Here is a 45,579-nt window from a genome sequence, read left to right as displayed (position 1 = left end):
CCGCCGAAATTGAGGATCGCAGCGTCCCCGGGCATTGGGAAGGCGATTTGATCATCGGCAAGAACGGCGGATCCTCGATCGGGACGTTGGTCGAACGCACCACACGGCTGGTGTTGCTGTTGCATCTGCCGTGCGGTCATTCCGCTACCCAGGTCGCCGAGGCGATGACCGCGAAGATCATGGAATTACCTGCTGCGCTTCGGCGTTCGATCACCTGGGATCAGGGACGGGAGATGTCCGGGCATGCCCAGTTCACCGTCGACACAGGGGTGCAGGTCTACTTCTGTGACCCGCACTCCCCGTGGCAACGTGGCACCAACGAGAACACCAACGGACTGCTTCGTCAGTACTTTCCCAAAGGCACCGATCTGTCCGTTCACTCCCCAGAACGGCTCGCCGAGGTCGAGGACCTACTCAACAACCGTCCCCGTAGGACCCTCGGATGGGATACTCCTCTGAAGGCATACGACAAGACGCTCGTTGCGATGACCGCTTGAGACCGCCGTATAGCGGGCTATACATTGCCCCTCACGGGTGGCGTCAGCCGCCGTATTTCGCCGTGACCCGGTGCTCCAACCACTGCAACGCGATCGTCGGCGGTAGCGCCATCACCATGATCAGCACGACGGTGCCCATGATGTTCTCCATCCGCACGAGGCTGACGTTGCGCAGCAACTCGTAGCCGAGTCCGCTCGACGACGAAAACATCTCGGCGAGAAGCAAACCGAGGAACGCGAGACCGAACGTCATCCGCATACCCGTCGCCAGCGCCGGAAGCGCCGACGGGATGACGATCTGCCGGATCAACCGTGGCCAACCGACCTGAAGCGAGGGCGCCTGCCGCACGGGTGGCGGAGCCGCACTACGCCCACGCGATGCGCTTCGGATCCCCGTGGCATTCGACGATCGCGGCGTGGTCGGCGTCGAAGTAGTCCCAGGCCCAGGTGAGGAACGCGTCGACCTTGCTGTGTGCGCCGCTGAGCAGCGCGGCATGGACGCCGAGCCACGCCGCGAACGCGATCGGCCCCTCGATCTGATGACGGTGCTCGCCGATCTCGGCGACCGCAGCACCGCGACCGATCATCGCCATGATGCCCTTGTCCCGGTAGGAGAACGGCTTCGTCGCCTTGCCCTCGGCTGTGCGCAGAATGTTGTGCGCGACCCACGTTCCTGCCTGCTGGGCGACGGAACCCAACTGTGGCAATGCTTTTCCGTCGTCGCCAGGAATGTTCGCGACGTCGCCGACGGCATACACCGCGTCGACACCGGGAACGGTGAGATCGGCGGACACGTCGATTCGTCCACCGTGGCCGAGCGTCACCCCCGCCGTTCCGGCGACCGGAGCTGCGGTCTCCCCGCCGGCCCAGACGACGGTCCGTGACGAGATGCGTGTCCCGTCGCTGAGTTGCACACCGTCCGCGTCGACCGACTGCACGCCGACACCGAGGCGGACCTTGGCGCCGTGTGCGACGAGCGTGTCGTGCGCGTACCGGTGCGACTTGTCGGTGAACGGCGCGAGCAGCGCGGGGCCGTGGTTCACGAGCCATGCATCACCGCGTCCGCCCGGGTGGTTCATCGTGCGCAGCGCGCGGAACAGTTCCGCGAAGGCGCCCGCCGTCTCGACACCTGTCGGACCACCGCCGACGATCACGATGTCCAGCGGGTCCTCGGCGGTGGCCAGCACGTCGCGGACATGGTGCCGAAGTCGCTCGGCGTCGGCGACGGAGTAGAGCGGGAACGACCACTCGTCGGCGCCGGGAGTTCCGAAGAAGTTCGCCGTCGCACCCGCGGCCACGACGAGGTAGTCACCCGAAATCGTCTCGCCGGACGCGACGAGTGAACGCGCCCCGGCGTCGATCGAGCTGATCTCGGCACGAACGACTCGGACCGTCGGCAGCTGCTCGAAGATCGACGCGAGAGGTCGGGCGACGTCCTCGGCAGGCAACTGCGACGTCGCGACCTGGTAGAGGAGCGGCTGGAACTGGTGATAGTCGTGTCGGTCGACGATCGTGACGTCGACCCCCTTCTTCCCCAACTCGTGTGCACAGGCAATGCCTGCCAGTCCAGCTCCGGCGACCACCACGTGAGTCATGGGACAACAGTAAGCCCCTCCGTACCGCATGTGCGGGTTTACGCTCTGGGGATGGTGCGTCTGCGGTCGTGGCTGCTGAGCGATATCACCGAGCAACCGTCGGGACATCTCGGTCCGTATCGCAAGCCGCGCAGGGTCGAGCACACTCATCCGTGGTGGAAGGTGATGTGCCTGACCGGCGTCGACTACTTCTCGACGCTCGGCTACCAACCCGGCATCGCTGCCTTGGCGGCGGGAACGCTGGCGCCGCTGGCTACCGTCGTACTGATTCTGTTGACGCTGTTCGGTGCCCTCCCGGTGTATCGGCGCGTTGCACGGGAAAGCCCGCACGGTGAGGGCTCCATCGCGATGCTCGAGAAGCTGCTGCCCAAATGGGGTGGCAAGATCTTCGTGCTCGTCCTGTTGGGGTTCGCGGCGACGGACTTTCTGATCACGATGACACTGTCGGCGGCCGACGCGTCGGCCCACGTCGTCGAAAACCCGTTCGCGCCTGCAGGTCTGGGTGACGCGGAGGTGATCATCACCCTCGTGCTGCTGGCGCTCCTCGCCGCTGTCTTCTTGAAAGGGTTCACCGAGGCGATCGGTATCGCGGTCGCACTCGTCGGGACGTTCCTGGCGCTGAACCTCGTCGTCGTGATCGTGGGGTTCTGGGAGATCGCCTCCGAGCCATCGCTGATCACCGACTGGCAACACGCCCTGACGGCCGAGCACGGCAATCCGTTGATGATGATCGCCGTCGCGCTCATCGTGTTCCCGAAGCTCGCACTGGGACTGTCCGGTTTCGAAACCGGGGTTGCGGTGATGCCGCAGATCGACGGCCATGTGAGCAGAAATGCGTACTCCTCTACACATTCGCACGCACGGGAGGTAGCCGGGCGTATCCGCGGCGCACGTCGACTGCTCACGACCGCGGCACTGACCATGAGTGGATTCCTGCTGACGTCGAGCATCGTCACGACGATTCTGATCCCTCCGGCTGAGTTCCAGGCAGGGGGACAGGCGAACGGTCGTGCGCTCGCGTATTTGGCGCACGAATACCTGGGGAGTGCGTTCGGAACCGTGTACGACGTCAGCACCATCGCCATTCTGTGGTTCGCAGGCGCGTCGGCGATGGCCGGTCTGCTGAATTTGGTGCCCCGCTATCTACCGAAGTACGGCATGGCCCCTGAATGGGCGCGCGCGGTTCGTCCACTGGTGCTTGTGTTCTCGGTGATCGCGTTCGTCGTGACGCTGTACTTCAAGGCCAGTGTCGACGCACAGAGTTCCGCCTATGCGACGGGTGTGCTGGTGCTGATCACGTCGGCGTCCGTCGCGGTGTCGCTGTCGGCCGCACGTCACGGTCAGCGCAGGCTTGCGTGGATGTTCTCGGTCGTCGCAACGATTTTCGTGTACACGACCGTCGCCAACATCTTCGAGCGTCCCGACGGCGTGAAGGTGGCGTCGTTCTTCATCGCCGCGATCCTTGCGGTGTCGTTCGTCTCGCGGGTGACGCGATCGTTCGAATTGCGTTCTACGTCGGTTACTTTCGATGAGCAGGCATCGGCCTTCGTTGCCGAGGCTGCCGCGAGGGGCAGTATCCAAGTGGTGTGCCACGATGCGCGCAACCTCGATCTCGACGAGTACGGGCAGAAGGAAGCGCAGCAACGCGCGGACAGTCACATTCCGTCGGACGACCCGATCCTGTTCCTGGAGATCAACATCAAGGACGCGTCGGAATTCTCGACGGACATTCTGGTGCATGGTCGGCAGCGCGGCGACTATCGGATTCTGTGGGTCGACGCCGCGGCCGTACCGAACTCGATTGCGGCTGTGCTGCTGCAGATTCGGGATACGACGGGTGTGCGCCCGGACGTCTACTTCGAATGGTCGGAGGGCAATCCCGTCGTCAACCTGTTGCGGTTCCTGTTCATCGGAGTCGGTGAGGTGGCACCGGTGACCCGCGAGGTCATCCGGCGGGCCGAGCGCGATCCGAAGCGGCGGCCGAATGTGCACGTGGGGTGAGCGCCGCCGGCGGCATCGATGTCACATGGCAACCGTCTATCGGATGCTGCGGACCATCGATGCCGAAAGGTGGGGGGCGTCGAGCGATCAGAAGAACTGCCCACTCACGAAGCCGGCGAGAAGCACTGCCGTACCGCCGATTTCGCCGACGATCAAGGCCCACATGAACGCGTTCGTGCCGTGCACCGGGTTCTGGAACTGATTGTCGGTGTCCTTCGCCCACCCGTGGTACATGTAGCTCGCGATGGCCGCGACGAAGAAGAACACCACCACCAGCCCCGCGATGAGGTTCACCGCCGTTGCGAATCCCGAGAACTCCGTCAGCGCGGCCAGTACGAGCGTCGCGAACGAGTACATCAGCGCAGCGCGATGCGCGATGTCGACGTACGGGTGGGCCAGAGCCGTCGGCGACGTCGACATTTCTCGGAACTTCCACACCCCGAGCGCGAGCGCCCACACCAGAATCAAGCCTGCGAACAGCAGCAGAATCTTGGTGTCGACCCCGATCACGCGACGTCACCGATGCAGTAGCCGTTCGGCCCTGATGCAAGCGTGAACACTCGATTCTGCTCGAACCCCGACACATCGGTGACGTCGGCGTACACCGTCGTATAGATTCCGTTCACCGCGGCGACGTAGACGCTGTCGGGGTTGTACGACGCGGACCCGGTGAGCCGGCCGGGGTTGTTCACCAGCGGCGGAACCGTCGGCGCGCCGGTGCCCTGCGGGTCCCACGTCGGCACGTCGGCACAGACGAGAGGGAAGTCGCCCTCGAGATCGCCCGGCGACACGGGACTGCCGGTGAAGCGGCCCAAGTAGCGCGCGACGGTGTAGGTGGCGTCGGCGTCCGAGAAGACGGGCCCTGCTCCGGCGGGTGCGACGCGCGGGCACGCATAACCCGACGCGGCGTCGGTGCGTGCGACGGACAGCGTGACCGCAGGCCCGCTCCAAGTGACGGTCGCGGGCCCGTCGACGCCGGGTGCGGCGGCCGCGTCGAGAATCGCCGGTACGTCCGCGTACTGCTGCGGCACCTCGGACGGCGGGATGGTCCAGCATGTCGGTGCGACGGCGGGGACACCGCCCGCTTCGAGGTCGACCAGGAACGCACGCAGCGCCGACGCGGCCTCCGGGTTCCCGGCGACCTCTCCGACCGCCGGTCCGGGAGGGGGCGCGACTGTGGTGGTCGGCTGCGTCGTGGTGGTCGTGTCCTCCGTGGTCGGCGCCGACTGCGTCTCGGTAGGCAGCCCCTGCTGCCCGTCGCCCCCGCATGCGGTGAGCGCCAGAACTGCCACCGACAGCCCGACTCCGGCGATGGAAAAACGGCGCACGTCACTCATGTTCAGCTGACCTTCCCCACTTTGTCTTCTCCCCGAGTTGCCGATGCGACTACGCTAGCCGACTGTGGAACCCGTCTACCGATCTGTCATCGGCATTGCCCGTACGGTCTTCGCTTTCGAAGGCCTGAAATTCAAGGTCGAGGGCGAGGAGAACATCCCTGCGACCGGCGGTGCGGTCATCGCCGTCAATCACACCGGTTACATGGACTTCACCTACGCGGGTCTGCCGCCGCGGAGCGTGAAGCGGTACATCCGCTTCATGGCGAAAAAGGAAGTGTTCGACAACAAGATCTCCGGCCCGATCATGCGCGCCTTGAAGCACATCCCGGTCGATCGTGCTGCGGGCGCCGAGTCCTACAAGGCGGCAGTGCAGGCCCTGCAGAAGGGTGAACTGGTCGGCGTGTACCCGGAAGCGACCATCAGCCGGAGCTTCGAGATCAAGGAGTTCAAGTCCGGCGCGGCACGCATGGCCATCGAAGCGGGCGTTCCGATCATCCCGACGGTCATCTGGGGCGCGCAGCGCGTGTGGACCAAGGGATTTCCGAAACGGTTGGGGCGCACCAACACTCCGATCTCGATTGCCGTCGGCGAGCCGATCGCTCCCGTCGGTCCCGCGAGTGAACTGACCGAGAAGCTGCACTCGACGATGCAGGAGATGTTGCTGAAGCTGCAGACCGGTTACGAGCACGAGGCCGGCGCCTACTGGGTGCCCGCGCGTCTCGGTGGTAGCGCTCCGACGCTCGAGGAAGCCAACAAGCTCGACGCCGACGACGCGGCCGCGAAAGCAGCACGGAGACAATAGAAGTAACGATGTCCCGCGAACCCGTCTACGCCACCCTCACCGCGCTGGTGCGGGCGATCACGGCGGTGCAGGGTTTGCGGACCACCTACCGCGGCACCGAGAACATTCCGCGCGAGGGCGGCGTCGTGCTTGCGGTCAATCACACGGCGTACCTGGACTTCATGCAGGTCGGGCTCGTCGCGCGGCGCGGTAAGCGGCGGGTTCGCTTCATGATGAAGAAGGAATTGGAAGCGAACCCGATCGTCGGGTTCTTGATGCGGCACTGCAAAGCGATCGGCGTCGATCGTGAGGCCGGGGCAGCGTCTTTTGCGGCCGCAGTCGAATCATTGCGCGACGGCGAACTGGTGTGCGTCTATCCCGAGGCCACGATCAGTCGAAGCTTCGAGCTCAAACGGTTCAAGTCGGGTGCCGCGCGGATGGCTCTCGAAGCTCAGGTGCCGATCGTTCCCGTCGCGATCTGGGGCGCGCAGCGGGTCATGACGAAGGACATTCCGAGGGCGGTGGGTCGGCACAATTTCCCGATCCACATCGCCGTCGGCCCGCCCATCCAGCCGCACGGCACGCCCGACGAGCTGACCGCCGAGCTGCGGACGGCGATGGAGACGACGCTCGCGGCGGCGCAGGACGGGTACGAGCATCCCGTCGGCGCACGGTGGGTTCCGCGACGCCTCGGCGGAACAGCACCGACGCTGGACGAGGCACTGAAGATCGAAGAGGCCGAAATGGCGGCCAGACGGGCTGCGAGGGAGAAGTAGCGCCGGGCCAGGTTTCCGGGAACGACCGCGCACGTTGCAGCAGACGCGCGTGTTGCAACGTGCGCACTCACTGCAACCTGCGCGTGGGGGTGGTTGAGCCTACGGTCCCGGCATCCTCACCTTGACCGCGCACGTTGCAGCAAACGCGCGTGTTGCAACGTGCGCAGTTGCTGCAACCTGCGCGCGGGGATGGTTGAGCCTACGGTCCCGGCATCCTCACCTTGACCGCGCACGTTCCAGCAGCTGCGCGTGTTGCAACGTGCGCACTCACTGCAACCTGCGCGTGGGGGTGGTTGAGCCTACGGTCCCGGCGTCCTCTCCTTGACCGCGCACGTTCCAGCAGACGCGCGTGTTGCAACGTGCGCAGTTGCTGCAACGTGCGCGTGGGGACCGCAGCCACCACCCGGGAGAAGTAGCGTCAGGCCACCGACGCGTGCCATACCAATGCCGCGGCGAGCGCGCCGAGGCCGTTGAGCGACCAGTGCAGTGCGATCGGGGCGAGCAAACTGCCGCTGCGACGCCTCAGCCACGTGAAGACGAACCCGGCGGCTGCGGTTGCGAGGACGGCGGCGACGATACCGGCGACTTGGCCGAACACCCCTCCACCCAGGAAGTTGCTCAGCCCGGCGTTGCCTGCGGTCAGGCCAAGCGACGACGCGATGTGCCACAGTCCGAACAGCAGAGACCCGGCGGCGAAGACACCGCGAGCGCCGTAGATCCGACCCAGCGTGCCGTGCAGTACCCCGCGGAACGCGAGTTCCTCGGGGATGACCGTCTGCAGCGGAATGACGATCATCGACGCCACCAGAGCAGCCGAGATGGTCGCGTAGCGGTCCGCCATGAAGAACGGCCTGGTCAGCGGCAACAATGCACCGATCGCGACGACGGCCAGCACGAGGCCGACGGCACCGAGCGCGTACAACGAGCCGGTCTTCCACTGTCTCGGGGACAGGCCGAGTTCGGCCCACCCGAGCCCGCGCCGACGCGTCAGGGCGACCAGGACGACGGCCGCGATCGGGACCGTCGCGACGCTGGCCCACACGGTGGTGAAGTGCGCGATCAGGTTGGTACAGACGAGTACGGCGACGACGATGGCGACGTCGAGGTACGCGTGGAAGCCGCGCCAGCGAGCAGCGTTCGCGGCGTCCTTCGTCATGAGCATCCCGCCGAGTGTACGGACGGTTCCTGAGAACGTCAGCCGAAGAGAAGATCACCGTGGCTGCGTTGCCCGTCGCAATCCGCGGTAGGCCGGGACGACGGAGACGGCGAAGATTCCGACCGACCAGATGCCCGCTTTCGCCAGCGCCGCGCCGGCCGGTTCACCGAGTGCAATCGCCTGCATCGCCTGGATCGCGCAGCTCATCGGCTGGTACTCGACGAGCGGCTGTATCCATGACGGATAGGCAGCGATCGGCACGAAGCCCGGGCTGAGGAACATCGACAGCGAGCAGAACAACGACACCGTCTCGACGAGTGCCGTCTTGCCGAGCGTGAACGACGCGGCCATGACAGCCGTCGTGAACGCCATGCCGTACACCAACGGGATCAAGACGAACAGCACCACCGAGCCGTGGAACGTGAAACCCAGAAGCAGCCCGACGGCAATGATGGCTAGCGTAGTGACCAGAATTCGTGTGCCTTCTGCCGTCACACGACCCGCGAGGCCGGATGCGCGGTGGATCGGCAACACCCAGAACCTGGCGAGAATGCCTGCGTCCCATTCCCTTCCGAGGGTGACGGCACCGGCGACGGATCCGAGCATCGCGCTGAGCACCGCGGTCATGGGCACTGTCCCGTACAGTGCGTCGTGACCGGAGAATGCGGATACCTGCTGTCCCAGAACGATGTTCAGGATCACCAGCATGATGGCGGGGTAGACGATCGACTGCATCAGGGTCATCGGATCGCGCACGATATGCAGTAGCAGGCGCCTGCTCTGGATCAGAGTCTGGGGGACGAGCGCGGAGGTGGCGTTCTCGGTCATGGGCGTCTCGTATTCACGCGGAGGGACAGGGGAACGAACAGCAGGAGCATGCCCGCGAGCCACAGCACGGCGGGCAGCAGCGAGGACCCGGTTGCGGTGCCGTCGGCGAGGCCTCGCAGTGCCGTGGTGAACTGTGAGATGGGTTGGTTGCGGACGAACGGCTGAACCCACTGGGGGAACTGGTCGATCGGCGCGAAACCGGTCGACAGCAGGCCGAGAATCAGCTGCGGGAGGACGAGGATCTGCGTCGTCGCCTCCGGGCTCGTGGACAGGGTGCCGACCATGTCTGCGCCGACGATCAGTGTCACCGCGATGACGACGACGAAAGCGACGAAACCCACAGTCTGAAGCGCGCTGCCGGAGAACCGGAATCCGATCACATGACCACATGCGAGGGCCGCGGCGGAGGAGATCGCACACTTGAGCAGTCCCGTCGCCACGCGCGACGACAGTGGCACGGCCGGCGAGACGGGCATCGACGCGAACCGTCTGTTGATGCCCGTGGTGGCGTCGGTCGCAGCGAGGAACGCCGCCGAGATGGCCGTGAACGCGATGGCCTGCAACGCGATCAGAGGCATCAGGAACTGCCCGAAGTCGGACACGCCGTTGCCGAACATCGAAATGACCTTCTGCAGTGGCAGATAGAAGCCGATCGTGAACACGACCGGCCCGATCAGCGCCGTCACGAACTCACCCGCACGCATCGACGTGCGCAGCGTGCGCGACGTCAGCACCCACCACTGAAAGCCCGAGGACCGGGCAGGCGCGGTCACGACGCGACCTTGTCTGCGACTGGTGTGCCGGTGAGAGACAGGAAGACCTCGTCGAGCGAGGGGCGTCGCAGTGCGATGTCGACGAGTTCGACGTCGGCACCGTCGATTCGGTGCAGCACCTCGGCCAGCGTGCGGGCGCCGTCGGGCGCGGGAACGGACACCCGGTCGGATGTCGGGTCGAGGAGGAAGCCACCCGGGAACATCGGTCGGAGGACCTCGGCGACGGCGGGCACGTCGTGCGGGTGCAGCGGAACCACCTCGCAGTAACTTCCACCGGTGCGCGCCTTCAGTTCCGCCGAGGTTCCCTCGGCGACGACCGTGCCGTGATCGACCACGACGATCCTGTCGCTCAACACATCTGCCTCCTCCAGATACTGCGTCGTCAACAATGTGGTGATGCCCTGGTCCGAGAAGCCGGCGACCAAGTCCCACACGGCCTGTCGGCTGCGCGGATCGAGTCCTGTGGTCGGCTCGTCGAGAAACACGACCTCGGGTGGGACGACGAGACCGCAGGCGATGTCGATGCGGCGACGCATCCCACCGGAGTAGCGGCCGACGCGTCGACCGGCCGCGTGGGTGAGGTCGAACTCGTCGAGCAGTTCGTCCGCACGACGCTTCGCATCGCGGCGCCGCATGCCCATGAGTCGGGCGAACATCACGAGATTCTCGTAGCCGGTGAGGGTTTCGTCGAGCGTGGCGTTCTGGCCCGTCAGCATGATGGACGCGCGGACACCTGCGGGGTCGGTGACGACGTCGTGTCCTGCCACGCGTGCCGTCCCGCTGTCCGGTGTGACGAGTGTGGCCAGGACACCGACGGTGGTCGTCTTGCCCGCGCCGTTCGGCCCGAGCACCGCCAGCACCTCACCGCGCTGGGCGGCGAAGTCGATGCCGCGCAATGCCTGGACGGGGCCGAACGATTTGCGGAGGTCGCATACTTCGATCGAGGTGGTCATGTGATCCTTCCTAGGAGGCGAGTGCGTAGGTGAAGTGGGCGGCCAGCGGGGCCGAGATCTGGTGCAGCGAAGCGGAATCCAGCATGCCGTCGTGGGTGGCGTCGACAGCATGGTCGTCGATCCAGCCGGTGACGTAGGTTCGCCACGTCTCGGCGGCGTGTGAGTCGCGAGCGCTGAAGAACAGCACGTCCCCGTCGAACACCGGCGGGCGATATCCGACGAGCAGTCGTAGTGCGTTGTTGTAGGCCGTCGCGAGACGGTCGACGTGCTGCGCTTCGACGGGAACTCCGACGGTTTCCCGAACCCGCATCGCTGCGTCGTCCGCAGTGATCTCGGACGTCACTCCGTCGATGCCGAGTACGGGCGCGAACTCACCGAAGAATTCACCGGTGGTCAGTGGATTCGGCGGTTCGAGCTCGCACGCGTCGACGTCGGAATCGAGCATCGCCAGCAGCGACACCTCCTGGCCCATTGCTTGCAGCCGGGTTGCGACTCCGTGTGCGACGAACCCGCCGTACGACCATCCGAGCAGGTTGTACGGGCCATGCGGTTGCACCGCGCGGATTTCGGCGAGATACCGATCGATCACGTCGTCGAGGTGCGTGGACGTCGTTGCCACCCCGGCCAGTTCGGGTGCCTGGATACCGTAGACGGTGCGATCCGTTCCGAGCATCGCCGCGAGTCCCGCGTAGCTCCATGCCATCCCGGATGCGGGATGGATGCAGAACAGCGGAGCCTCTGTGTCGCCGCGCCGCAGCGGGACGACGGTGTCGAACGGTGTCGATTCCGAGCCGGTGTCGCCGTCGTCGATTCGGCTCGCCAGCGTTGCTGCAGTGGGGGATTCGAACAGGTCACGCAGCGACACAGGTGACTTAAGAGCCGCGTTGATGCGCGTCACCACTCGGGTCGCGACGAGCGAGTTGCCGCCGAGGTCGAAGAAGGAGTCGTCGGCACCGACGTCGTCGACGCCCAGTATCTCGCTGAACGCGTCCACCACGAGCAACTCGATCGGTGTGCGCGGAGCGCGGTAGCGTCGACGCCGAGATGCGAAGTCCGGCTTCGGGAGCGACGCCGTATCCAGTTTCCCGACGGGAGTAAGCGGGACCTCGTCGAGCATCTGGACGACCGTCGGGACCATGTATCCGGGCAAGCGTTCGGATGCGTGTTGCCGCAACGCTTCCGGATCCGGTGTCGTGCCGTCGGCGGCAAGAACGTAGGACACCAGGACCGTCGCTCCCGCAGGTCCGTCGACACCGATCGTGACGGCGAACTCGACGTCGGGACGCTCGGTGAACGTCGCGTCCACCTCGCCGAGTTCGACGCGGAAGCCGCGAATCTTCACCTGGAAGTCGGCGCGGCCCTGGTAGTGCAGTCGCTCTCCGTCCCAGCGGACGATGTCACCCGTGCGGTACATGCGAACGCCGGGATCGGTGGGATGCGCGACGAATCGCGTCGACGTCAGGTCCTGGCGGTTCTGATATCCACGCGCGACGGCGGGGCCGGCGAGGTACAGCTCGCCGGGGGTGCCGTCGGCGACCGGGCGGAGCCAGCTGTCCAGAACCAGCATCGATGCCCCGCGAATCGGACCACCGATGTCGACCGGTGAATCTGTCTGCAGCGGAGCCGAACCCGTCGCCCAGATCGTGAACTCGGTGGGTCCGTAGTGGTTCAGCATCACCCGATCGCCTGCCCACCGCTCGACCACGTCGCGACTCGGTGCCTCACCCGCGACAGCCAACACACGCACACTGTCGATCGGATCCACCGTGGCCAGCGCTGCGGGCGTGATGACCATGTGCGTGACGCGTTCCCGACGCACCAGCTCGGCGAGCTCGACACCTGCCATGACGGTCGGTGGTGTGACGACCAGGGTGCCGCCGTGTGCACAGGCCATGAGCGACTCCGAGATCGACGCGTCGAAACTCGGTGAGGCGAAGTGCAGCACGCGTGCCGTGCTGTCGAGGCGAAACTCCTCGCGCTGTGACTCGGCGAAATTCGCCAGCCCGCGATGCGGAACCGCGACGGCCTTCGGCGTCCCGGTCGATCCCGACGTGAAGATCATGTAGGCCAGGTTGTCCAGGTGTGGAGCCGGTGCGTCCACAGGTGTCGTGCTGCAGGCGGTGTCGGTGGTGTCGATCCACGTCATCGGCGCGTTGAAGGCGGGGATGTCGTGATCGGCGATGATGCCGATACGGGCGCCGCAGTCGTCGAGCATGCGCTCGATCCGCTCGGCGGGCAGTTTCGGGTCGATCGGAACGAACGCGGCGCCGGTCTTGACGACCGCCCACATCGCGAGGACCGACTCGATGGACCTCGGGATCGCCAGTGCAACGAACGTCTCCGGCCTCGCGCCGTGCCGAACGAGTCGGTGTGCCAGCGCATTCGACCGTGCATCGAGTTCGCGGTAGGTGATCTCCGTGCCCTCGTAGGTGACGGCGATGCGATCGGGGTGTGCCGCGACCGTGTCGGACAGGATCGACGCGAAGGTACGCGGAGCGTGTGCTGCTTCACCACGGATGGGCTCTGCAGCCGGCGACAGGGCCAGGACTTTCGTGTCCGGCTCGGCAGCGACCCGCGACAGCAGATCCACGCAGCGGTCGAGTACTGCTTCGGGATCGTCGACGGCGTTCTCCAGGTACTTCAGCGTGATCTGCAGTGAGTCACCCGGGATGATCAACAGCGACAGCGGATACGGAGTTGCATCGGTGCCTTCGGCGTCGACGACCCGCATTCCGGCCAGGTCCAGTGACTGCGACAGCGCCGCTCGGTCGACCGGGTACGACTCGAACACCGTCGACGTGTCGAACAGTTCGGGAAGTCCTGTTGCCTCGTGGATATCGCTGAGCCCGACGTACTGGTGGTCGAGCAACTGGGACTGTTCTTTCTGGACGCGAGACATCAACTCGGCGAGCGTCTCTCGCGGATCCAGCTGAACTCGGACGGGAACGGTGTTGATGAACAGTCCGACCATCTGCTCGACGCCCGGCAGAGCCGGTGGCCGACCGGACACCGTGCCGCCGAAGACGACGTCGGTCCTGCCGGTCAGCGACGACAGCGTCATCGCCCACGCGGTCTGGATGGCCGTGTTGATCGTGATGCCGTGCGTCCTGGCCAGCCCGTGCAGAGCGGCCGTGACGTCGGCGCCGAGCGCCCGGGAGTGCTCACCCGCGGTGCTGTCGCCGCCGATGTGGTCCGACGACGACACGAGCGTCGGTTCGGTGACTCCGTCCAGTGCCTCCTGCCACGCCAGCCGAGACGCGCCGCGGTCCTGCTCTGCCAGCCACGCCAGGTACTCGCGGTACGAGCGTGCGGGCGGAAGTGAGACGACGCCGTTCAGCGCCGCGTAGAGCGTCAGCAATTCCTGGACCAGCAGAGGCGTGGACCAGCCGTCGAGCAGGATGTGGTGGTTGGTCATCACCAGGCGGTATCCGTCGTCGGAGGTACGGATCAGTTCGAACCGGATCAGCGGCGGATGTGCCATGTCGAAGCGAGTAACCCTGTCCTGCTCCAAGATTCGGTCCAATGCTGCGTCTTCCGCGCCACGTAGATCGGTCTCGGTCCAGCCGACGTCGAGTTGATCCAACACGATCTGTCGAGGGCCCGAATCCTGCTCGCGGAAGGCGACTCTCAGATTCTCGTGCCGGTCGACGAGTGCCTGTGCTGCATCGTGCAACCGGCCGGCGTCAACGGTGCCCGTCAACGTCAGAACGGACTGGACGATGTAGCTGTCCGGACCCTCCGCGTCGAACACCGCATGGAACAGCAAGCCCTCCTGCAGCGGCGACAGGGGCCACACGTCGATCAGTTCCGGGAATTCGGTTTCCCACGAATCGATCTCGGTCTGCGTCGTGTGCACGAGCGGGAAGTCCGACGGCGTGTGCCTCGTGACGGTCTCGGCGTCGGCGTGCGCGGCCAGGGCGGTCAGTGCATCCATCCACGCGGTGGCCAGGTCGTCGACGTCGTCGAACATGGTCGACGCGTAGGAGAACGTCGCCACCAGCTCGGTGTCCGAACCCGTTTGTTCCGCAACGACATTGATGTCGATCGCGGCGGGAAGCGGCATGGCCGGATCGGCATGCGACGCGAATCGGGCAGGCATGAAGGGGGAATCGGCTGCCGTCTGCACGCGTCCCAGGTAGTTGAAGGACACCTGGGGCGTCACGGCGATCTCCGACGCGTCGGCCAGGTGGCGCAGCATGCCGTAGCCGATGCCATGGTCCGGTATCGTGGCCAGTCGTTCCTTGACCGCTTTCAGCGCCGTGCCTGCGGCCGGACCCGCGGCGAACGCGTCGGCGATGTCGATGCCGGTCAGATCGAACGCGACGGGGAAGACCGTCGTGAACCATCCGACTGTGCGCGCCAGATCGACTCCGGGCACTGCCTGCTCCTCTCGTCCGTGGCCTTCGAGCGAGACCACGGACGTCGCACGGCTACGCCAACGGGCGACGGCCAGGGCCAGTGCAGCCAGCAGGACATCGTTCGGCCCGCACCCGAAGCGGTCGACGACGGTGCCGAGGACGGTATCGGTGAGTGCCGCCGGGACGGTCACGACGCTGTCGACGCGGGTGGCGACGGTATCGATCGCCGGATCGATCGAGCGGTGCGACAGTGGGGCATCCGGTGTGCGTGCGATGTCGGACCACAGGGACACCTCGTCCATGCGCCGGGCGGCACAGTCGGTCAGTCCGTGCGCCCATCGGCGCATCGAGGTGCCGACGGGTTCGAGCGACTCACCCATCACGGCGGACGCGAAGTCCGGCAGCAGGATTCGCCACGACACTCCGTCGACGGCGATGTGGTGCAGGACGATCCACAGAGAATCGTCGGTGCGGGCCAGCTGGACGACCTTCCCGGTTCCCGGATCGAGACGATCCGCGGCATCCTCCAGGTCCCCCGTGACGAATGCCGCTGCGGCATCGACGGATCCGGCCGGCATGATCTCGTGCTTGTCCGTGACGCGGGAGCGCAGGGCGTCGTGATGATCGATCAGAATCGCCGCTGCAGTGATCAGCGTGTCGTCGGAGATGCCGTCGGGAAGGGTGATCCGGACTGCCTGGCTGTAGGTGCGGAAGTGGCCCGCAGCCACCATCTCGGCGGCAACCGGCGTGAACGGCACGTCTCCGACGCCGCCGCCCGGTAGTTCGTCGAGCACCGGTGCGGCGACGATATCGGTGGCGATATCGGCCAGTGCTGCAACGGTCTTGCGCTCGAAGACGTCGCGAGCGGTGAAGTGCAGTCCTGCGGTCTTCGCGCGGGACACCAGTTGGATCGAGACGATACTGTCGCCGCCCAGGGCGAAGAAGCTGTCGTCGGCGCCGACGGAGTCGATACTCAGAACGTCCTCGAACAGTGCTGCGATCGCGATCTCCCGTTCGGTGCTCGGCGGTCGGTGCGACGTCGACGTCGTGAACACCGGGTCGGGAAGTGCTGGGCGGTCGACTTTGCCGACCGGGGTCAGCGGGACCGTGTCCAGCACCATGATCGACGACGGCACCATGTAGGCGGGCAGGGTCGCGGACAGCTGCGCGGTCAGGGCGGCGACGTCGACCCGTCCGGTGACGTACGACACGAGAATCGTTGCACCCGAATCGGTTCGGTGGCCGATCGTCATGACGAAGTCGACGTCCGCTGCGGCGGAGATGGCCGCGTCGATCTCGGTGAGCTCGATGCGGAACCCGCGAATCTTGACCTGGAAGTCGCTGCGTCCCGAGTACTCGAGCTGGCCATCGGAGTTCCAGCGCACGAGATCGCCGGTGCGGTAGAGGCGTTCGCCGGGGAAGTACGGGCTCGCGACGAACCGGGATGCCGTGACGGCCGGACGATCGTGGTATCCGCGGGCCATCGCCTCACCCGCCAGATACAGCTCGCCGACGCGTCCAGCGGGGACGGGCCGCAGCCAGCGGTCCAGAACGATGGCCGACGTGCCGCCGACCGGGGTGCCGATCGTGACCGGGCCGTCGACGCTCATCGGTGCGCTGTAGGTGGACGTCACCGTCATCTCGGTCGGCCCGTACCCGTTGATCATCTGCCGGTCGCCTGCCCACCGGGCGCGAAGCTCCGATGGGCAGGCGTCGCCACCGACGACTACATGGGTCAGGTCGGGCAGTTTCGTGGGGTCGAGCGTGCCGAGAACGGCAGGGGTGACGTCGGTGTGCGTGACGCGCTGCGCGGTCAGCAGGTCGGCGAGTTCGCTGCCGCCGTAGGTTCCGGGAGGTACGACGACCACCGTCGCGGCCGCAGCGAACGTCACCAGGAGTTCCGACAGGGACGCGTCGAAACTCGGTGAGTAGAAATGTGTCTGGCGCGAGTTCTCGGTCAGTCCGAGGCGGGTGACACCGTCGTCGACCAGATCGGCGAGTCCGCCGTGCGTGACGACGACGCCCTTCGGCTTCCCCGTCGACCCCGACGTGTAGATGATGTACGCGGCGTTACCCGGGCGGATCGGCGCGATACGGTCGGCGTCGGTGATGGGTTCGGTGGAGAAGTCGTCGTGTCCGGTGACGTCGTCGATCGACAACAGTGCGCCGGAGTCGGACACGAGGTAGTCGATTCTCTCCTGCGGGTAGGTCGGGTCCACGGGGACGAACGCAGCGCCCGTCTTGGCGACGGCCCACATCGCGACGATCGACTCGATCGAGCGTGAGATCTGCACCGCTACCGTGGTTTCGGGGCGCGCGCCGTCGGAGATGAGTGCGCGAGCAAGACGGTTCGAGCGTTCGTCGAGTTCGCGGTAGGTGATCTCGTCGTCGCCGTTCGCGATGGCGATTCCGTCGGGACGCCGGGTCGCCGCGTCGCCCAGGATCTCCGGAAAAGTCCGTACGGCAACGGGTTCGGCGCCGCTGTGCATCTCATCGACGTCGGTCATGTCGAGGGTGACGACCGGTGTGGACGGCGAGTCCAGGAATCGTTCGAGGAACGCGAGGAATGCGGTGTGATGGCGTGCGAGATCGTCGTCGGAATAGAGCTCCCGATTACCTTGGAAATCGATGTGCGTGCTCTCACCGCCGACACCGGGGTAGATGTTCACGAACAGGTCGTCGATCATGCCCGACGTCAGCACGTGCAGGCGGCCGGTGAAGTCGCCCAGCATGATTCGCGTGTCGAACATCATCATGTTGACCGACGGTCCGAAGCCCGACGCGTTGCCGAGATTGCGGGCGATGTCTTCCTGACGGTATCGCTGACGCCGCAGGGCCCCCGTGAGTTCCAGTTGCGCGTCGCGCACCAGATCGGCGACCGACGTCGCGGCCGTCAGCCGCAGACGCAGGGGGACGACGTTCGCCATCATGCCGCCCGAGCGTCGCAGCGCGGCGGTCGTTCGTGCCGAGACCGGCAGGCTGAGGGTGACCTCGGTGCTGTCGGTGGCACGGGCCAGATACGCACCGAAGGCGGCGACGGTGACGGGTGCGACGCTCGACTCGAGCTGCGCCGCAACCTCTTCGAGCCGCTGCGACATCGCGCGGCTCAGTTCGCCGCGGTGCAGCCTCGGATGTGCCCCGGCCGGTGCTGCGTGGCCGGCCAGGCTGACCGGGTCGGGAAGTCCGGCGAGGTGCTCGGTCCAGTACTCGCGGTCGGCGTCGAAGCGGTCCGACGCGCGGTATTTCCGGTCGGCGTCGACGAGGATGTTCAGGTCCTCGGCCTTGGATGCCGGTGCGTCGCCGCCGAGGGTGTAGAGCTCGGCGCAGCGCTTCAGGAGCGTCATCGCGCCGTACCCGTCGAGGGCGATGTGGTGGATGCGGGAGTACCAGAACGACTGCTCGTCGCCGACGCGCAGGACGGCCATGTTCACGAGACGATCGCGCGTCGGATCGAGGGGCGAGGTGTACTCGTCGTACATCCAGGCTCGCGCGGCGGCGATCGGATCTGCCTCGCCGCGGAGGTCGAAGTACGGCATGGTCTCGGGGGTGGAGGGATCGATCGTCTGCATCGGGTGGCCGTCCACCTCGACGATGCGCAGGTAGCCGGTGCCGAACTCGCGGCCCGCGGTCTTCGCCGCAGTGGTCAGGCGCTCGATGTCGAGATTGCCGTGGATCTCGACGTACTGCGCGATGGAGATGGGGACGTCGCCCGCCAGGTGCTGCGCGAACCAGATTCCGCGCTGAGCGGCGGAGAGCGGGAAGGTCGTGGCCTCTGAAGTGGTGAAATCCATGTACAGAACACTCGTCGGGATCGGGCTTCGCCGACACGGACCCTCGAGGTGGTGGCGTGCACCCTGAGGTGGTGGTTTTTCCGCCCTGGGTGGGGCTCCGCTCCACTGGCGCGGATGTCGGTACGGCAGAATGACCCCGATGCCTGAAACCAGCCGTATCCAGCCCCGCCTCGTTGCCAGCGACGTCGACGGCACGCTCCTCGACCCGCACGAGAACGTCACCCCGCGTACCCGCAGGGCCGTGCTGGCCATGGCCGCCGAAGGAACGCCGTTCGTGCTGTCCACCGGCCGTCCGCCGCGCTGGATCGGGCCCGTCGTCGAGCAACTCGGGTACGCCCCCATGTGCGTGTGCGCCAACGGGGCCGTCGTCTACGACAGTGGCACCGACCGCATCCTCGACGCGCAGACACTGTCCAGCGACACGCTGCGCTGGCTCGCCGACATCGCCTACCGCACCCTGCCGGGCTGTGGTCTCGCCGCGGAACGCGTCGGCGCCACCGCTCACGACGCCGCGACCCCGCAGTTCGTCAGCTCACCCGGCTACGAACACGCCTGGCTGAACCCGGACAACACCGAGGTCTCGCAGGACGAGGTTCTCGACGTCCCGGCCGTGAAACTGCTCATCCGACTGTCCAGCGCATCCAGCGGAGAGATGGTCGACGCCTTGGAACCGCTCGTCGACGGTCGCGCCGACCTGACGTTCTCCACCGACAACGGACTGATCGAACTCTCTGCGCCCGGTGTCACCAAGGCGTCGGGGCTCTCGGTCGTCGCCGAGCGGCTCGGCGTCGCGGTCGGCGAGATCGCGGCGTTCGGCGACATGCCCAACGACGTGCCGATGCTGAAAATGGTGGGCCTCGGCGTCGCCATGGGCAACGCGCATCCCGCCGCTCTGGCCGTCGCGAACGAGGTCACGGCCACCAACGCCGACGACGGCGTCGCGCGGGTCCTCGAGCGTTGGTGGTGACGGTTCGGCCCTCCCCGGTGGCATCGATGGTCCCCGGCAGCCGTTGGACGGCTACCTCGGCGCATCGATGCCGCGCCAGCCCCCGGTCCCCAAAGCCCACGGCCCCCAGAGCCCACGGCCCCGAGAACGCTGAATGCCCCCGCACGCCGTTGTGCGGGGGCATTTCTCTGGGCGGAACTGCTACGGGGCCGGAGCCGGGGGAGCGGGCTCGACCGGGGCAGCGACAGGATTCTGCATCTCCTGCTCGTACGTGTCGTTGTACGTCTTGATGACGGTCGTGACGATGCCGGTGAGCTCGTTGAAGATCAGCGACCCGTTCTCGAAGTCGGTGCGCAGACCTTCCGGAACCCGGTACTCGTCCGTCATCGGCAGACCGAGTTCACCGTTCTCGCCGCCGAGGGCCATGAACTGCTCGAAGATCTTGCCGATCACCGATACAGCTTGTCCGGCAAGCGAAGTGAAGATAGACCCGTTGGTGAACGCCGCGGCTTCGCCGCCGCCCTTGACCTGGACCAGACCGCTGACGGGGGTGCCGAGCGATCCTGTCTCACCGCCGGAGTCGAGCCACTTCTTCGCGATGGGGTTCGAGCTCGCAAGGCGAACCAGTTCGTCGACGAGAGCCGGAATGTTCTGTCCGACAGTGCTGCTCGCATCCGTTCCCGGTGACGACGGCGTTGCCTGTTCCGGCTCGTCCACCGACGGTGCAGGAGCGGTGTCGACGCTTCCGCCCCCGAGATTCGCGGCCGCGATGTCGCGAATCTCGTCCATCTTCGAGTAGGCGGCGTCGCCGGGGCACGTCGTGTTTCCGACGTCGCGGTGCGCGAAGATCACCGGCAGGTCGACGCTCTGGCCCTGGCCGATGAACGTGTAGTTCGTGCCTTCGGACGTCATCGTGGTCTCACCCTTGGGGTCGAGACCTGCCTTGCCCAAACGCCATCCGAGGAACTTGCCGACCGAGTCGAGGGTTTCCTGCGACGGCGACTGCGACGTGTAGTCACCCATCATCGCGATGCCCATGGTGTTCTCGTTGAAGCCACCGGCGTGCGCGCCCTGGACCGGCTTGTCGAGTCCGCCTGCGCGACCCTCGAAGATCTGGCCGTACTTGTCGACCAGCACGTTGTAGCCGACGTCGCACCAGCCGAGCGTCTGTGCGTGGTAGGCGTAGATCGCGCGGACGATCTCGGCCGACTCGGACTTGGAGTAGTCGTTGCTGCCTGCGGTGTGGTGAACCGTTGCGCCACCGAGGAAGTCGTCGTACGTCGGGTTGGCGCAGCGGATCGATTCGTCGGCACCCCACTGTGCACGCGAGATGACCTTCGGCCCTGCATCACCGGCGACGGGCGTCGCGAGGTCGGCGAGCGCGGAGTCCGCAGGCGAGCTTCCCGGCTGGATGAGCACGGCACTGATGTCGGCCAATGCGTCCGCGACGGGAGTTTCCTGCTGGCGCAGCGGCTTCGAGACCGACGCGGGTGTGTACCCGAGATCGGGTGCTGCCGCTTCGGGAGCGGGTGCCTGCGCTTCGGGAGCGGGTGCCTGCGCCTCGGGAACAGGTGTTGCCTCGGGTGCCGGTGCGAGTTCCTGTGCGGGAACGGCAGATCCGGGCCGCGGCGTCAGCAGCATCTGCACGGCCTTCGTCGCGCCGACGAAGATCGGTTCGGTGCCCTTCTTGTCGGGCACGGGTGCGGCGTCGCTCGCGGCGGTGTCGATCGGTTCCGTCGCGATCCACGGGCCCCACGAACCGTCGTCGAGCTGGCGGCGGACCTGCGCGACAGCCCCGTCGAGAGCCGTCGACGTCAGCGCGACCATGCTGAAGGGGTCGTCCTGACGCAGTTCCTTGACGACGGCACCCAAGGGGGCGCCCGGGTCGTCGGCGGACGGGGAAATCGGTGCCGATGCGTTGTTGCGCTCCAGGCCGGGAATGGGAGCTTGCGCCGACGGGCTCGTCGGTGCCGGAACGGTCAGGCCGGGGATCTCCGGGATCGCAGGAAGCGTGATGTTGTCCGGAAGAGGTAGGTACTTCAGGTCGGAGAGGCGCAGGTCCGGCAACGGCAGACCCGTGAGTTCTGCGAGGGGGAGGACGATGTCCGGCGCGGATTCGAGCGCTGTCTCGACGATCTTGGTCGGCACGGTGACAGGGGTGGTCTCGTTGGCCGATCGAACATCGGTGGACGCAGCGTCGCCGGAGATGCTGTAGACCGTCACGGGGCCCGCGACGGCCAGCAAGGCGACTGCGCCGAGAACGATCGACGGCTTCGTTCGACGGTGCAAGGCGTTTCTCCCTGGTTGTTGGGTGCGACGGGCGACCGGTACTGCCATGGCCTCCGCCGCGAAGCTTCCGGCGACGGTGCGACGCGTTCTGCTTCCGTTCAGATCCAATGTCCGCAAGCTTCGATGCTGTTGTTACGTGTGTAACTGTTGATGCTTGAATCAAGTCACACGAGTAACAACAACCTCATCAGACACAAGGCTAAACCTTAGCTTGAGAGTTAGCCAGTGCGGGGATCCGAGGGGCCGCGGCGCGTCGGGCTCCGTGCCTGGGGTTGGGCGTGGAGTCCGCAGGAGCGACCCGATTTAGGCTGCTGCTCGTGACTGTTCACTTCATCGGCGCCGGCCCGGGCGCCGCAGATCTGCTGACGCTGCGCGCGGCGGAGTTACTCCGAACCAGCCCGGTCTGCGTCTATGCGGGCACCTACATCGACGACGCCGTCCTCGCGCATTGCCCCGACGATGTTCGGAAGGTCGATACGGCAAGGATGGATCTCGACGCGATCACCGCCGAGCTCGTCGCCGCGCACGAACGCGGTGAGGACGTCGCCAGGTTGTGCTCGGGTGACCCGTCTCTCTATTCGGCGCTCGCGGAGCAGTCCGCGCGCCTGGACCGGGCAGGTGTGCCGTGGGACGTCACGCCTGGGGTGCCGGCGTACGCGGCCGCAGCGGCGACGTTGCGCGTCGAACTGACGGTTCCCGAGGTCACGCAGTCCGTCGTCCTGACGCGGACCCAGGCACGCTCCACCGCGATGCCCGACGCCGAGGCGCTCACGAACTTCGCGGCGACCGGCGCGACGCTGGTGCTGCACCTCGCGATCACGCGCGCCCGGGTTCTGGCCGACGAGCTGGTCGAGTTCTACGGGTCCGACTGCCCCGCTGCCGTCGTGTTCCACGCCAGCAAGCCGGATCAGCTCGTTCTGACGGGAACGCTCGCCGACATCGCGGATCAGGTCGAGGCCGCGGGGCTCCGGCAGGCGGCAGTGATCCTGGTCGGGCCTGCGGTGGGCCGCACTCCGGGCGTCGAATCGCACCTGTACGACGCGTGCCGGGAACGACCAGGAGTGGAGCCCGCGGAACGACCGGAACGGCCAGGAGTGGAGCCCGCGGAACGACCGGAACGGCCGGGGGGCGACGCGTGAGGGCGCATCTCGTCGGAATCGGCGGAGGCCATCCCGACCAGATCACCGTCCAGGCCGTCGCCAAGCTCCGTGAGGTCGACGTCTTTCTCGTCGCCGACAAGGGCTCCTCGGTGGGCGACCTCGCCCAGGCGCGCGCCGAGATCCTGCGTCGCCACGTTCCCGGTGAGCCGACGGTCATTCAGGTGCCCGATCCGGAGCGCGACCGGAAGCCCGGCGATTACGGCACCGCGGTGCTCGACTGGCACGACGCCCGTGCCCGCGCGTACGAGGAGGTCCTGGCGCAGCTGGATCCGTCGTCGACGATCGGTTTCCTGGTCTGGGGCGACCCGGCGCTCTACGACAGCACCATTCGAGTCGTCGAGAGGCTGGGCATCGATTTCGACGTCACCCCTGGCATCAGCAGTGTGTCGATGCTCGCAGCGGCGCACCGGTTGGTGCTCAATCGCATCGGCGGGCCGATCGTGATCACGACCGGACGGGCCCTGCTCGACGACGTGAACGCGGGGGCGGACAACGTCGTCGTCATGCTCGACGGCCACCTGACCTGCCGCAGCCTGGTCGGCGACGGCCGGTGGAGTATTCATTGGGGAGCCAACCTGGGAACGGACGATGAACAGTTGGTGGCCGGGCCGCTCGACGACTGCATCGGCGAGATCGAGCAGGTGCGTGCGCAGCTCAAGGCCGAGCACGGCTGGGTGATGGATACATACCTGCTGCGCCGGTGACTGGGCAATCCGCCGGCGAACCAACCATGGACGGCACATCTGCCGGCGTCGGATACCCTGGTTGCCCGTGACTGCTGTAACTCCTTCGTCTTCTGCCCGAGATGCCTCCGTGACCGGCCGATACGACCTCATCGTCGTCGGATCCGGATTCTTCGGCCTGACCGTGGCGGAGCGTTCGGCGTCGCAGCTGGGCAAGCGCGTCCTCGTCCTCGACCGTCGTCACCACATCGGCGGCAACGCGTACTCGGAGGCCGAGCCGGAGACCGGCATCGAGATCCACAAGTACGGCGCGCACCTGTTCCACACCTCGAACAAGCGGGTCTGGGACTACGTCAACCAGTTCACCGAGTTCACGAGCTACCAGCACCGCGTCTTCGCGATGCACAACGGGCAGTCGTACCAGTTCCCGATGGGCCTCGGTCTGATCTCGCAGTTCTTCGGCAAGTACTACTCGCCTGCAGAGGCGCGCGCCCTCATCGAGGAGCAGTCCAGCGAGTTCGACGCCAAGGACGCGCAGAACCTCGAAGAGAAGGCCATCTCGCTGATCGGCCGCCCGCTGTACGAGGCGTTCATCCGCGACTACACGGCCAAGCAGTGGCAGACCGATCCGAAGAATCTGCCCGCGGGCAACATCACGCGTCTGCCGGTCCGCTACAACTTCGACAACCGCTACTTCAACGACACCTACGAGGGCCTTCCCGTCGACGGCTACACGGCGTGGCTCGAGAAGATGGCCGACAACGAGCTCGTCGAGGTTCGGTTGAACACCGACTGGTTCGACGTCAAGGCGGAGCTGACGGCCGAGAGCCCCGACGCTCCGATCGTCTACACCGGTCCCCTCGACGCGTACTTCGACTACGCCGAGGGCGAACTCGGTTGGCGCACACTCGATTTCGAAACCGAGGTATTGCCGACGGGCGACTTCCAGGGCACGCCCGTCATGAACTACAACGACGGCGACGTCTCGTACACCCGTATTCACGAGTTCCGCCACTTCCACCCCGAGCGCGAGTACCCGTCGGACAAGACGGTGATCATGCGCGAGTTCTCGCGGTTCGCGGAAAGCGGCGACGAGCCGTACTACCCGATCAACACCCCCGACGACCGCGCGAAGCTCGAGGCGTACCGCGACCTGGCCAAGAAGGAAACGGCCGACGCGGGCGTGCTGTTCGGTGGTCGCCTCGGCACGTACCAGTACCTGGACATGCACATGGCCATCGCCAGCGCGCTCAACATGTACGACAACACGCTCGTCCCGCACTTCGAGTCGGGCGCTGCGCTGACGGGGGACAAATGACGGCCAAACACCTGCTCGACGACGGCGTCCAGGACGTCACCGAGGTTCTCGGCAAGTCGCTTCTGCAGAGGATTCTGCTGCCGCGATCCGGTGAGCCGCTCGACGTGCGCACGCTCTACCTCGAGGAAGCGACGACCAACGCGCGACGGGCACATTCGCTCTCGCGTACGTCGTTGACCGTCGGTGCCGAGTCCGAGGTCTCGTTCTGCACCTACTTCAACGCGTTCCCGGCCAGCTACTGGCGGCGCTACAGCATCCTGACGTCCGTCGTGCTGCGCGTCGAGGTCGCCGGGCACTGCCGCATCGACGTTTATCGGTCCAAGGCCGACAGCTCGCGCATCCACGTCGAGGGCCGCGAGGTCGTCGAATCCGATGCGACACAAGAGTTCCTGATCGATCTCGGCCCGTTCGAGGACGGCGGTTGGATCTGGTTCGACATCACCTCCGACAGCGAGGTCGTGCTCGAGAGCGCAGGCTGGTACGCGCCGATCGAGGCGCCGGGCGAGGCAAGCGTCGCCGTCGGAATCCCGACGTTCAACCGCCCGACCGACGCCGTCAAGGCGCTGGAGGCGCTGGGATCGGACCCGCTGGTTCTCGAGGTGGTCGACGCCGTCATCATGCCGGACCAGGGAACCCGAAAAGCCAAGGACGAACCTGGTTTCGACGCGGCCGCCGCAGCTCTCGGTGGCAGGCTGGCCGTCCACGACCAGGCCAACCTCGGCGGCTCCGGCGGATACAGCCGCATCATGTACGAGGCGCTGAACAACACGTCGGCGCAGCACATCCTGTTCATGGACGACGACATCGAGATCGAGCCGGACTCGATCCTGCGTGCCCTCGCGATGTCCCGCTTCGCGAAAGTACCGACACTCGTCGGCGGACAGATGCTGAATCTGCAGGCGCGCAGTCACCTTCACGTCATGGGTGAGGTCGTCAACCGGACCAACTTCATGTGGACCGGTGCCCAGAACGTCGAGTACGACCACGACTTCAGCGAAAACCCTTTGCGCTCCAGCAAGTTGATGCACCGGCGTATCGACGTCGACTACAACGGTTGGTGGATGTGCATGATCCCGCGCGTCGTCGCGGAGGAACTCGGCCAGCCGCTCCCGCTGTTCATCAAGTGGGACGACGCCGAATACGGTTTGCGCGCACGGGAAGCCGGCTACCCGACGGTCACTCTGCCCGGTGCTGCGATCTGGCACATGGCGTGGAGCGACAAGGACGACGCCATCGACTGGCAGGCGTACTTCCACCTGCGTAACCGTCTCGTCGTCGCGGCGCTGCACATGCCGGGCAACGGCCGAGGACTCGTCCTCGACACCGTCAAGGCGACGATCAAGCATCTGCTGTGCCTCGAGTACTCGACCGTCGCAATCCAGAACAAGGCGATCCGCGACTTCCTCGAAGGACCCGAACACATCCTGGACATCCTGCCGACGTCGCTCGGCGATGTGCACGCGCTGCGCAAGAACTACCCGGACGCCGTCGTCGTCGGCTCCTCGACGGAACTGCCGCTGGCGTCCGGCGAAGAGGTGGGAGCCGTCGGACTGCCCACCAACCCGCTCGCGAAGATCGGCCGTCTCGCGAAGGGCCTGATCCACAACGTCAAGCCCGCGCACACGCGTCACCACGAGCGCCCGCAGCTCAACGTGCCGACGCTCGACGCGCGCTGGTTCCTGCTGTCCCAGGTCGACGGCGTCACCGTCACCACTGCCGACGGCCGTGGCGTCGTGTACCGGCAGCGTGACCGCGAGAAGGCGGCGGCTCTGTTCAAGGAAGCCATGGCGCTGCGGACGGAACTGTCTCGCCGCTTCCCCGATCTCAAGGGTCGCTATCGCGACGCCGTCCCTCACCTCACCAGTAAGGAAACCTGGGAACGTGTCTTTCGTTACGAGGCGTAAGAACCAGAGCGAGGCAGCCGCCGAAGTTCGCATCCTGTCGAAGATCCAGAAGACCGTCGCAGCCCAGCCGGGCGCGATCTCCGTCGCGCGCGGCATGTCCCACTTCGGCGAGCACGCGCTCGGCTGGGTGGCCGTCGCAGGCGTCGGCGCGGCTCTGGACTCGACGCGTCGCAGGCAGTGGGCAGGCGTCGCCGTCGGTGCCGTCGGCTCGCATGCGGCGTCGATCGTGATCAAACGCGTCGTCCGTCGCCCTCGACCGAACGACCCGAGCGTCCAGATCAACGTCTCGACGCCCAGCAAGCTGAGCTTCCCGTCGTCGCATGCCACCTCGACGACGGCAGCCGCGATTCTGCTCGGACGGCTCACCGGTCTACCCTTGCCTGCGGTCCTGGTGCCTCCGATGCTGCTGTCGCGGCTCGTCCTCGGTGTGCACTACCCCACAGATGTACTCGCCGGAACTGCGCTCGGCGCTCTGTCCGCAGCCGCCGTGCGCAAGTTCGAAGGAGATTCATGAGCGAGGAAGCTACTGCCGTCGGGGCGCCCCCGAAGAACCTGGTCGACGGGATCATCAAGGCCCTGCGTCCACGTCAGTGGGTCAAGAACGTCCTGGTCCTGGCTGCCCCGCTCGCCGCGGGATCGGTGACGCAGGCCGACGTCCTGCTGCCCGTGGGTCTGGCGTTCGTCGTCTTCTGCTTCGCGGCATCGGGTGTCTACCTGGTCAACGACGCGATGGACGTCGAGGCCGACCGTGCGCACCCCACCAAACGTTTCCGGCCCATCGCCGCGGGTGTGCTGCCCGTCCCGCTGGCGTACGGCATGGCCATCGCCTGCATCGTGCTGGCGATCGGACTGTCGTTCCTCGCGAACTGGAAGCTCGCGCTGGTCATCGCCGTCTACATCGCGATCCAGCTCGCCTACTGCTTCGGGCTCAAGCACCAGGCCGTGCTCGACATCTGCATCGTCTCGTCGGGCTTCCTGCTTCGCGCCATCGCGGGTGGCGTCGCCGCCTCGATTCCGCTGTCGCAGTGGTTCCTGTTGATCATGGCGTTCGGCTCGTTGTTCATGGCCGCGGGCAAGCGCTACGCCGAGCTCCAGCTGGCAGAACGTACCGGCGCGAAGATTCGTAAGTCGCTCGAGAACTACACGACCACCTACCTTCGGTTCGTCTGGACGTTGTCCGCGACGGCCGTCGTGATTTGCTATGGACTGTGGGCCTTCGAACAAGACGCCGAAACCTCGACCAACTGGTTCGCGATCTCGATGATTCCGTTCACCATCGCGATCCTGCGGTACGCGGTGGACGTCGACGGGGGTCAGGCCGGTGAACCGGAGGAGATCGCGCTGGGCGACAGGGTGTTGCAGGTGCTCGCCCTTGCGTGGATCGGAGTAGTGGGTGTCGCTGTCTACCTCGCGTGAGGCACTGACCGACCCCGCACCCGACGCGCCCTCGGTCAGCTCGCGTACCCCCCTCACCACAGCGATCTTCGGTATCGGCGTCGCCGTCTCCAGCCTGCTGTTCCTGTTCGGTGCCTGGGAACGACGGTGGATCGCCGACGACGGTCTGATCGTCCTTCGCACCGTCCGCAACCTCCTGGCGGGCAACGGGCCGGTCTTCAACGCGGGCGAACGCGTCGAGACCAACACCAGCACCATCTGGACGTACCTCGTCTACGCGGGCAGCTGGCTGAGCGAGGCGCGCATCGAGTACGTCGTGCTGACGATCGCGCTCGTGCTGTCGACCGCCGCCATCGCGATCGCAATGATCGGCACCTATGCACTTCGTGCCCGTGAGCGGATAGTTGGCCCAGGGTCCAACTATCCGCGCACGGGAGCGAAGCGCATCTTTCTTCCCGCCGGCGTACTCGTCTACATCGCCGTCCCGCCTGCACGTGACTTCGCGACGTCGGGACTCGAGACCTGTCTGGTCATCTTCTGGATCGCGACGCTGTGGCTGCTCATGGTCCGGTGGGCGACGCGAGACATCGGCACGGCGGCGCGGGAGCGTAGCCTGCGGAGCGACCAGGCGAAGCTGCTGTTCCTGTCGTTCTGGGCGGGCCTCGGCCCGCTCGTTCGCCCCGAGCTGGTCATCCTGTCCGGGCTCGCGCTCGCCATGATCTTCCTGGCCCCGCAGACCTGGCCGAGTCGGTTCCTCGTGTTCGTGTTCGCCGGCGCCGTCCCCGTGGCCTACCAGATCTGGCGCATGGGCTACTACGGCCTGCCGTACCCCAACACCGCGGTGGCGAAGGACGCGGGCGGCGCCAAATGGGCACAGGGCTTGGACTACCTGTGGAATCTTCTCGGCCCGTACATGCTGTGGTTGCCACTGCTGTTGCTCCTCGTCGGCGCCGTCGTCACGACGGGCACGCCGCGGAAGGTGCAACTCCCGAAGACACTGGGAGGCGCGCAACGTGCGCTGCGGTCGCCGACTGCGGTTCTCGTGTTCGTATTGCTCGCAGGTGTGCTGCAGCTCGTGTACGCGGTACGCGTCGGCGGCGACTTCATGCACGGACGCACGCTGCTCCCGGCACTGTTCACCCTTCTGCTGCCGATCTCGGTGTTGCCGCTGACCATCCCCGCCACGAAGTCCGATACCCGCGGTGTCGTTCTCCTCGGTGCGGGTGCCTTCGTCTGGGTGGTCACGGTGATCTGGGCGTTCTTCGCGGCGAACACGACGGGAATGCCCGAGGGGTCGATCGTCGGTCGATCCGGCATCGTCGACGAGCGCGCCTTCTACGCGCTCAACACCGGTCATGCGCACCCGATCCTGGCGTCTGACTACCTGGACTACCCGCGTATGCGTGCGATGGTCGAAGCCATAGACAACACGCCGGACGGCGGCTTGCTGCTTCCGTCGTCGCAATTCACGTACTGGGACGTCGTGCCGCCACCGTTGCCGATTCCACCCGGCGGCGCAGGGCACACCGTGTACTTCCTCAATCTGGGCATGACGAGCATGAACGTCGGTCTCGACGTTCGCGTCATCGATCAGATGGGCCTCGCGTACCCGTTGGCGTCCCACACCGAGCGGCTGGACAACGGACGCATCGGCCACGACAAGAACCTCTTCCCGGACTGGGTCGTCGCCGATCTCGGCATGGTCGGCGAGCATCCGTATCTGCCCTGGTACATGGACGAGGACTGGAACACCGAGGCGCGGGTCGCGCTGTCCTGCCCCGATACACAGGAATTGATCGCGTCGTACCGGGCCCCGTTGACGAAAGACCTGTTCATCAGGAACATCAAGCGGTCGCTGTTCTATGCGGGTTACCGTTTCGACCGCGTGCCGAAATACGAAATACAGAGATGTGGTTTGGAAGAGCCGGTTCTCCAAGCCGACAATTAGTTGCGCCGATATCGGTTCGACGCCAAGATGGGATATCTCATTTTCGTAACGGAGGTCGAGTTTCGGTCGATGTATGTCGAAGATGTGTGTGACTGATGGGCCGTCGGGACCGAAATCACCACGCTGAACGGGCGAGTCGTAGCACTACGGCCCACCAAAACCGCTGAGAGGTCGATTGCATGCTGTTTGGAACGAAGAAGAGTGCCGGGGGGCGCACACGCCGTTTGCTGACGTCACTGGTGATGGCTGTGGCACTACCCCTCGGGCTGGCAGTGGTGGGAACGGGTGCGACCGCCAACGCGGCGTTCGATCCGCGTGCGTTCGACTTCTGGACGGACTCGAGCATGGGCCCGATCAAGAGCCGTGTCTGGCGGGCCGCGGACGGTAACACCGACCGCGTCGTCTACCTGCTCGACGGCCTCCGCGCCACGAACGACATCTCCGGCTGGGAGCACGAGACGGATGCAGGCGCGACGCTCGCTGCCTGGAACATCAATGTCGTCGAGCCCGTCGGTGGTCAGTCCAGCTTCTACTCCGACTGGTACGCGCCGTCGAACTTCAACGGTCAGCAGACGACCTACAAGTGGGAAACGTTCCTGACGCAGAACCTGCGCGACAATCTCGCCAATCAGCTCGGCTTCAACCGGAACCGCAACGGCGTCGTCGGCATCTCGATGGGTGGATCCGCGGCGCTGACGCTGGCGGCCTACCACCCCGATCAGTTCTCCTACGCGGGCTCGCTGTCCGGCTACCTGAACATCTCGGCACCCGGCATGCGCGAAGCGATGCGTCTGGCTCTGCTCGATTCGGGCCGATACAACATCGACGCGATGTGGGGCCCGCCGTGGAACCCGGCGTGGTTGCGCAACGACCCGTTCGTCTTCGCCCCGCGACTGCGCGACAACGGCACCCGAGTGTGGGTCTTCGCCGGTAGCGGTCTCCCGGGTGGTCTCGATCAGCCGCGCAGCTTCATCGATTACTACAACACCGGCAACGCGATGGGACTCGAAGCGATCGCACTGGCCAACAGCCGGGCATTCCAGGTCCGGATGGCCAGTATCGGCGCCAACAACGTCACGTACGCGTTCCCGGCCGTCGGTACCCACCAGTGGGGTTACTGGCAGGAGCAGGTGCACATCATGGCACCGGACCTGAGCGCCAACATCGGCTGAAACACCTGACGGCGGTCCCCGCACGACAACTTGCTGTGATATTTCACTACTTTCACGGGGTGTCGCGCGGGGGGGCCGACAGGATAGTGTCACGACTTGATATCGGCCCCGAAGCAAACCTGAGATCAAGATCACGGTTTTGCATCGGGGCCGCCGGGTGCAATAGCCTCCCTTTCGGTCACGGCCGCCGACCCTCGCGGACGCGGACGGGTCCGTACCTGTTTCACACTTGATTGTCGAAAAACTGAACAGCCCGTACTACGGCCCGACAGGGCCGAAGAACAGCCCTGTTGGAATTGCCGGGGGCCGCAGCAGACGCGGAATCCGCAGAAGACGAGAGAGAGCACGATTCATGCGATTTGCCGGCCTCAGCAACAAACCGAGGTTGACCCAGCGATGGCGTCAGCGACTCATGAGACTCGGTGCAGCCGCACTCGTACTTCCGATCGCTCTCGGAGCCGTCGGCGGTGCCACAGCGGTAGCGGCTCCCAGCCCCATCACCCACAAGGCTCCGGCCGGCGGCCGTGAGGACCTCTGGGTTCCGTCCGAGATGGGCCCCATCAAGGTCCAGGTCCAGTGGGCAGCCCGCGGCGGCAGCTCGGCTCTGTACCTGCTCGACGGCCTCCGTGCTCGCGACGACCGCAACGCATGGACGTTCGAGACCAACGCCCAGGACCAGTTCGCGAACGACGACGTCACGCTCGTCATGCCCGTCGGCGGCCAGGCCAGCTTCTACAGCGACTGGTACGCCGCGTCGAACCTGAACGGCCAGGAAGTCACCTACAAGTGGGAGACCTTCCTGACGCAGGACCTGCCGGCGTTCCTCGAGGGCTACGGAGTCTCGCGTACCAACAACGCCGTTCTCGGCATCTCGATGGGTGGATCGGCCGCTCTGACGCTGGCTGCGTACCACCGCGAGCAGTTCAAGTTCGCCGGTTCGTTCTCGGGCTACCTGAACATCTCGGCTCCCGGTATGCGCGAAGCGATCCGCGTCGCCATGCTGTCGCAGTCCTGGTTCAACGTCGACTCCATGTGGGGACCTCCGTGGAGCCCGGCATGGCTGCGTAACGACCCGTTCGTCTTCGCTCCGCAGCTCGAGGGCCTGTCGATGTACATCTCGGCAGCCAGCGGCCTGCCCGGCGAGTTCGATCACCCGCGCGCACCGATCGACTTCTACAACACGGCCAACGGCATGGCTCTCGAAGCGCTCGCGCTCGCCAACAGCCGCGCATTCCAGGTCCGCCTGGCAACGCTCGGAATCCCGGCGACGTTCGACTTCCCGTCCAACGGAATCCACTCGTGGCCGTACTGGTCCGCAGAGCTCTGGAAGGCTCGCGGCCAGATCCTCGAGGCCCTGAACGCCTGATTCGGGTCGTTCGTCTCATGATCGTCGAAAGCCGTCCTGCGCCCTGCGTAGGACGGCTTTCGCGTGTGTACGGACCGGTCGGCATTTCGAAGACAAATTCACAATTGCATCACCAGCCACAGCGAGCCTCGGTCGTTTCGTCGTCGTTCGCGTGTAAGAAAGACAGCTGAAGAGGTCGGTGACCTACCCCTCGTCGGCATCCGACACGGGTCGACGCGACCTCGCAGCAGCACTTGCAGAAGGAGAGTCACCATCATGCGCACTGGGCTTGCTCGGACCGATCGGCGCCGCACAGCCGGAATTCAGGCTCGTCGGGCTGCGATCGCCGCGGCAGTGGCCGTCGCATTGGCGTCGCCGTTCGGCGCTGTCGGGATCGCGCAGGCGTCGCCCATTGCAGTGGCGTCGTCGCCCGACCGTACGCAGACCGCGTCCGGAGCGACGGTCACCGCCGTCGACTGGCTGTCGGACCGCCGCGTCGCGCTGTGGATCCAGTCGCCGTCGATGGGCACTCCGATCCAGGTGCAGCTGCTGCTCGCGCGTGACTGGAATCTGAACCCGCAGGCGTCCTTCCCGTCCGTGTGGATGCTCGACGGTCTGCGCGCCACCGACATGGAGAACGGCTGGACCGCCGAGACCGACGCCGAGTCGTACTTCGCGGACAAGAACGTCAACGTCGTCCTCCCGGTCGGCGGACAGTCCAGCTTCTACTCGGACTGGGTCGACCAGGACAACGGCAAGAACTACCAGTGGGAGACGTTCCTGACGAAGGAACTGCCCCCGATTCTCGAGCGGGACTGGCGCACCAACCAGACACGCGGCGTCGTCGGCCTGTCGATGGGTGGCACCGCGGCCATGTTCCTCGCCGCGCGCAACGAGGGCTTCTTCCAGTTCGCCGGATCGTTGTCCGGAATGCTCACCACGACGACCCTCGGCATGCCGCAGGCAATCCAGTACGCGATGGCCGACGCAGGTGGCTTCGACTCGAAGGCGATGTGGGGCGCGCCGACCAACGATCTGTGGGCGCAGCACGACCCGTATCTGCTCGCCGAGAAGCTGAAGGGCGTCAGCCTGTACATCTCGAGCGGCAACGGTGCCGCGGGGCCGTACGACGCACCGTCGGGAATCCCCGGCGTCAGCTCCAACTACGCCGGCATGGGCCTCGAGATTCTGTCGCGACTGACGTCGCAGACGTTCGCGACCAAGCTCAACAAGCTCGGCATTCCCGCGCAGGTCAACTACCGGCCGTCCGGCACGCACTCGTGGGAGTACTGGCAGTTCGAGCTGCACCAGCTGTGGCCGCAGCTCGCCAACGCTCTCGGTGTCGAAGCGGACAAGCCCGCGTGCAGCCCGACGGGTGCCATCGGCAACGCGTCGGGAGCCAACGCTTGGCTCGGCGACTGCCTGACGCCGGAATACAACGTCGCGGGTGGACGCGCCCAGGACTTCCGCTTCGGACGGGTGTTCTTCTCGCAGGACTCCGGTGCGCAGGTCGTGGCAGGCGCGATCGGCGGAAACTACCAGGGATCCGGCGGACCTGCGGGCCCGCTCGGCTTCCCGAAGACCGGTGAGTTCGGCACGCCGGACGGCCGCGGACGCGCGGGCGCGTTCCAGAACGGGATGATCTACTTCACGCCGCAGACCGGTGCGCACGCCGTCCGCGGAGCGATCCTCGACGAGTGGGCGCGTCAGGGCTACGAGACCGGACCGCTCGGCTACCCCGTCCTCGACGAGGTCGCGACGCCGTCGAAGCCGGGCGCGGTCCAGGGCTTCGAGATCGGAGCGATGTACCACAGCCCCGATCTCGGTACGCATTCCGTGCAGGGCATGATTCTCGACAAGTACGGTCAATTGGGTTGGGAGAACAGCGCTCTCGGCTTCCCGAAGACCAGCGAGATGGGTCCGCTCAAGGATGGCGGTCGGTTCAACGAGTTCGAGAACGGCAACATCTACTGGAGTCCTGTGACGGGTGCATGGGCCATCCGCAACGGCGAGATCTTCGACGCGTGGAAGAGCGTCGGCTACGAGAACGGACGCCTCGGCTACATCACGAGCGATCAGTTCGAGATGGACGGCGGCGGAATCCAGCAGAACTTCCAGTTCGGCATCATCACGGTCAAGGACGGCAAGGTCACGATCGCCCCGTAACTCCCGCAGTTACCGACGAGTAGTCCCTCAGAGTTCTCTCAGCGGTTCTCTGTACCGTGACGCGTTGAAACGACGACGACCAAGGACGTAGACACGATGATGCACACGACTCTGGCCCGAACACTGTCCATGGGCCTACTGGCCGTCGCCGCCGGTGGACTGTTGGTGGCGTGCGGCAGCGACGATTCCACTGCCACCGGAACTCCGTCGACCACGACCTCCGCCGCCGCCGAGTCGACGTCCACATCGGCGGAGGCGACCACGTCGGCGTCGGAGACGACCAGTTCGACTGCGCCGACGACGACTCCGGGCGAGGCGGCGACGGCTCCCCCCGAGCAGCCGCAGCCCGTGCCCGACGACTTCCCCGGCACGACCGAGAGTCCGATCGACGCACGCGGGCAGGCGTTCCTCGACGAGCTGAAGAAGGACGGCATCACGCCGGCAGGAAACGGTGAGATCGCGATCTCGACCGCCAACTACATCTGCTCTGCGCAGTCGCAGGGTGTCGCAGCGGACGAGATCTCGACCTTCGTGACCGCGAACGTCGGCGTCGAGGCCAGCGCGTCGGGCACGGAGATCAGCGCCGAGCAGGCAGGCCAGCAGGCCCAGACCTACATCACGGCCGCGCAGAACACCTACTGCAAGTCCTGACGAGACACGTCGTGGCGAATCGAACGAAACGCAGAAGACGACTGCTACCGAAGCTTCTCGCGGTAGCAGTCGTACTCGGGCTTGTCATCGTGGCGCTCTGGTACCTGTTGGCCGGAAGGCTCCCGAAGGAGATTCCGTCGCCGATTCCGGGGCCGGGTCCCGAACAGCCGTCGTCGCAACCCGCCGATTGCGCCGACGTCGCGGTCATCGCCATTCCGGGCACGTGGGAATCCGCGGCGAACGACGACCCGTACAACCCGACCGCGAACCCCGCGTCCCTGATGCTGAACGTGACGCGAGCGCTGCAGCAGCAGTTCGACCCGAGCCGTGCAACGGTCTACACCGTTCCGTACGTCGCGCAGTTCTCGAATCCGATCGCGTTCCCGCCGGACGGGCAGCAGTCGTACAACAACAGCCGCACCGAGGGTTCGGCAGTGGCGCGCGACGAGATGACTCGCTACAGCGAGCACTGCCCCCTGACGAACTTCGTTCTGACGGGCTTCTCGCAGGGCGCGGTCATCGCCGGTGACATCGCGTCGGACATCGGCGCGGGCAACGGACCGATCGCCGCGGACCGCGTTCTCGGCGTGACACTCATCGCCGACGGCAGGCGCGACGGCACGTCCGGAAACGACATCGGACCGGCCGTCGACGGCGTCGGAGCCGAGGTGGCTCTCGGCGGATTGGACCTGCCGGGAATCACGATGACAGGACCGCGTCCCGGTGGTTTCGGAACGCTCGACGACAAGGTCAATCAGATCTGCGCGGCAGGCGATCTGATCTGCGCCGCGCCGTCGGAAGGCTTGTCGCTGCGGAACATTCCGCAAAGCATCGGCATCCTGCTGGGGGCCGCGGGCAACCCGGTGCACGCGTCGTACAACAGTTTCGTCGTCGACGACGCGGGTACCACTTCGACGCAGTGGACGGCGTCGTGGGCAGCTGGTCTGATCGAGTCGGCACCGGAGATTGCGCACTCCTGACTACGGCCGTGTAGTTCTCACAACGACCGCTCGGGACGGTCGATGATCGGGCACAAAGCTGGTCGTGGGTGACCCCGCCAGGTGTATTCGCACGTGGCGAACCTATAGAGTGACGCCTTGGACCAGCCGAGATCGGCATCGATCGACCACGCCGAAACCCGCACCGAGGAGACCAATAGATGTGTTCCGCCCAGGCCCCAGGTTTGTCTCCCGGGGGCTCAGCTCAGCCCGCAGAAGGGCAGACCGCGGCACTGCGCAAGTTCCGCTTCGCCGCAGGCGGAGAGGGCAATGCCGAAGAGGGCGGGGCGCGTAAGTTCATCAAGCTGGCGCAGCAGGCCGAAGAGCTGGGCTACGACAGCTTCATGATCCCCGATCACCTCGGGAACCAGGTCGGGCCGATTGCCGCCCTCGGAGCACTCGCGGTCGCGACGGACAAGATCCGCCTCGGCACCGCCGTCCTCGCCAACGGGTTCCGTCATCCGGCGATCCTCGCGAAGGACGCGGCGACGATCGACGTCCTTTCGGGCGGTCGTCTCGAACTGGGTCTCGGCGCCGGCTGGATGCGCGACGAGTACGACAAGGCCGGAATCGAGTACGACCGGCCCGGTGTCCGTATCGAGAAGCTCGAGGAGAGCCTCGAGATCCTGGACACGCTGCTGCGCGGCAAGGAATGCAACTTCGAGGGCAAGCACTTCACGATCACCGGTCTCAAGGGAAGCCCACGCCCGCGTCAGGGTCCGCGCCCGCCGATCTGCGTCGGAGGCGGCGGACCGCGCATGCTGGCGCTCGCGGCGAAGTACGCCGACATCATCTCCGTCGTGCCGAGTACGACGAAGGAGGGCAAGCTCCAGCTGTCGGGAATGACCCTCGACAAGACGTTGGAGCGCGTCGAACTGATCCGCAAGGCAGCGGGCGATCGTTTCGACTCGATCGAGCTCAACTGGGCCATCACCACCATCGTCGTCACCGACGACCGCGAGCAGATGGCAGAGATGGCGTTGGCCGCGCTCGACAACGGGTACCCGCCGAACGTCGACGTCGACGTGAAGCTCAGCGTCGAGGACATTCTGACGTCCCCGTACCTGGCATTCGGCACGTACGAGGAAATAGCCGACCAGATCCGTAACGTTCGCAAGATGACGACGATGTCCTATGTCGGGGTTTTCCCCACACAGATGGAAGCCTTCGCACCCGTCGTGGATCTGCTGAAAGGCGAATGACCGCGGACGCGGTGCGACGAAAAGATTTGGTCATCGAGATAGTTAGCAGCTACTAATATTCACGCTGTTCGAACCAGGCGTGAGCCGGAGCATAGTCGGGCGCGGGCCGTTGCCGTTCGGGGCACAGCCGGCAGCGGAATCCCGTCGGAGGAGATTGAACACAATGAGCCACAAATTCGATGAGTACATCGATGAGAACGGCCACATCAACATCGGCGAGGGCAAGACGCTGGTCCGCCACGTCGAGGTGAACGTCGCGGAGAACGCCGACACGCTGGCATACCGCTTCATGGACTACTCCCGCGAACGCGACGGGGAAGCTCACGAGCTCACCTGGTCTCAGTTCGGCACCCGACTCCGCGCAGTCGCCGCGCGTCTGCAGCAGGTGACCCAGCCGGGAGACCGCGTCGCCATCCTCGCGCCGCAGGGGCTCGACTACGTCGTCGCGTTCTTCGGTGCCATCTACGCGGGCACCATCGCCGTCCCGCTGTTCGATCCCGACGAGCCCGGCCACACCGACCGGCTGCACGCGGTCCTCGGTGACTGCGAGCCGACGGCCATCCTCACCGCCACGAATTCCGCCGCCGGTGTACGTAACTTCTTCCGCTCTCTTCCCGCCGCTCAGCGTCCCCGTGTCATCGCCGTCGACGCCATCCCGGACAGCGTCGGCGAGACCTGGGTCGAGCCGCCCGCCAAGCTGGACGACATCGCCTACCTGCAGTACACGTCGGGTTCGACGCGTGTGCCCGCCGGTGTCGAGATCACGCACCGCGCCGTCGGCGTCAACGCGCTGCAGATGGTCGACAGCATGGAGCTCAACGAGGACTCGCGCGGCGTGACGTGGCTGCCGATGTTCCACGACATGGGTCTGCTGACCGTCATCCTCCCGGCGCTGGGCGGCAAGTACATCACCATCATGTCCCCGCGCGCGTTCGTCCAGCGTCCCTGGCGCTGGATCAAGGAACTCGCTGCCGTCTCCGACGGTGCAGGTACCTTCGCCGCCGCCCCGAACTTCGCGTTCGAGCACGCCGCGACCCGCGGCCTGCCGAAAGCAGGCGAGACCCTCGACCTGTCGAACGTCATCGGCCTCATCAACGGCAGCGAGCCGGTCACGACGACGTCGATGAGAAAGTTCAACGAGGCGTTCGGCCCCTACGGGCTTCCGAAGACCGCCATCAAGCCGTCGTACGGCATGGCCGAGGCGACGCTGTTCGTCTCCACCCCGAGGCACACCGACGAGGCCAAGGTCGTCTACGTCGATCGGAACAAGCTCAACGCGGGCGAGTTCGTCGTCGTCGATCAGGACGCCGAGGGAGCGATTCCGCAGGTCTCCACCGGACACGTCGCGCGGAGCCAGTGGGCCGCCATCGTCGATCCCGAGACCGCCACCGAGCTGCCCGACGAGCGCGTAGGCGAGATCTGGTTGCACGGCGAGAACATCGGTCAGGGCTACTGGGGTCGTGAGCAGGAGACCAGCGAGACGTTCCACAACAAGCTGCTGACGCTGAGCGGAACCGCGTCGCACGCCGAGGAAGCGCCCGAGGGTGCCAACTGGATGCGCACCGGCGACTTCGGTGTCTACTACGAGAACGAGCTGTACATCACCGGTCGCGTCAAGGACCTCGTGATCGTCGACGGTCGCAACCACTACCCGCAGGACATCGAGTTCTCGGCGCAGGAAGCGAGCAAGGCCCTGCGCCCCGGCTTCGTCGCAGCGTTCGCGGTCCCGGCCAACCAGCTGCCCGACGTCGTCTTCGAATTCGCAGGCGCCGCACTGACGAAGGATCCGGGCGACTCGTCCGAGCAGCTCGTCATCGTGGCCGAGCGTGCTCCCGGCGCAGGCAAGGCGGATCCGCAGCCGATCGCCGACGAGGTGCGCGCTGCGATCTCGGCTCGTCACGGCGTCACCGCTCGCGACATCCTGCTCGTTCCCGCCGGGTCCATCCCGCGTACGTCCAGCGGCAAGATCGCCCGCCGTGCCTGCAAGGCGGCGTACATCGAGGGCACGCTGCGCGGTGGATACCAGCAGACCGCGTTCCCGGACGCGGAACTGCAGAACTGACCTCGGCGCGCAGACGTCCCGTTCCTCAATCGACAGGTAACTTGGTGAGTTGATGGCAGACCACGAAAACGATGCTGAGAAGACGATGCCCACCGTGGCCGGCGACGGCGCTGGGGGTGACATGACCGTCGCTCAGCTTCGTGAGTGGCTGCGCAACTGGGTTGCCGAGGCCACCGGCCAGTCGGCAGAGCAGATCTCCGACGACCGGCCGATGGAGGAGTTCGGGCTGTCCTCGCGCGACGCCGTCGCTCTCAGTGGTGAGATCGAGGAGCTCGTCGGCGTCACGCTCACGGCGACGGTCGTCTACCAGCACCCGACCATCGCCTCGCTCGCCACGATCATCATCGAGGGCGAGCCCGAGGTCACGGACACGGTCGACGACTCGTTCTACACGCACGGGCTGCAGCCCGGCGACTCGCACGACATCGCCATCGTCGGCGTGTCGACGCGCTTCCCCGGTGCAGGGTCGACGCCCGAGGAGATGTGGTCGCTGCTGAGCGAAGGACGCGACGGCATCACCGATCTGCCCGAGGGCCGCTGGGAGGAGTTCACCTCCGATCCGGCGATCAAGGCAGCCGTCGACGCGACCGTCACCAAGGGCGGATACCTCGACGACGTCAAGACGTTCGACGCCGAATTCTTCGCGATGTCGCCCAACGAGGTCGTCAACGTCGACCCGCAGCAGCGACTCGCTCTCGAACTGACGTGGGAAGCGCTCGAGCACGCACGCATCCCGGCGAGCTCGGTGAAGGGTTCGCAGGTCGGTGTCTTCATCGGCAGCTCGTCCAACGACTACCAGTTGCTCGCCGTCAGCGACCCGAACGCGCACCCGTACGCGCTGACCGGAACGTCGACCGCCATCGTCGCCAACCGCGTCTCGTACTTCTACGACTTCCGTGGCCCGTCCGTGGCCGTCGACACCGCGTGCTCGTCGTCGCTCGTCGCCGTCCACCAAGCAGTCCGCAGCCTGCGTTCCGGTGAGTCCGATCTCGCCGTCGCCGGTGGCGTCAACATGCTGCTAGCGCCGCCGATCACCGTCGGATTCGGTCAGACCGGCGTGCTCGCGCCCGACGGAAAGATCAAAGCGTTCTCGTCCGACGCCAACGGCATGATTCGCTCCGAGGGCGGCGGTCTCGTCGTGCTCAAGCGTCTCGAGGACGCCAAGCGCGACGGCGACGACATCCTCGCCGTCATCGCGGGCTCCGCCGTCAATCAGGACGGGCGTTCCAACGGTCTTCTGGCTCCGAGCCCCGACGCCCAGGCCGACGCACTTCGTTTCGCGTACCGCGATGCAGGTATCGCCCCGTCGGGCGTCGACTACATCGAGGCGCACGGCACCGGCACCATCCTCGGAGACCCGATCGAGGCCGACGCGTTGGGACGCGTCGTCGGCCGTGGGCGCGACGCCGACAAGCCTGCCCTGCTCGGTTCGGCCAAGACCAACTTCGGCCACCTCGAATCCGCCGCAGGCGCAGCAGGTTTGATCAAGGTCGTCCTCGCGATGCAGCAGAACCGTCTGCCTGCGTCGCTCAACTTCGCGGGCCCCAACCCGTACATCGATTTCGACAAGGCGCATCTGAAGGTCATTCCCGACGGCGCGGAGTGGCCTCGCTACACCGGCAAGGCCGTCGCGGGTGTCTCGGGCTTCGGCTTCGGTGGCACCAACGCGCACGTCGTCGTGAAGGAGTACGTCGCCGACGAAACGGCAGGAGTGGAGCCTGCGGAACGACCCGATGGACAAGCCGGTTTCGACGCGGCGTCGGTGGACCCGGAAGCCGTTCTGGCGGAGGGTGTTTCGGCAGGAATAGAGCCCGCGGAACGACCCGTCGAGGAAGAACCCGTGGTTCTCGAGACGCCCGGTGCGGGGGAGACGCTCGCCGAGGAGCTCGCTCCCGAGACGATCGTGCTCGCCGTGTCGGCGGCACTGCCGTCGCGACGCAAGCGCGCTGCCTCGGATCTCGCGGACTGGCTCGAGACCGAAGAGGGCAGCACGACCCCGCTCGTCGACGTCGGCCGCGCGCTGGCCAAGCGCAACCACGGTCGTTCGCGCGCAGTGGTTCTCGCGTCGACGACGGCCGAGGCCATCACCGGACTTCGCGCGGTCGCCGCAGGCAAGCCGGGGCCCGGTGTGTTCTCGGCCGACTCGCCCGCGTCGAACGGGCCGGTGTGGGTGTTCTCCGGGTTCGGCTCGCAGCATCGCAAGATGGCGTCGCGGCTGTACCGCACGAACAAGATCTTCGCTGCCGCGCTCGACGAGGTCGACGAACTGCTGATCGACGAGGCCGGGTACTCCATCAAGGAGATCGTCCTCGACGACTCGCAGACCTACGAGTTCGAGAACTCTCAGGTCGCCATCTTCGTCATCCAGATCGCCTTGGCGGCAACGCTTCGCGCGCACGGCGCCGAGCCGACTGCCGTCATCGGGCACTCGATGGGTGAGGTCGCCGCGGCCTATGTCGCCGGTGGTCTGAACCTCGAGGACGCCGTGCGCATCATCTACGCACGATCCCGCCTGCTCGCCGAGGGCCAGGAGGGTCTCGGTGCCGCGTCGCAGGGCGCGATGGCACTCGTCGAATACACCCCCGACGAGGTCACTCAGCTGACCGATCAATTCCCCGACGTCGAACCCTGCGTCTACGCAGCACCGACGCACACCACGGTCGGTGGGCCGCGCGAACAGGTCGAACAGCTTGTCGCGCAAGCGGAAGCGGCCGAGAAGATGGCCCGCATCCTCGACGTGAAGGGCGCAGGCCACACGGCTGCGGTCGACCCGCTGCTCGGTGAACTCGCGGCCGAACTGGCAGGTATCGAGCCGGGCAAGCTGCGCGCAGGCGTGTACTCGTCCGTCGACAAGGAAGCGCACTACCGCGCCGGCCACGAGCCGATCCACGGCGTCGACTACTGGACCAAGGGTATGCGGTACCCGGTCTACTTCACGCAGGCTGTCAATGTGGCTGTGGGAGATGGGCATACGACGTTCGTGGAGCTGGCGCCGAACCCGGTCGCTCTCATGTCGGTCGCCGCGACGGCGTGGGCTGCGGGCGTCGCCGATTCGACGCTGATCCCGACGCTCAAGCGCAAGGAAGACGAGGCCGAGACGTTCCTGGCCGCGCTCGCGCAGCTCTACGTGCACGGTCACGCGCTCGACCTGACGACGCTGTTCGACGACGGTGCGTACGCGGCGATTCCACGAACCGCGTACCTGCGCAAGGAATTCTGGCTGTCGACTCGGGTGAACTCGAGCGGAAGCGCCCGGATTCCCGGATCTCGGGTAGCGCTGCCGGACGGCCGCCACGTGTGGGAGGTCGACGCGTCGGCTGTGGATTCGTTGGACGCGTTGGTGAATGCGGCTGCCGCACAGGTGTTCTCGGGCGTCACGCTCGGCGCGTCCGTGTCGCACGGTTCGGTGCCTGCCGGTGGCACGCTGGTCACGACGCTGACGTCGCACCTCGGAGGCGCGTCGATCCAGGTTCATGCGCGCGCCGGGTCGACGTTCACGCTGCTGCACGAAGCCGTCGTGACATCGGGTGAGGCGCTGCCGGAACCTGTTGTCGCAGTGCCTTCTTCGTCGCCACAGGAGCGGAGCCTGCGGAGCGACCAGACCGGAGTGGAAGAGCTGCCCGAGGTGGTCGAGGATTTCGGTGATCGTTGGGATCCGGCAGGCAAGCAGACCATGGAGGAGCGGCTCGCTATCATCGTCGCCGACTCCATGGGCTACGCACCCGAGGATCTGCCGCCGGAGATTCCGCTGATCGAGCTGGGTCTCGATTCGCTCAGCGCGGTGCGCATCAAGAACCGCGTCGAGTACGAATTCGACATCCCCACAGTGCAATTGCAGGCTGTGCGTGACGCCAATCTGCGCGAGGTCGAGAAGTACCTGCGCTACGCGCTCGAGAACCGCGACGAGGTTCAGGCGCTGGCAGATCAGCAGAAGGCGGAGAAGGAAGCCGAAGCCGCGGCCGAAGCCGGTGGCCAGGCGCGCGACGAGGCGCTGGAGAAGGCCGTCGCGACCCCCGAAACCGACGTGCCGAGTGCCGAATACCAGCCTGCCCCCGAGACCGGGGCTGCCGACGTCGGTAATCGTGAAGCGTTCGCCGAGGCGGCCGGGTCGGATGTGCCGCCGCGTGACAACGCCGAGCGTCTGACGTTCGCCACATGGGCCGTCGTGACGAAGGAGTCCGCGAAGGGCATCTTCAACACGCTGCCGATTCTCGACGACGAGACCGCCGAGAAATTGGCTGCTCGGTTGACCGAGCGTGCGGGCGGCGAGGTCACGTTCGACGACGTCCTGGATTCCGAGACCATCGAGCAGCTCGCCGAGAAGGTACGTCCGCACCTCGAAGGCGGGGAGATGGACGGGCTCGTACGCAACCTGCGTCCGCGTCCCGAAGGGTCGACGGCCACACCGGTTTTCGCGTTCCACTCGGCAGGTAGCTCGACCGTCGCCTACGAGCCGCTGCTCCGCAAGCTGCCCGCGGGCACGCCGATGTACGGACTCGAGCGCGTCGAAGGCCCGATCTCGAAGCGGGCCGCCGAGTACGTGCCGCTCATTCGCGAGATCCAGCCCGAGGGTCCCTACGTGTTCGTCGGCTGGTCGCTCGGCGGCATCCTCGCCTACGAGGTCGCGCGGCAGATGGAAGAGCAGGGCATCGAGGTCGCGTACGTCGGACTGCTCGACACGGTCATGCCGGGCACCGAGATTCCGGACACGCGCGAGGAAGTGCGTCGACGCTGGGAGCGGTACGCCGCGTTCGCGAAGAAGACGTACGGCGTCGACTACCCGATCCCGTACGAGAAGCTCGTGGATGCCGACGACGAGGGCCAGATCCGGATCATCACGGACTTGGTCAAGCTCAGCGGTGCGAAGATCCCCGGCGGCATCATCGAGCACCAGCGCACGTCGTGGCTCGACAACCGTGCCATCCAAACGGCGGAACTGAAGCCGTACGGTGGACACGTGACGCTGTACATGGCGGACAAGTACCACGACGACGCCATCGCGCTCGAACCCGCGTACGCCACCCGTGAGGAACACGGCGGCTGGGGTCCGGTCGTGAAGGATCTCGAGATCGTGTACATCGGAGGCGACCACCTTGCCGTCGTCGACGAACCGTACATCGGCCGTATTGCGGCACACCTGACGACGACGCTGAACGACATCGAGTCAGCTAGAACCGGAGTTTAGAATCTTGACTGGTACCACCGCGGAAAAGCTGGCCGGGCTACGCGCCAACCTCGAACTTGCCAGGGAACCGGCAGGGGAGGTCGGTGTCGCCAAGAGGGCGAAGAAGGGCATCCCGAGCGCGCGCGAGCGCATCGACATGCTCCTCGACCCGGGCAGCTTCGTCGAAATCGGCGCGCTGGTCAAAGCTCCGAACGATCCGGGCGCGCTGTACAGCGACGGCGTCGTCACCGGCCACGGAACCGTCGACGGCCGTCCCGTCGCGGTCTTCTCCCACGACCAGACCGTGTTCGGTGGAACCGTCGGCGAGAT

At 66.1% G+C, this 45,579-nt stretch carries 31 protein-coding genes (1 of these 31 only partly in view); 21 read left to right on the top strand and 10 right to left on the bottom strand.

Going from position 1 to position 45,579, the window contains the following annotated elements; all coding sequences use genetic code 11:
- Positions 1-497: IS30 family transposase (locus HQ354_RS07490; RefSeq protein WP_222634333.1), on the top strand; the 497-nt coding region annotated here is incomplete at its 5' end.
- Between the two features lie 43 nt (positions 498-540).
- Here HQ354_RS07490 and HQ354_RS07485 read toward each other — a convergent pair.
- Both HQ354_RS07485 and HQ354_RS07480 read right to left on the bottom strand, forming a co-directional pair.
- On the bottom strand, positions 541-846 hold the full coding sequence (locus HQ354_RS07485; RefSeq protein WP_308115141.1) for an ABC transporter permease subunit: 306 nt from the start codon (positions 844-846) through the stop codon (positions 541-543).
- A gap of 16 nt (positions 847-862) precedes the next feature.
- Positions 863-2,092: an NAD(P)/FAD-dependent oxidoreductase gene (locus HQ354_RS07480; protein ID WP_222634334.1), complete on the bottom strand. Its 1,230-nt coding sequence runs from the start codon at positions 2,090-2,092 to the stop codon at positions 863-865.
- A 51-nt stretch (positions 2,093-2,143) separates the two neighbouring features.
- Between HQ354_RS07480 and HQ354_RS07475 the strand changes: the two genes are divergently transcribed.
- Positions 2,144-4,093: an amino acid transporter gene (locus HQ354_RS07475; RefSeq protein ID WP_222634335.1), complete on the top strand. Its 1,950-nt coding sequence runs from the start codon at positions 2,144-2,146 to the stop codon at positions 4,091-4,093.
- A gap of 87 nt (positions 4,094-4,180) precedes the next feature.
- Here HQ354_RS07475 and HQ354_RS07470 read toward each other — a convergent pair whose 3' ends face one another.
- Together HQ354_RS07470 and HQ354_RS07465 are read right to left on the bottom strand one after the other, a co-directional pair.
- Positions 4,181-4,603 (bottom strand): hypothetical protein, encoded by a 423-nt coding sequence (locus HQ354_RS07470; protein WP_068429962.1) that lies wholly within the window; start codon positions 4,601-4,603, stop codon positions 4,181-4,183.
- Entirely contained in the window at positions 4,600-5,430 is an 831-nt protein-coding gene (locus tag HQ354_RS07465) for a hypothetical protein (RefSeq protein WP_068429965.1), read from the bottom strand. The genes HQ354_RS07470 and HQ354_RS07465 overlap by 4 nt, the downstream gene beginning before the upstream one ends.
- Positions 5,431-5,494: 64 nt before the next feature.
- On the opposite strand from HQ354_RS07465, the gene HQ354_RS07460 reads away from it, so the two are divergent.
- Both HQ354_RS07460 and HQ354_RS07455 read left to right on the top strand, forming a co-directional pair.
- Positions 5,495-6,232, top strand: coding sequence for a 1-acyl-sn-glycerol-3-phosphate acyltransferase (locus HQ354_RS07460; RefSeq protein WP_222634336.1), 738 nt, complete (start codon positions 5,495-5,497; stop codon positions 6,230-6,232).
- Between the two features lie 8 nt (positions 6,233-6,240).
- Positions 6,241-6,987 carry a 1-acyl-sn-glycerol-3-phosphate acyltransferase gene (locus tag HQ354_RS07455; RefSeq protein ID WP_167679040.1) on the top strand — a complete coding sequence of 249 codons (747 nt, stop codon included), beginning with the start codon at positions 6,241-6,243 and terminating at the stop codon, positions 6,985-6,987.
- Positions 6,988-7,405: 418 nt separating this feature from the next.
- On the opposite strand, the gene HQ354_RS07450 is transcribed toward HQ354_RS07455, so the two are convergent.
- From HQ354_RS07450 to HQ354_RS07430, 5 genes are read right to left on the bottom strand one after another with little or no spacing between them, the layout of a single operon-like run.
- Positions 7,406-8,149, bottom strand: coding sequence for a CPBP family intramembrane glutamic endopeptidase (locus HQ354_RS07450; protein ID WP_222634337.1), 744 nt, complete (start codon positions 8,147-8,149; stop codon positions 7,406-7,408).
- Between the two features lie 48 nt (positions 8,150-8,197).
- Positions 8,198-8,971: an ABC transporter permease gene (locus HQ354_RS07445; RefSeq protein WP_222634338.1), complete on the bottom strand. Its 774-nt coding sequence runs from the start codon at positions 8,969-8,971 to the stop codon at positions 8,198-8,200.
- Positions 8,968-9,744, bottom strand: a complete 777-nt coding sequence (locus HQ354_RS07440; RefSeq protein WP_308115140.1) for an ABC transporter permease — start codon at positions 9,742-9,744, stop codon at positions 8,968-8,970. Before HQ354_RS07440 ends, HQ354_RS07445 begins: the two co-directional genes overlap by 4 nt.
- Positions 9,741-10,697 carry an ATP-binding cassette domain-containing protein gene (locus tag HQ354_RS07435; protein ID WP_114331117.1) on the bottom strand — a complete coding sequence of 319 codons (957 nt, stop codon included), beginning with the start codon at positions 10,695-10,697 and terminating at the stop codon, positions 9,741-9,743. Before HQ354_RS07435 ends, HQ354_RS07440 begins: the two co-directional genes overlap by 4 nt.
- 10 nt (positions 10,698-10,707) lie before the next feature.
- Positions 10,708-18,846, bottom strand: a complete 8,139-nt coding sequence (locus tag HQ354_RS07430) for a non-ribosomal peptide synthetase (protein ID WP_222634339.1) — start codon at positions 18,844-18,846, stop codon at positions 10,708-10,710.
- A gap of 130 nt (positions 18,847-18,976) precedes the next feature.
- On the opposite strand from HQ354_RS07430, the gene HQ354_RS07425 reads away from it, so the two are divergent.
- A complete protein-coding gene (locus HQ354_RS07425) occupies positions 18,977-19,813 on the top strand; it encodes an HAD family hydrolase (protein WP_222634340.1) in 837 nt (278 codons plus the stop codon).
- Between the two features lie 180 nt (positions 19,814-19,993).
- On the opposite strand, the gene HQ354_RS07420 is transcribed toward HQ354_RS07425, so the two are convergent.
- Complete coding sequence (locus HQ354_RS07420) at positions 19,994-22,081, bottom strand: N-acetylmuramoyl-L-alanine amidase (RefSeq protein WP_068430124.1); 2,088 nt, start codon at positions 22,079-22,081, stop codon at positions 19,994-19,996.
- A gap of 317 nt (positions 22,082-22,398) precedes the next feature.
- Here HQ354_RS07420 and cobM point away from each other — a divergent pair, with 317 nt between their 5' ends.
- From cobM to HQ354_RS07340, 16 genes are all read left to right on the top strand, one after another.
- Complete coding sequence (cobM, locus tag HQ354_RS07415; protein ID WP_222634341.1) at positions 22,399-23,220, top strand: precorrin-4 C(11)-methyltransferase; 822 nt, start codon at positions 22,399-22,401, stop codon at positions 23,218-23,220.
- On the top strand, positions 23,217-23,945 hold the full coding sequence (gene cobF / locus HQ354_RS07410) for a precorrin-6A synthase (deacetylating) (RefSeq protein ID WP_068429995.1): 729 nt from the start codon (positions 23,217-23,219) through the stop codon (positions 23,943-23,945). The genes cobM and cobF overlap by 4 nt, the downstream gene beginning before the upstream one ends.
- 67 nt (positions 23,946-24,012) lie before the next feature.
- The gene (glf, locus tag HQ354_RS07405) at positions 24,013-25,242 is read left to right on the top strand and encodes a UDP-galactopyranose mutase (RefSeq protein WP_174551478.1); all 1,230 of its coding nucleotides are present in this window, start codon (positions 24,013-24,015) and stop codon (positions 25,240-25,242) included.
- Positions 25,239-27,146, top strand: a complete 1,908-nt coding sequence (locus HQ354_RS07400; protein WP_222634342.1) for a glycosyltransferase — start codon at positions 25,239-25,241, stop codon at positions 27,144-27,146. Before glf ends, HQ354_RS07400 begins: the two co-directional genes overlap by 4 nt.
- A gap of 31 nt (positions 27,147-27,177) precedes the next feature.
- Positions 27,178-27,660, top strand: a complete 483-nt coding sequence (locus HQ354_RS07395; protein WP_374107309.1) for a phosphatase PAP2 family protein — start codon at positions 27,178-27,180, stop codon at positions 27,658-27,660.
- The gene (locus tag HQ354_RS07390; protein ID WP_068430006.1) at positions 27,657-28,562 is read left to right on the top strand and encodes a decaprenyl-phosphate phosphoribosyltransferase; all 906 of its coding nucleotides are present in this window, start codon (positions 27,657-27,659) and stop codon (positions 28,560-28,562) included. Before HQ354_RS07395 ends, HQ354_RS07390 begins: the two co-directional genes overlap by 4 nt.
- 4 nt (positions 28,563-28,566) lie before the next feature.
- Complete coding sequence (zomB, locus tag HQ354_RS07385; protein WP_374107308.1) at positions 28,567-30,489, top strand: flagellar motor control protein ZomB; 1,923 nt, start codon at positions 28,567-28,569, stop codon at positions 30,487-30,489.
- A gap of 242 nt (positions 30,490-30,731) precedes the next feature.
- Positions 30,732-31,661 (top strand): alpha/beta hydrolase family protein, encoded by a 930-nt coding sequence (locus HQ354_RS07380; RefSeq protein WP_068430126.1) that lies wholly within the window; start codon positions 30,732-30,734, stop codon positions 31,659-31,661.
- Between the two features lie 352 nt (positions 31,662-32,013).
- Entirely contained in the window at positions 32,014-33,027 is a 1,014-nt protein-coding gene (locus tag HQ354_RS07375) for an alpha/beta hydrolase family protein (protein ID WP_222634343.1), read from the top strand.
- Positions 33,028-33,282: 255 nt separating this feature from the next.
- A complete protein-coding gene (locus HQ354_RS07370; protein WP_068430008.1) occupies positions 33,283-35,172 on the top strand; it encodes an alpha/beta hydrolase-fold protein in 1,890 nt (629 codons plus the stop codon).
- Positions 35,173-35,271: 99 nt separating this feature from the next.
- A complete protein-coding gene (locus HQ354_RS07365; RefSeq protein WP_068430127.1) occupies positions 35,272-35,823 on the top strand; it encodes a DUF732 domain-containing protein in 552 nt (183 codons plus the stop codon).
- Between the two features lie 11 nt (positions 35,824-35,834).
- Positions 35,835-36,803, top strand: a complete 969-nt coding sequence (locus HQ354_RS07360) for a cutinase family protein (RefSeq protein WP_068430009.1) — start codon at positions 35,835-35,837, stop codon at positions 36,801-36,803.
- A gap of 179 nt (positions 36,804-36,982) precedes the next feature.
- Positions 36,983-38,023: an LLM class F420-dependent oxidoreductase gene (locus HQ354_RS07355; RefSeq protein ID WP_084423912.1), complete on the top strand. Its 1,041-nt coding sequence runs from the start codon at positions 36,983-36,985 to the stop codon at positions 38,021-38,023.
- 163 nt (positions 38,024-38,186) lie between these two features.
- The gene (gene fadD32 / locus HQ354_RS07350) at positions 38,187-40,085 is read left to right on the top strand and encodes a long-chain-fatty-acid--AMP ligase FadD32 (protein ID WP_068430010.1); all 1,899 of its coding nucleotides are present in this window, start codon (positions 38,187-38,189) and stop codon (positions 40,083-40,085) included.
- A 52-nt stretch (positions 40,086-40,137) separates the two neighbouring features.
- Positions 40,138-45,270, top strand: a complete 5,133-nt coding sequence (pks13, locus tag HQ354_RS07345) for a polyketide synthase Pks13 (RefSeq protein WP_222634344.1) — start codon at positions 40,138-40,140, stop codon at positions 45,268-45,270.
- Between the two features lie 4 nt (positions 45,271-45,274).
- Positions 45,275-45,579 carry the start of an acyl-CoA carboxylase subunit beta gene (locus HQ354_RS07340; protein WP_068430012.1) on the top strand. The gene runs 1,240 nt beyond the window's last position, so 305 of the gene's 1,545 nt are visible here — the first part of the coding sequence; its start codon is at positions 45,275-45,277; its stop codon lies off the right edge, out of view.

It is taken from the genome of Rhodococcus sp. BP-261, from assembly GCF_019835205.1.
Classification (GTDB): domain Bacteria; phylum Actinomycetota; class Actinomycetes; order Mycobacteriales; family Mycobacteriaceae; genus Rhodococcoides; species Rhodococcoides kyotonensis_B.
Note: the sequence above shows the minus strand (reverse complement) of the source record. Positions and strands in the feature narration are given on the sequence as shown.

Coding starts and splice junctions, on each gene's coding strand:
- HQ354_RS07480 (WP_222634334.1), bottom strand. CDS start 2,092: ATGACTCACGTGGTGGTCGCCGGAGCTGGACTGGCAGGCATTGCCTGT.
- HQ354_RS07475 (WP_222634335.1), top strand. CDS start 2,144: ATGGTGCGTCTGCGGTCGTGGCTGCTGAGCGATATCACCGAGCAACCG.
- HQ354_RS07465 (WP_068429965.1), bottom strand. CDS start 5,430: ATGAGTGACGTGCGCCGTTTTTCCATCGCCGGAGTCGGGCTGTCGGTG.
- HQ354_RS07455 (WP_167679040.1), top strand. CDS start 6,241: ATGTCCCGCGAACCCGTCTACGCCACCCTCACCGCGCTGGTGCGGGCG.
- HQ354_RS07450 (WP_222634337.1), bottom strand. CDS start 8,149: ATGCTCATGACGAAGGACGCCGCGAACGCTGCTCGCTGGCGCGGCTTC.
- HQ354_RS07445 (WP_222634338.1), bottom strand. CDS start 8,971: ATGACCGAGAACGCCACCTCCGCGCTCGTCCCCCAGACTCTGATCCAG.
- HQ354_RS07435 (WP_114331117.1), bottom strand. CDS start 10,697: ATGACCACCTCGATCGAAGTATGCGACCTCCGCAAATCGTTCGGCCCC.
- HQ354_RS07430 (WP_222634339.1), bottom strand. CDS start 18,846: ATGGATTTCACCACTTCAGAGGCCACGACCTTCCCGCTCTCCGCCGCT.
- HQ354_RS07425 (WP_222634340.1), top strand. CDS start 18,977: ATGACCCCGATGCCTGAAACCAGCCGTATCCAGCCCCGCCTCGTTGCC.
- HQ354_RS07400 (WP_222634342.1), top strand. CDS start 25,239: ATGACGGCCAAACACCTGCTCGACGACGGCGTCCAGGACGTCACCGAG.
- HQ354_RS07390 (WP_068430006.1), top strand. CDS start 27,657: ATGAGCGAGGAAGCTACTGCCGTCGGGGCGCCCCCGAAGAACCTGGTC.
- HQ354_RS07380 (WP_068430126.1), top strand. CDS start 30,732: ATGGCTGTGGCACTACCCCTCGGGCTGGCAGTGGTGGGAACGGGTGCG.
- HQ354_RS07375 (WP_222634343.1), top strand. CDS start 32,014: ATGCGATTTGCCGGCCTCAGCAACAAACCGAGGTTGACCCAGCGATGG.
- HQ354_RS07370 (WP_068430008.1), top strand. CDS start 33,283: ATGCGCACTGGGCTTGCTCGGACCGATCGGCGCCGCACAGCCGGAATT.
- HQ354_RS07365 (WP_068430127.1), top strand. CDS start 35,272: ATGCACACGACTCTGGCCCGAACACTGTCCATGGGCCTACTGGCCGTC.
- HQ354_RS07355 (WP_084423912.1), top strand. CDS start 36,983: ATGTGTTCCGCCCAGGCCCCAGGTTTGTCTCCCGGGGGCTCAGCTCAG.
- fadD32 (WP_068430010.1), top strand. CDS start 38,187: ATGAGCCACAAATTCGATGAGTACATCGATGAGAACGGCCACATCAAC.
- pks13 (WP_222634344.1), top strand. CDS start 40,138: ATGGCAGACCACGAAAACGATGCTGAGAAGACGATGCCCACCGTGGCC.